This window comes from Pokkaliibacter sp. CJK22405 (genome assembly GCF_046614695.1).
GTDB lineage: Bacteria > Pseudomonadota > Gammaproteobacteria > Pseudomonadales > Balneatricaceae > Pokkaliibacter.
Map to the genome: position 1 here is coordinate 57,672 of NZ_JBKKHQ010000026.1, position 57,671 is coordinate 115,342.

A 57,671-nucleotide genomic window follows, 5' to 3' on the forward strand; every position below is an offset into this window, starting at 1 on the left:
TATCTCGCCTTCAGCACCGTACTGTCCTGGGGACAGGAGCGCCTTGAGCGCCATTACGGCAAACACGCGATGACGGTCGGAGGTCAGGCATGATCGGGCTTAAAGCAATCGACAAATATTTCGGTGAAAGCCACGTCCTCAAAGGCGTCGACCTCACCATCGCCGAAGGCAGCGTCACCGCCCTGATCGGTCCTTCCGGCAGCGGCAAGAGCACCCTGCTTCGCAGCATCAATTTGCTGGAGTGGCCTCAGGCCGGTGAACTGAAAATTGGTGAAGCCAGCCTGCGCTTTCCGGCGGACCCGAAAAAACAGCGCCAGCAGGTTCAGGCACTGCGCCGCCAGACCGGCATGGTCTTCCAGAACTTTCAGCTGTTTCCGCACTTCTCGGTGCAGGACAACGTCATGGAAGGGCTGGTCACGGTACTCAAATGGGACAAGGCTCGTGCCCGCGAGCGCGCCCTGGAACTGCTGGAAAAAGTCGGTATGGCGCACAAGGCGGATGCCTGGCCGGCCAACCTCTCCGGCGGTCAGCAGCAGCGTGTGGCTATCGCCCGTGCGCTGGCGCCCTCACCGCGCGTACTGCTCTGTGATGAGCCGACCTCAGCCCTTGACCCTGAACTGGCGATTGAAGTGGTTGCGGTGCTCAAACAACTGGCCGCCGAAGGCGTCACCATGGTGATGGCGACCCACGACCTGCGTCTGGCCTCCACCATCGCCGAGCAGGTGGTGTTTCTGGAGGATGGCCGCATTGTCGAATCCGGCAACGGCAAAAGCTTCTTCACCCAGCCAAAACACGCCCGCACCGCGGAGTTTATTTCCTCACTGAGCGGGCATTCAGTCGGCGAGTAAAACGTATCCACTCCGCCTCCTCGGGAGGCTCGAAAATTTACCCATAAACAAAAGGGATCCTGAGGATCCCTTTTGTTTTATTTCATGATTGGCACTGGCGTGTCTGAACCGCGCCACATCTCTTCTTAAAACGCCACCTTCAGCCGTGCCTGCACGTAGCGGGGTTCACCGGCATAGACGGCGGTTTCGCTGTCGGCGGAGGCGAAGTAGCCCTTGTCGAACAGGTTTTTCACGCTGACGGCGACGCTGGTTTTGGGGTCGATCTGGTAGTTGGCGGTGAGGTCGATGCGGCCATAGCCGGGCAATACCAGTTCATTGTCGGTGCTGCCGTAACGCTGGCTTTGTACCAGCCACAGGGCGCCGAGGTTGAGCTTGTCAGTCGCCTGATAGTTCGCCTGCAGGGTGAGCTGCTGGTGCGGCGCGTTGATAAACTCATTGCCCTTCTCGGTGGTCGCAGGGTCCGCATCACCTTCCAGCACCTTGGTGTGCAGCAGGGTATAGCCTGCCTGCAGCTGCCATTTGAGGTTCGGCTGCCAGCCCACGCTTAGCTCGGCACCGCGGCTTCGCACTTCGCCCAGGGCTTCGTTATCCCCGGCGGCATTGCTGACCACCACATTTTCCTTGGTGATCTGGAACAGGGTCAGACTGGTTTTCCAGTCTTCCGCTGGCGTCCAGTCGAGTCCGGTTTCGTATTGTTTACCGGTTTCCGGATCGAAGGGGTTCCCCGCTGCATCGACGGTGCTGACGGCGCTGGTTTCATAGGACTCAGAGTAGGAGGCATGGGCGCGCCAGGCAGTATTGAAGCGGTAACTCGCCCCCAGGGTTGGCGTGAAGTAGTTCTCATCGGCTTCGGCATAGCTGCCGCTGACCGAACGGCCGCTGGCGTTAACATAGGCTTTGCTCTCCAGCTCGCGGTGCTGCCAGTCATAGCGGCCGCCTAACTGAATATCCAGTTTGTCAGTCACGCCGATCACATCCTGCGCATAAAGGCTGTAGGTGTCGTAGCTGAACAGTCGATGGGAACCGGCGCCATTGCTGACGCTATTGGGGTCGATGTAGCTAAAGCCCGGGTTATACACATCGACGGTCAGATCACTGTCGACGCTGCCCCAGCCTTTGCGGTTGAAGTCATTCTCGGTAGAGGCGTAGGTGCCACCCAAAGTCAGACGATGCCTGAGCGAACCCGTATCCACCTCGCCGGTAAAGTAGGAGTCGAGGGAATGGTTGGTCTGCTGGTTAGCGAGATTGCGGTAGTAACGGCGCACCTGCGGAGAGGCGGTATCCGTCACGCTGCTGATCGCATAGTTTTCCCGCGCATCCTTGTGCCAGACGCTGCGCCACTTGGTGGTGTTGTGCCAGCCTGCGGCCAGTTCGCGCTCGTAGGTCAGGCTGAAAGCGGTACCTTCATCGGTCGCGTGGTTCTGCGGGCCAAGATAGTTGGTCGTGCTGGTGGCAACCCGCTTGATGTCCGACCCCGGCGCCACCAGCCCGGTCGGCGCGTTGTAGTGGTACTTGGTCAGCTCCAGCTGCGCCGTCAGTGACTGCTTGTCATCCGGCGCCCAGGTCACCATCGGTGCGAAGAAGTAGCCGCTGCGCTTTTCGTGATCACGAAACCCCTGACTGTCGGTGTAATCGCCAATCACGCGATACATAAGGCTGGACGAGGCATTCAGGCTGCCCGTGGAATCAAAGGAAGCCGCTTTCTCTCCCCAGCCTTTGGAGGTACTTGGGCTTAACCAGCCACCGCCCTGAAGATCAATTTCATGGTAGCTCTCGGCCTCAGGCTTTTTGGTGACCACGTTGATCACTCCACCGGCTTCCTGGCTGCCGTAGAACATGGAGCCGGTGCCTTTGAGCACATCGACATGATCGACCAGCACCAGCGGAATGGACTCATCCTTCAGTACCCAGGCGTTCATGCCATCCATCTTCATGTTGTCACGGGTCAGGTTAAAGCCGCGGGAGACATAATCCGAATTGGTGCCGCCCACCTTGCTAAGCCCCGTGACGGTTTCCAGCGCGTCACCCAGATCTCGTGCCTGACGCTGTTCGATGGCCTTTTTATCCACCTGCTCGACGGTCAGGCTCTGGCTGTCATCACCTGCCGCACTTTTGGTGGTGCCCGCCGTAGAAACCGCATCGGACTGAATCACCAGGGTATCCAGCACCAGCGGACCAAGATCAAGGCTGTCGGTGCTGCTGGCCTGCGCTGCCCACAGAGGCGATGAGGCGGTGAATAACAGCAAGGGAACGGGACGAAATAGCGGCTTTTTTAACATAACGAACAACCTGAAAGGCGTTAGGAACTGGAAGAAAGGGACAGTGCCGCGCCCGCAGGCGATGCACTGGAGGACTGGGAAGAACGAGAGTTAAAGGCCGAACCGCGCACAATGCACATGGGGGTTCCGGCGACCGGGTCAGGATGGATTTCCGCATCCAGCCCGAATACCTCCGCGAGCAACTGCTCGGTCATGACCTCGGCTGGCGCGCCTTCGGTGACGATGCGACCGGCTTTCATCACCACCAGATGATCGCAGTAGCGGCAGGCCTGATTGATATCATGCAGTACCGTGACGACGGTTTTTCCCTGCTGGTGCAACTGGCCAAGCAAGTCCATCAGTTCAACCTGATGGCTCATATCCAGATAGGTGGTGGGTTCATCCAGCAACAGATAGTCGGTCTGCTGGGCCAGCACCATCGCCAGCCAGACACGCTGACGCTGGCCACCGGACAGTTCACTGACCACACGCTGCGCCAGAGCCGTGACACCGCAGGCGTCCATCGCTGCATGAATGGCGCGGTGATCCTCGGCAGAGAGCCGCCCCCACAAGCGGGTATAAGGACTGCGACCGTAAGCCACCAGTTCCGCCACCTGAATGCTTTCCGGCACCACCGGCGACTGGGGCAGTAGCGCCAGTTGCTGGGCCAGCCGTTTGGGCGACCAGGCTTTCAGGCTCTTGTGCTGAAAGTGCACCTCTCCGGCCAGCGGCGCCAGCACACCCGCCAGCGCCTTGAGCAGCGTCGACTTGCCACAACCGTTCGGCCCCAATAAGGCGGTAATGCGGCCACGGGGCAGGTTCAGGCTGACGTCACGAACAATGGTTTCCTTGCCGTAACCCAGACTTAACCTGTCGCAGTAGAGCGCATCCTCGGATAAATAGGTCATCTCTCAGCGCACCTTCAGCAGCAACCAGAGGAAATACGGCGCCCCGATCAGGGCAGTGAAAATACCGGCAGGCAGCTCCAGTGGCGGCGCGATCACGCGGGACAGCGTATCGGCCAGCAGCAGTAGCAAGGCGCCGGTCAGCATCGCCACCGGCAGCAGCCATTGATGGCGACCACCCACCCATTGCCGCGCCAGATGGGGCGCCACCAGCGCAAGAAAACTAAGCGGCCCGCAGACGGCGACACTGGCAGCACTGAGCGCGACCGCAAGGCCAAGCGTCCACCAGCGAATACGTCGAACACTCACGCCAAGGGCCTGAGCGCCCTCCTCACCGAGCACCAGCACATTCAGAAACTTGGCCAGCAACAATGCGGGAATCAGCAGCAGCGCCCAGGGCAACAACACCCAGACCTGCGGCCAGCTGCGGCCCCACAAACTGCCGGTCAGCCAGAGCAGGGCATTATTCAGATCCAGCGGATGCACCAGCATCAGAAAGTCCGTGGCACTGGCATAAAACGCCGCCAGGGCAACGCCGGTCATCGCCAGTCGCAGTGGCCGCAATTCGCTGTAGGTCAGCAGCATGAGTAGCAGCGCCGCCGCGACGCCACCGGCTAACGCAGCCAGCGGTAACCAGCTCACCGCCAGACCGGGGAAAACCACCATGCAGGCCACCGCCGCCAGACTTGCGCCGTGACTCACACCGAGAATATCCGGCGACGCCAGCGGGTTACGAATCACCGCCTGCACCAGCGTACCTGCCGTGGCGAGCATGGCGCCGACCAGCACGGCTAACAGCACGCGCGGCAAGCGCAGTTCATAAAAGGTGAAGGCTTTGGCTGATCCCTGCTGACTGAGCTGCCAGAGATCCGACGGCAGCAGCGTCACCGCGCCAAACATCAGGGCGGTGGCGCCAATCAGCGCCAGCAGCATCAGCAAACCGAGTACACGTCCCCGCGGAAAACGGGGTTGCAGGTTGAACGTTGAGGAAGTCATGCCCGGCGCCGCACCAGATAGATAAAGCAGGGAGCGCCAATCAGCGCCAACAAGGCGCCGGCCGGGGTTTCGGTCGGATAAGCCACCGCGCGGGACAAGGCATCGGCCAGCAGTACCAGCAACATGCCGAGCAGCCAGCTCACCGGCAGCACGCGGCGGTAATCCACCCCCGCGATTTGCCGCGCCATGTGCGGCACCATGAGACCGACAAAGGCGATCGAGCCCGCCACCATCACTGCGATGCCGACCAGCACCAGCACCAGCAGACTGATCAGCAGGCGCAGCCGATGCAGACGAATACCGAGGGAAGCGGCCTGTTCATCACCGAGACTCAGAATATTCAGGCGTGGCGCCAGCAAAGCACTAAGCCCCAGCGCAGGCAGCACGATGATCCAGAGCGACTGCCATTTCTCCCAGCTGGCACTGGCAACAGAACCGGCCAGCCAGCTCAGGACAGCACTGGCCTGATCTTCCGAGAGCAAAATGCAGGCACGGGTCAGGGCCGCGCACAGCGCACTCACCGCGACGCCGGCAAGCACCAGTCGGGCCTTGTTATTGCCGGGCCGCCAGGGTGCCCCCAACAGCATCACAATCAGCCAGCAGACGCCGCCGCCCAGCACCGCGGCAACGCCGGTGCCCATAACGCCAAACCAGGGCAGATAGGTCGAGAGCAGCGCGACGCCCAAAGCCGCACCGGCATTCACACCAAAGACACCGGGAGAGGCGAGCGAGTTGCGGGTTAGCGCCTGCATTAACGCACCGGCACTCGCCAAGGCGGCGCCCACCAGCGCAGCAATCAACACGCGCGGCAAGCGGCTTTCCCAGATGACCAACTGCGTCACCTGGTCAGGCGCGTTACCGAGTAGCGCGTGCAGGCTCGACAACGCAGAAATCGGTAGCGGCGAATAGCTGTAAAGACCGACCCAGGCGGCCAGCAGCACTGCCACGGAGAGCAGAATCAGCGACAGGCCAAAGCCCGTTCCTGTTCGCACACCGGAAGCACTGCGCTGGACGCTGACCTGTTGGGAGACAACTTCACTCACTGGCCCAGCAACCTCACCAGATCACGGCCCATGTGTTCCGCCGCGAGGATTCCCAGACAGCGCACCCAGATATTGGCATCCACGCTGTACACCTGTTTTTCACGCACGGCATTCAACACCTGCCAGAGCGGCTTGTTCTGCCAGGCGTTCAGCACCTTGCCCTGATCGTAAGAGCCGATCAGCAAGGCCTGCGGATTAATCGCCAGCAACTGCTCCAGACTGATCTGGCGCGAGGCGAGCTCATCGCTGCGGGTAAGGGTCGGTACGCTAAGACCAAGACTGGTCAGCACACCGGCGACAAACGAGTCCGGTGCATGAATAAAGAGGGTGTCAGGCCGGGCCACCAGAAACTGCATCTGCTTTCCGGCGGGGAGTTGCCGGGCGAAGTCAGCCATCCGCTGGCGGTGCTCGGTGAGGCGCTCGGTCATCGCCGAGGATTGCCCCACGACCTCGCCGATCAGTGCGGCGGCATGAAGATTTTCGGCGTAAGTCGCGCGGCGGGAAGCCAGCATCAGCGTCGGCGCAATGGCTTTAAGCTGAGCTGCCACGCCACTGTGACGGCTGACATCGGCGATGATGAGGTCGGGCTTGAGAGCAGCAATACGTTCAAGGCTTGGCTGGGAGCGTAACCCCACAGACTCCCACTGACCTGCGATCCTGCGCACTTCCGGCAACACACGTTCCGGGGCGTTGTCATCGGCGACGCCCACAGGCTTGACGCCAATGGCCGCCAGATCATCCACAAAGGACAGCTCCAGCGCGACAATGCGCGTCGGGGTGTGATCCATCGTGAACGTCCCTTCTGCATCGGTCACGGTCACCGCTTTCGCAGAACCGATACAGCACCACAATAGAACTGAACAAAGAATCCAAAAACTGCGCACCCGATGCCCCTTGACGTTAACCCTGTCTCAGCCGCTCATTTCACTCCGATGAGCGCTGTCAGCCAGAAAAAGAAGGCAGTTACCTTACCCGAGCCAACAGCAAATGAGAACAATTATCAGAAAGATTAACAAATAGCTTAACAAGGTAGTTTGACACGACGCTGACAAAGGAGAGGGAAGGAAGAATTGCTGGCGCGGCAAAGAAAAAGCCCGTGAAGGTGGTGGTTTCACGGGCTTCATGCACTAGGAGTCCAGAGGCGGGAGAGGGAACAGGACCCCGCAGGCAATGTCATCAGAACTGGATGGGCGGTTTCTGCTGACCTTGCATCTGGGTTTGCTGAGTCGAGGTATCGTTACCTGCCAGCAGCTGCTCCAGCAGATCGTTGATATCTGTGGAATCACTGGAACCGCTTGAGCCACAGCCGGAAGAAGCCTGGCTGCTCATATCTTCGGGAGGTGGTGGAGGCGGGGGCATATCAGAAGAACCCTGCGCGTTCTGTTCACCATCGGGTGGTGGAGGTGGCATCTGCTTGCCATCGGTAGAGTTACCGATTCCACCCATCATACTGCTCATGCCGGACATACCGGACATGCCCATTCCTGAAATAGCACTCATGGAGTACCTCCAAACAATTGCATAGTGAAGTGCGAAATTGCATGGATTAAGTGCGCTTTCTCAAGGTTTGCATTGCTTGACATTGGTTGCAGTGATTTTCCGGTGAAAACCACCTGAAAAGACTCATTGGAGCCACTATATTAGACACTCATTACGTAAGCCAAATGCACCGAACACGCAGGCTTATCTGCCTAAAAAGCCACATTCCTCTGTCAAAATAATCTTACGCCAGCATTACTGACGAAAACTTATCCATCAGACAAAGTGCGTAACAAACCCTCCCTGTTTTCCCTGTAACAACCTGCCTTGACCGACTGCTGACAAAGTTGACAGAGAAACTGCTACCCGGAAGCGAGTAAGGCATCACAACACGACCAACATCCACAGCAACCGCTTCTGCCATTTCAGGCTCATTAAGCAGTCATCCCCTCCAATACCCCTCGAGTTAGAGCCCTCTCAGAGACAAGTCACAACCTGGTCGTTACTCGTAGCGATAGCGGGCAGAGGGAGCACTGAAGGAAGATAGCTCGGAAGGAAAAGACCGCCGCGGAGGTGAAGACAAGCACGTGAGATAAAGGTGAAAGCAGCGAGGAGAAGAACAGCAGCGCAGAGGCAGTTGCCGACAAAAAACGCAGACAAGAAAAAAGCCCGTGTAGGCGGACACGGGCTTCTTCTGCACTAGTTGGAGGACCCTGAGCTGGGAGAGGAACAGGTCTCCGGTTATTCGATGTTCAGAGGGTCATCAGAATTGGATAGGCGGTTTCTGCTGACCTTGCATCTGGGTTTGCTGAGTCGAGGTATCGTTACCTGCCAGCAGTTGTTCCAGCAGATCGTTGATATCTGTGGAGTCACTGGAACCGCTTGAGCCACAGCCGGAAGAGGCCTGGCTGCTCATATCTTCGGGAGGTGGTGGTGGCGGAGGCATATCGGAAGACCCCTGCGCGTTCTGCTCACCATCGGGTGGTGGAGGTGGCATCTGCTTGCCATCGGTAGAGTTACCGATTCCACCCATCATACTGCTCATGCCGGACATACCGGACATGCCCATTCCTGAAATTGCACTCATGGAGTACCTCCACAATGTAGCGAAGTCGTTTGCGAGATTGCATGGATTAAGTGCCCCTTAACCACCCTGACGTTGCTTGACATTGGTTGCAGTGATTAACAGCGGGAAGTCACACTTTTTGGCCAGCCAAGCCTCAAACTTCCCTGTAGAAATCCGCAATAAATCACGCTAAAAGCGCCTAAAAGCATTCAATTTCAGAAAATTGATCTTTCTAATCGGTTTCAGTTTTTTATGCCGAGGAAATATTTCACTTCCCCGTATCACATCCTTTGCCAAGCCACTGACCAAGTGCTGACAAAGTTGACAGAGAGAAGCCCACCTTAGGGAATGCGGCGGTACTGTTAAGAATCAGCAAACAGGAAAAGGCACAAGGAATTCACGCACCTGAAGCGGCGAGAACGAGCGGGTAACATCAGAAGGGGTAATCATGGGGAGCCAAAAGACAGGCAGAAAAAAACCCGGAACATCAAAAATGCCGGGCTTTCTGGTCAGCAGACGAGGGAATGTGCTGCTACTACGACCTTCAGTATAACGTTCTGAATCAGAACGAAATTGGGGGCTTCATTGCACCTGGGCCGTCACAGGCGCCAGTCAGCATCTTGGCGATATCACCGCCAGGAGCTTTGTCCATCAGACCACCCAGCATGTCCATACCAGGCGCTTTGTCCATCAGACCGCCCAGCAGATCCATACCTTTATCCGCAACCTTACCGCCGATTGCTTCGCCCAAACCTGCAGCGAGCTGGCCGCCAACCATACCTGCGATTGCACCCATGGGATTTTCCTCCTCGGAACATCGAAACGTAATTAACTAGTGCCTCCCTTCAGTGGACGTCGTGGCGTAAAAGTTCACTTTTCATTTTGCTGCCGGGAACAACCCTGCCGTTTCCTATCCTTTTTTGACTGAGTATTTGTACTAACTTGCTGATATGCCGCCGCTTTCAGCCCTGGCTGCGCTTTGTGTAATTTTTTGCAACTCCCCACACCAAAACACCTCAGACACGGCGAGCCGCTGCGAACACATGAGGAACTAAATACCAATCATTCTCACTAAGACTTGCAAATGAGAATGATTATAAAGATCATTGCCGCGCATTTTTTTGGGACTGACGCCCTTCCCCGACGTTCAGCCTCTGATAACCCCGGACATTACGGGCTCGCACAGCCAACACAGCAGGACGACTATCAGCATGAATACCACGGAGATCAACGAACTACTGCAATCGGTCGGGCGCCGCGATGGCCTGCCCGAGCTAACTCTGGACTCTAACGCCTGCGCAGGCATTCGCTTCGCTGATGGCGTATCCCTGCACTTTGAGTGGCATCAGGAGCAGCAGCGTTTGCATCTCTATTCTCCCCTGCCGGAGCTGACCTCGTCCGCAAGCCGCAGTGAAGCCCTTTATCAACAGGCCCTGCGTATCAATTGTCTGAGCCCCGATGCCACCTTGGCAATGCATCCCGAACGCGAAGAGCTGTATCTGCAGCAGGCGCTACCGGCTGACCTCCTGAGCATTGAACGCCTGGATGCCAGCATTGACCTGCTCACCCGTCGCCGCAAGGTGCTGGTTGAGCAACTGGCCTCAGCCAGCCCTGCCACAGAAGCCAGCAAGCCCGCTCCTGCGCAGACCCGACTTGGGCATTCACTGGGTGCACAACTGCGCTGATTGACGTTTCAGGAGGAAACCTTATGCACGGTATGGACAGATCACCGTTTCGGCTCAGTCTTAACCTTGGCGCTGCGGCGCCGGTCAATAACGATGTGGAAGCCGCGCGCGGCCCTCTGCAAGGCGCGCAGCTGGAACCCACCCAGCCCGTCAGCGGTCGCGACGCCCAAGCCGCTAACGCCACTCCCTCGCCCCGTCAGAATGCCAGCCTGCTCTCCGGCACGCTGGAGCGCTTATCCGGTCTTGGCAGCTATCTGCCTAACCCGATGAACCTGATTCGCGGGCGCGAACAGAACAACGGCATGCTCCCCAGCCATCGTCAGGACATTGAGCTACAGAACAATCCGCAGCATCGCCTGCCTGAGGACAATCATTCCCGACGCGCTCAGGATGAGGAAATGGGCCTGCTCAACAGTGAGCACATGGACCCCTATTCCCGTAAGGAAAACGAGCTCAGCAAAGAGGTGAAGGAAGTCCTGGCCGACACCTTCAACTGGCAAAAAGCCGGCAAGAAGGCTTCCGTCGCGCTGGCTCGCGGCGCGGCTGCCGGTGCAACGATTTACGGCTCCTACTCGCTGGTCGACTACATGATCCAGTCCAAGGTCCCCGCGGAGCAGCAGGCCCTGTCCCGTGGTTTTATCGCCATGGGGATGCTGGTACCGGTCTATCAGGAAAGTAAGGAACTGGTGAACGGCCTGCGAGAGGCCATGACCTCCGAGTCCAAACTGTCTTATGCCGAAGCACTGGAGAAAACCCACCTGCGCCGCAAGGCGGAGAGTGCTGAGATTCTTAAAACCATGCCTCGGGATATTCAGGATGCCTGCGACAAGATCGATCTGGCCCTGCAGCAGGCCTTTGCGGCCGCCCGTCGTGGTGACAAGGTCAAGTTCGCGCTGATTCGCGGCATGATGCACTGGCGCAAGGACTTCATGCTCGGCCGCCCGCTCAAAACCAAAGAAGTCGAGCCACTGAAAACCCCTCAGGGCCGTGAGAATCTGATGCGCGACATGGAACAAAGCATGCGCCTCTACAAGATGCCCCTGAAAGACAAACTCAGTGGCTTTGCCCTCGGCGTCGGTGTCCGCTCACTTGAACATGAAATTCCGGATCACCTGCGCGCGCCTGCCGACTTTGATGTCGCCAAGCTGGACCTTGAGGATAACTGGCACCAGTGGAACAAGGTGCCGAAGGTTCTCAAGCAGATGATGTTGATGGCGGGTCTGCCCGGTACGGGTAAGACTCATTTTGTTGAGACCGTGCTGCCCAGGCTATTGAAGCTGCCGGTGGCTGGTCTGATCATGCCGGACAAACAGGCCGGTGGCGTGAACTCCATGATGGCCAAGGAATGGTCAGCGCTGGAGCAAGAAGAGTATGTCACCGCTGATACCGATGCGATGGGCAAGATTGGCCTCAAGCTGATTCGCGCCGGTTGCACCAACCCCATTCTGTTCCTCGATGAAGCCGATCTGGACGATATGGACGGTATCAAGCGCCTGACCGATCCAAGCCGTGATCATCTGGAAGCCACGGCGCTGGAAACCCTGATCAACTTCGCCAATGTCACCATCATGCTGGGCGTTAACGCCCTCAAGAAAGCGCAGGGCGCACCTGAAGGCGACAGTCTGGGTGAGCTGGATGGCGGCGTGGAAGACCGTGTTGAGCTGGCCATTTTTGACGGTAGCGAAAGACAGTCGAAGTGGGAAAAAGCCATTGAGGCCTACCATGGCTGGGCGGGGCTTTACTGCCTGCCCATCAAAGGGGGCGAAGGTGCGATTCTTGATGAAGGCCAGCAAAACCGTATGCAGGATCTGTTCAAGCACTCCCTCCAGCATCTGGTCGATACTCACCATGACAAAGCCAAGGTGCCTGGCTCACGTATGCAGGTGCCGGTCGCATCCGTCACCAACTACATTGCTTACCGCCTGATGAAGGAGCAAACCCTGGGCGGCGAGCCGATCACCCAGCAGGATGTGGATAACTACATCGACGACTTCTATGCCCCACGCATCAAGAACCGCAACGTACAATCCGCACCACCGACCGATGCCGAGCTGGCCGCTCGACGCTCACAACGCCAGTCGGTGGCGAGCAATGCCAGTACGCTGGAAGCGGTACGCCAGTTCTATATCAACGAGGCGGATGAGGAAGACGAGGATGAAGATATTCCTTACGCCAGCAGCTCCAACTTCCGAAACGAGCGTCGACAAACACCCGAGGAGCAGCGTCACCAACAAATGCAGCAAAACGCGCTTGACCGTGCCAACCAGGCTTTTAATGATGCCATTGGCAGCGGTGACAGGGAGCAAATCGCGCAGGCTGAAGCACAGCTTAATAATGTGACCTACGGGATCCAGTACCGCTAATCCAGTACCGCTATAAGAGTAGCGTGGTGCGGTGTTATAACGCTGCACCACGCTTTACTAACTGGCGCCACACTCTCGACACACTGGGTTTATCCACCAACGCACAGCGATAAAGCCGAATTTCCAGCGGCGCCTGCCATTGCTCTCCCCCGCATACCACCAGCTTGCCTTCAGCCAGTTCACGCTCAATACACAGCTCCGGAATCCAGGCCACACCCTGCCCTTTCAGCGCCATGCCTTTCAAACCTTCTGCCATCGCCGTTTCATACACGGTGCGAAGCCGCAGACTGAGAGGATGATGCTTCATCATCATCCGTACCGTGCGGCCCAGAAAAGCACCGCGGGTATAGGACAGCAGCGGAATATCGTCCTGCGGCGGAGAATCCAGCGAGAAACGCGGTTGACCATCTGCCTGAGGCGCACATACGGGCAGCATGCGTGTATCGGCCAAATGCAGCGAAGGAAAGGTCGCGTTATCCAGCTGCAAGGTGGCGTAAGGGTCGTAATAGACCAGCATCACATCACACTCACCTTCGCGCAGGGCATGAATGGCGTCTTCCACATTCATCGCCACCAGACGCATGGACAGCTCCTGCATCACATCGCTGAAATCGCTGACCCAATCGGGAAAGAAGGTAAAGGCCAGCGAGTGAGCGGCGGCGACTTCCAGCACCTGCGCCTCTCCGGGCTGTAAACCACGCACCTTGCCGACGGTATCGCGCAGCTGGGTCAGCACATTGCGCGCCGTTGCCACAAAAAGCTGACCTTCTGCGGTCAGCTCTACCGGCGTGGTTGAGCGGTTAACCAGCTGTACCCCGACGGCCTGTTCCAGCGCCCGGATACGGCGGCTAAACGCAGGCTGAGTGACGAAACGACGCTCTGCCGCCTGGGAGAAACTGTGGGTTTCCGCCAGCATCAGGAGGTCTTCCAGCCACTTGGTTTCGAGATCCATATCGCCTCCGGGATCGGTTTACATCTTCATATATTAGATTATGCGCATATTGCATACAGCAGTGAGTAATAGCATTGGTCAAACTTTCGGCCGCCACTCACAATAGGCGCCATTCAGCAGCAGTTGCTGCGCAAAGTGCGATGAACGCCATCATGACTCCCAGCGCCATTCTCCAGTCCGATATTCTGGCCGCTCCCCACCGTCTCGAAAAAGACCTGCTTGGCCCTATGGCCGTCCCTGCTGATGCCTATTACGGCATTCAAACCCAGCGTGCGCTGGAAAACTTCCGCCTGACCGGCGTACCTCTCAGCCACTTTCCCAAGCTGGTGATTGGTCTTGCCATGGTCAAGAAGGCAGCCGCCGCAGCGAACCGGGATCAGGGCCAGATCAGCCTGGAGAAAAGCAGCGCCATCATGCTGGCCTGTGACCGCATCATTGATGGCGAATTCCATGATCAGTTCGTCGTCGACATGATTCAGGGTGGTGCTGGCACCTCCACCAACATGAACGCCAACGAAGTCATTGCCAACGTGGCGCTGGAAGCCATGGGTCATGCCAAAGGTGCATACCAGTATCTGCACCCTAACAATGACGTCAACATGTCCCAGTCTACCAATGATGCCTACCCCACTGCGATTCGCGTGGGCCTGCAGCTGACTCACTCTGAGCTGGTAGACAGTCTGGCACTGCTGAAAGATGCCTTTGCCCACAAAAGCGAAGAGTTCAGCGATGTCATCAAGATGGGCCGCACCCAGTTACAGGATGCTGTCCCCATGACACTGGGTCAGGAATTCAAAGCCTTCGCCAGCACCCTGGCTGAGGACATCGACCGTATCGGCGGCCTCTTTAGCTTGCTGCGCGAAGTTAACCTTGGTGGTACGGCCATTGGCACTGGCATCAACGCTGAACCCGGTTATGCCGAGCTGGCGGTGGATCACCTGTCCAAAGTCTGCGGTCATCCCATGACCCTGGCGACAGACCTGATCGAAGCGACCTCCGACATGGGTGCATTCGTTCTGTTCTCCGGTATGACCAAGCGTCTGGCGGTGAAACTGTCGAAGATCTGTAATGACCTGCGCCTGCTGTCCAGTGGTCCGCGTACCGGCCTGAACGAGATCAACCTGCCTGCCCAGCAGCCTGGTTCTTCCATTATGCCCGGCAAGGTGAACCCGGTGATTCCTGAGGCGGTGAACCAGGTGGCCTACCAGGTCATCGGTAACGATCTGGCCATCACCATGGCGGCCGAAGCCGGTCAGCTGCAGCTGAACGTGATGGAGCCGCTGATTACCTACAAGATTCTGGATTCCATGCGCTTGCTGCGTCGTGCCATGGATATGCTGCGCGAGCGCTGCGTGGAGGGCATCACTGCCAACCGCGAGCACTGTAAAGCCATGGTGGATAACTCCATCGGCCTGATCACCGCGCTGAACCCTTATATCGGTTACGAAAACTCGACCCGTATCGCCAAGGAAGCCCTGATATCTGGTCGCGGTGTTCTGGAGCTGGTACGTGAAGAGGGGCTACTGGATGAAGGCCTGCTGGCTGAGATTCTGCGCCCTGAGAACATGGTGAATCCTCGCCCGATTCGCCGCTGAATTCGATAGCTTCGGCTATCAATGGGGATGGCGATGACCCCTGATCTCGCTGGTTTCATAAGCGGATATGCCTTGTAATCGTTCGCGAGGCATATTTATTGAAAGCCCAGCTCCTACCTGTCGGAGCTGGGCATTTTTTTGCCTGTGTTTTACCTGTACCGGCCTGATCCGGCTTCAGTGTCAGCGTCCGCCCAGCACATCGATAAAACTGCCGGTGGTGTAACTGGACTTATCCGAGGCCAGCCAGAGAATGGCCTCTGCCACTTCATGGGCGGTGCCACCACGCTGCATCGGAATGGACGGTGCCAATCGCTGCACCCGGTCCGGTTCGCCACCTTCGGCATGAATGTCGGTCAGAATAAAGCCGGGACGCACGCCATTAACCCGAATGCCTTCATGAGCAACTTCCCGCGCCAGCCCCAGGGTCAGACTCTCCACCGCGCCTTTGGCCGCGGCGTAATCCACATACTCATTAGGCGCACCACTTTTCGCCGCCCCCGAGCTGACATTCACAATGGTGCCGCCCTGCCCACCATGACGGTAAGCCATTCGCTGCACTGCTTCACGACAACACAGGAAGGTCGAGGTCGCGTTGGTGTTGAGCACCATCTGCCAGCGCTCAAGGGTGATTTCATCCAGGCGACACTGCATGCCGAGGCGTCCGGCATTATTGACCAGTACTGTCAGGGTGCCGCGACGGTCGACTTCGGCAAAGAGGTTTTCCACCTCGTTTTCCAGACCCACATCCGCCTGACACACCCACGCCTCGCCACCGCCATGGCGAATCTCCTGACAGAGCGCTTCGGCAGCGGCATGGTTGACCCGATAATTGATGATGACGCCATAGCCCTGACGGGCAGCAAGACGCGCAGTCGCCGCACCGATACCACGGCCAGCGCCAGTCACAAGCATGATTTTCATGGAGAGAACCTCGTGAAAAGGGCATCACAAGGTTATACCGAGGAGACTTCCCCCTGGGAAGTGTGGATAACCCGATTACGCCCTTCGGCCTTGGCCTGATACAGCCCCCGATCCGCCTGACGAATCACTTCTTCGTTACCGACGCCGACACCGTTATGCACATGAACCCAGCCAATACTGGCGGTCATGGAGATCTGATTACCCTCGGCATCGCGCAAAGAGTTGATGGCAGCGATATCCTCACGGATGACTTCAATCAGCTCCCGCGCCTGCACCACCGACATCCCCGGCAGGATCAGAGCAAACTCTTCACCGCCAAAGCGCGCCGCCAGCCCGCCGGCACGACCCGCACGTTGCTTGAGCAGAGCGCCCACTGCTCGCAGACAGTCATCACCCACATCATGGCCATAACGGTCATTCAGGCGTTTGAAGTGATCCAGATCGATCATCGCCAAAGCGAGCCCCGGACCCTTACCGGCGGTGCGTGCCAGCGTGGCCTCAAGGGTGTGATCAAAGAAACGCCGGTTCGCCACACCCGTCAGGCCATCGCGCTGAGACAGGGTACGAAGCTCGCCATTGGCACGCTGCAGCGCCTGGGTCATATCAGCATACTGCTCCACCAGACGGCAGATCGCATCCAGCTCGCGGAACAACACACGGGGTAACTTCACCGCTTTCTCATGGGTGAAGTGCATTGAGGAGAGGCCGGTAATCGCCATTTGCAGCGGACGAAGAATCAATCCGCGTCCCATAAAGTAGAGGAAGATCAGTCCACACAGCATCACTGTCACCAGAATCAGGCTGGTGTTTTTCAGTTTGTCTGCATCCCGCTGCACTTCCTCAGCCACTTTTTGTGCGCGGTAGGCCGCATCGGTGGACAGCAGATTAGAGAGGCTGCGCTGCTTATCGAGAGCTTCGTCACGCAGCTGCTGGCTGACACGCTCCAGTGTTTGCTGATTTTTGATGGTACGGCCAATAGAGTTGAGCTTACGAAGGAAAGCCGTTTTCTGGTCGCTGGAGAACGTCATCCCGGCAATGCGATTGCTGAAGAGTTCGGTGCGAAGCTGCAGCTGGCTGAGTGATACGGCACCATCAAAAAGTGCATGCAGGCTGGCCTGATAATCACCGAGCATCATCAGGGCATCAGCCTGCTGTTCCACGGGAAGAAAACGGGTAATCAGAACACGCAAACCTGTCAGGCTATCCACCAGCGGCGCCAGTTCACGGGTCAGATTACGCTGTTCCTCACGAATAGAGATGAGCTGGCGAATATCATTCAGAATTTCCTGCGTGCCGCCCGACAGGGGCGGCCCGACATCCATGCCGAGCCCGGTGACCAGCACCTGGGCATCCAGACGGATCTCGCGTTCACGGTACGCATCCCTCGCCCAGTACACCTGACTGATAAAGGTGCCCAGTTGCTCAAGGCGCAGCGCCACCTGCTGATTTTTGACAATCCCCGGCAAATGCTCGGTGCGGGTTTCCAGCGACTTGCGCTCGATATCACTGAGCAGCCCCAGCGCATACCAGGACATCCCACCGAGCAGCAGCAGAATCACCAGCAGCAGCCAGCCGGATACCAGGGACAGGCGTGGATGCAGCTCAACCACTGAGAGCCACCAGCGCTGGTAAAAACGGGGCTTGCTCGGCGTCGTCATCAGAAGGCACTGAATGGAAAGTAGCGACGGGAAACACGATCGTATTCACCATTGAGGCGAATGGATTCGATCGCATTGTTCAGTTTATCCAGCAGTTCAGGGTGCAACTTGCTAACGGCAATATGCGCCGTGGCTTTGAGCGCCTGAGCGTCCGATGGCTCCGCCATAAAGTCATAACCCTGTCCCTGTGGTGATGTGAGAAAGCGTAGCAGACTCATGGCATCCCCCATCACCACATCGGCACGATTTTCACGCAGGGCGCTGTAGGCTTCCATCGGAGACGCCACCGCCAGCAGCGTGGCTTCAGGATAATGACGTTTGATGTATTGCTGCTGAATCGAGTTGCTGGCCGTCGCAATACGCAGGTTCTTCAGCTCATCAGTTTTGGTATTGGAGAAACGGGCAGGGTCGCCAATAAAGGCAGAATAGGAACGGTAGTAACTCTGGGAAAACAGGGCATGACGCTCGCGGTCACGGGTCTTGGCCATGCTGGCCATCACCAGATCCGCCTCACCTTTTTCCAATGCTGGCAACAGGTCATCCCAGGCTTTGGTGACAAACTCACAGGGCGTCTGCATTTCTTCGCAGAGGGCGCGCGCGATTTCCACGTCAAACCCGGTCAGCTCTCCGCGTTCATTAAAGAAGTTGAACGGCGGGTCCTGACCTTCGGTCGCAATAATCAGCGTATCGGCCGCCAGCGCCTCGTCACTCATAAAGAAGACAAGACAGCCAAGCAGCAGGCATTGCAATGCGCGTCTCAAGGACGTGATCTCCCTATACGTCTTTTCCTGTCGCCATCCTTTCGAAGAATGGCGGCACATAATATAGGCATGTTGCTCACTTTTCCATCAAACATCGACGTAAAACGTGCTAATCGCGCCAAGCAATTACACTAACACTGGGCGCTATAGCACTCACTCGCGGCGAAGAGCCACGTTTTCCGTGCTTTTACTGGTCGTTGGCTTTTTAGTGGCCAAAAACCCCGACTTTGTTCACTCAATCTCGTCGATCCCTTAAACTATTGGGCCTTTTCCGTTGCTGCGCCCTGCTGGCGCCCACAACCAGAGATACGACGATGACACCTTCAACGGCTGCTCAAGCGCTCATTGAGGCGGGGCGCTGGATCAATCAGCAAGGCTGGTGCCCTGCGACCGGCGGCAACTTCTCTATTCGCCTTGGCGATGACCGCGCGCTGGTCACTCAGTCAGGCCGCCATAAGGGTCACCTGACCGAGCAGGACTTTATGCAGGTGGATCTGTTCGGCACTCCGCTGACAGAGGGCAAGCCCAGTGCCGAAACCCTGGTGCATACTGCGCTTTACCGTCTGGATGACACCATTGGAGCCGTGCTGCATACCCACTCGGTGCCTTCGACAGTGCTGTCTCGTCTGACCGCCGATGACTGGCTGTCGCTGGAAGGCTTCGAGATGCAAAAGAGCCTTTCGGGCAACCAGACCCACGAAGAAAGCATTCGTCTGGCCATCGTCGATAACACCCAGGATATGACGGCTCTGGCCAACACTATCGAGCAGCGCTGGCACACCCAGCCGCTGTCCTGGGGCTTGCTGGTTCGCGGTCATGGCTTGTACGCCTGGGGTCGCGATAGTCAGGAAGCCACCCGCCATCTGGAAGGGCTGGAGTTTCTCTTCGCCTGCGAACTCGAAATGCGCCGTTTGGGAGCCCGTTAATGACTGATGCCACTACCCAGGTCGGCATTGCCGCCATCGTCACCGATATTGAAGGCACCACCAGCGATATCGCCTTCGTCAAGAATGTCCTTTTCCCTTATGCAGCAAAACACCTGCCAGACTTCGTTCGTGCCCATCAACACGAGCCGGAAGTAAAAGAGGCCCTGCTGCAGGTCGCCGGGGAAATTGGTTGGGTCGATGCAGAAACCGAGGCACTGATTGAGGTCTTGCTGCGCTGGATCGAGGATGACCGCAAGGCCACCCCGCTTAAGACGCTGCAGGGTATGATCTGGAAAGCCGGCTACGAAAACGGCGACTTTACCGGCCATGTTTATACCGACGCCCACCAGTATTTACAGGCCTGGCAGGCCGATGGCATTGAGCTTTATGTGTTTAGCTCAGGCTCCGTTCCTGCCCAGAAGCTGCTCTTTGGTTACAGCGATTTTGGCGATATGACACCGCTGTTCAGCGGTTACTTTGATACCCGTACCGGTGCCAAACGCGAAGCGGCCGCCTATAAAGCTATTTTGCAGGCCATTGACCTGCCCGCCGAACACGTACTGTTTTTATCGGATATCGCTGAAGAGCTGGATGCTGCCCTGCGAGCAGGCATGAAGACCTGTGAACTGCGCCGCGACGGTGCTGCACCCAGCAGCCGCCACCCGGTTGCCACCACTTTTGCCGAGATTGCCTGCGACTAACGAGCAGGTAGTGCCGGACACCGCTTTGATGAGGAGAAACTGATGAGCTCGCTGACGATTTACGCCGACACCCAGACCGACAAGCCGCTGCTGAGCACTGACAACGGTGAGGAAATCACCCGCCTGCTCAAAGAAGCCGGTGTTCGTTTCGAGCGCTGGGAAGCCAATACGCCCATCACTCCCGGTATGGAGCAGGACGCTATTCTGGCAGCCTATGCGGCGGATATTGATCGCCTCAAGCGCGAGAATGGCTACATCACAGTGGATGTTGTCAGCATGCACGCCGGGCATCCGGACAAGGTCGCTTTTCGTCAGAAGTTTCTGAGTGAGCATCGCCACACGGAAGATGAAGTGCGCTTCTTTGTTGATGGTCAGGGGCTCTTCTGCCTGCACATCGACGACAAAATTTATCAGGTACTGTGCTGCAGGAATGACCTGATCAGCGTCCCTGAAAACACGCCACACTGGTTTGATATGGGCAGTGAGCCCACCTTTACCGCCATTCGCCTGTTTAATAACACCGAAGGCTGGGTAGCGCATTTCACCGGCTCCGATATCGCCAGCCAGTATCCGCTGCTGGCCTGATCGCATCGATCAGCCGATGGAATATAAAAAGCCGCTTTCAAGAGCGGCTTTTTTCTTGTCTGGCGATCTGACTCAGGGCGCGTCGCTACGACGGCCAATATCACCGACACCCGGCAGTTTGAGGTAATGGTCGTACCAGTTATAGCCCAGCACCATGCCCAGAAGATTCAACTCCACCCCTTCATGTGCGGCCAAGGTGCCACCCAGGACGCCCCAGAGAGACACCTGATAACCGGTATCGCTGGGCGCCGGTGCAACAAAGCGGCTTTCACCAAGATAATCCTTGCCCAGGGCGTTACCCGGCAGCGCCACCGTAAGCTCCGGGACTTCCCGCACGACCCAGGCCACAAAGGTATTACTGTTCGGCCCCGGCCAGGCACGATACACATCATTATAGGGATAGCGGCGCTCCGCCTCGAAAATATGCGCAATGGCTTCTGCAGCCTTGGGGCCACGCAATTCACCGAGCAGCACAGGCTTTGACCCGAACCAGGCTCGGTCTGGCTGCGCCGTGCCAATACGCATGTGCGGCTGACGCCAGCCCAGTACCTGATGCACCACATAATCGCGGGCATCCACATCCTTGGTCGCAATCCAGGTGTGAACAGCAAAGGCACCTCGCCAGTTGTAGGCCCGGGCGCCATACACCTGCACGACAGCTTCAGGCGTGGTCGCCGGGTCAGGCGCCAGCTGGGCAGAACTGCGGTCGCTGTTCTGCCATGAGTGATGCAGGTCAATCTGACCGCTCAGCAATAAATACAGTGGCCCAAGCAGCAGGAGCACGACCACGGCAAGAGGATAGAGAATCAATCGACGCATGAGTTTCCAGACGATCAGCACACCCACCGGTAGGGTTGGATCTGCACTCGTTTTGCACCCTTTCCTTGCCTACCACAGCCTCATCATCGCCAGGCGATGAACCGGGAAAGAGCGCATTGGATGCTGTCTTCCGACACTGGGGAGAGACAGGCCATCGGCCTGTACTATCGGAAGAACAGCTGAGTCACTATAGGCAGGTGGCCGGTGTCGGAACCAGCGGCAGGGGATTTCAGGATGCTACGAGCTGGAACAAAATGCGGCGAAGCTCGGGTCGCATGACTGCTTTCCCAAGACTTCGCCGCAGAATAGAAACGCTATGGCGTGTGCTGAAATGCCCTAGCTTCGAGGTGCTGCCAGGGCATCGGCAGCGATATCGCTGGCTGAGTAGACGCCGGTATCCATAATCCAGCCAGAGACCAGCTCAGCCGGGGTCACATCAAAGGCGGGGTTAAAGACTTCAACATCATTAGGTGCCCAACGCGCTTCACCAAAGCTGCCGCTGACCCCAACAACTTCCTCCGCTGCGCGTTGCTCAATCGGAATGGCCGAGCCATCAGCACAATCAAGATCAACGGTGGTATAAGGCGCCACCACATAAAAAGGCACGTTGTGATGCCTGGCCAGCACCGCCAGTGAGTAGGTGCCAACCTTGTTGGCAAAGTCACCGTTACGGGCAATACGGTCAGCGCCAACGACGACGGCATCCACCTGTCCGTCGCGCAGCAGAATGCCCGCCATGTTGTCACATTGCAGGCGGTGGCTGATGCCGTACTTATCCAGTTCCCAGGTCGTCAGACGGCCGCCTTGCAGCAGCGGACGGGTTTCGTCCACCCAGACAAAAGGGGTTTTGCCTGCTTCCTGCAGGGCATAGACCACGCCCAGCGCAGTACCTTTACCCGCCGTCGCCAGACGGCCGGTATTGCAATGAGTCAGCAAGCGGACGTTGGCCGAAAACAGCTCAGCGCCGTTGGCCGCAATGCGGTCACAGAGGGCTATATCTTCTTCAAACAGGGCTTCGGCGGTGCGCACAAAGGCGACACGGTCGTTCTGTCGCAGGGAGGCCAGCATGCGGTCCATGCAGTGCATCAGGTTAACCGCGGTAGGACGGGCTTCACGCAGGGCAAGGGCGGAGTTTTCCAGCTGTTCACGGTCTGCACCCTGTTCGGCCAGATGAGCCAGCAGCAGGGCAGCACCGACGCCAATGAGTGGTGCGCCGCGAATTTTCAGCGCTTTGATCATGGCGATCATGTCGTCAACACTGTCACACGCAAGCCAGTTTTCTTCGTGTGGCAGGGCGTGCTGGTCAAGTATCCACAGGCGTCCCTGCTCGTATTTGATGGCGGTGGCCAGCAGGTTCTTCATCAGTGTTTCCTCCTCAGCGACCCTCGGCAAGCCGATCAGGTCGTGGGTCTTCCCCGTTTATTATCTGACCCGCAGACTCGCGTTTTCCGCACTTTTTTCGCTGCGGGTCGATCACCATAGCAGATTGATTTGCCGCCTCACAGCCTCTTTACACCGCCCCGCGACTTCACCCTGAAAGCCAACGGGGGTAAGCTATCTCCCCTTTTCTGATAACGACAATGCAAGGCTTACCAGAGGCTCCTCCATGACCCGCTATAAGACCTTCCAAACGGCCGATGCCCTGGCCTATGCCCTGGAACATACCGACCGCTTCGCCGGTCTCGATAGCACCGCACTGACCAGTGAAGAATTTGGCGATGGCAACCTCAATCTGGTGTTTCGCATCAGCCATCCCGACGGCGCCAGCCTGATTCTGAAGCAGGCGCTGCCCTACGCTCGCTGCGTCGGCGAATCCTGGCCCCTGAGCGTCGATCGCGCCCGCATTGAGGCCGAGGCCATGCTGATCGAGAGTCAGCTGTGCCCGGCGCTGGTGCCTGAGATTTATCATTACGATGCCGAACTGGCCGTCACCATCATGGAAGATCTGTCGGATCACCAGATCCTGCGCCAGGCGATGGTGGAAGGGAAACGCTTCCCGACGCTGATGCATGACATGGCGGTCTTCCTTGCCGACACCCTGTTTTTCACCTCGGACCTGTACCTTGACCCTGCCGAGAAAAAACAGCGCGTTGCCCAGTTTATCAACCCGGATCTTTGCAAGATCACCGAAGATCTCTTCTTCCTTGACCCCTATTGCGACCATGAGCGCAATAACTACTATCCCGGTTTTAATGAGCGCGCCTCCAAACTGTGGAGCCATACGGCCCTGAAAGCCGAGATCGCCGATCTCAAATACCGCTTCCTGACCAAAACCCAGTCGCTGCTGCATGGCGATGTTCACGCAGGCTCCATCTTCGTTCGTGAAGGCAGCACCAAGGTGATTGATGCCGAGTTTGCCTATTACGGCCCCGCAGGCTTCGATATTGGCTCCTACATCGGCAACCTGCTGCTGAACTTCTGTGCCCAGTGGGGCCTGATGGACGATGAGGATGCCCGCAACAACTACCGTCGCTGGATTCTGGAAGGTATCGACAGCTTCTGGAATACCTTTGCCGACCGCTTTACCGGCTATCTGGCGGAAAACACCAATGATCCGAGCCTGAATAACCTGCACTGGCAGTCACGCCTGATGCAGCGGATCTGGCACGACACTCTGGGGTACGCGGGAGCAGAAATGATTCGCCGCACCGTGGGCCTGGCCCATGTGAAGGATCTGGATGTGATCAGTGATCACACCCGCCAGCTGCAAGCTGCCGGACAGGCACTGGTACTGGGTGAAGCGCTGGTCATGCAGCGCCGCCAGCTCGACAACATGGGCGATGTCCTGACCATGCTGAGCGGTCTTGTCGAGTACTGAGTCCCTGTCCGGCACTTAGCCCTGTTGAAAAAAAACGCCCCGAGGGGCGTTTTTTAATCTCTGTCGGATGATACGGAGTTAGTCCGACACTAGGGTTAACAGGGTAATTTCTGAGGGTGCGCCTAAACGCTTGGGCGGCCCCCAGTAGCCGGTGCCGCGGCTGGTGTAAATCCAGAGTTTTGCCAGCCGGTCCAGTCCGGCCACAAACGGCTGCTGCATCGGCACGAAGTATTTCCACGGCCAGAACTGACCACCGTGGGTGTGCCCGGAAAGCTGCAGATGGAAGCCCGCTGCTTCGGCCGCCGTCGCTGAGCGAGGCTGGTGCGCCAGCAGGATTTTGACCGCTGAAGCAGGAATACCTTCAGCCGCAAGGTGCGGATCACTCGCCAGATGCGGGGTGAAGTGCCCTGCGCCGTAATCCGTGACGCCGGCAACGGCCAGAATATCGCCCTCTTTCTCCAGCAGCTCATGGCTGTTCATCAGCACCTTCATGCCCAGCCGGGCGAACTCCGCCGTCCAGGCTTCCGCGCCGGAGTAGTACTCATGGTTGCCGGTCACAAAGTAGGTGCCATAACGGGAACGTAAACTCGCCAGCGGTGCGGTGTGGTGGGAAAGCGCATCCACACTGCCATCCACCACATCCCCGGTGACCGCCACCATATCTGCATCCAGCGCATTGGCACGGTGGATGATGGCTTCCAGATAGCCCCGCTTGATGGTCGGCCCGACATGGATATCGGTCAGCTGCACAATTTTAAAACCCCGCCAGGCCGCCGGCAGATTGTGGATCGGCACCGAGACTTCCTTCACCCGCGCTGTTCGGCGCGCGTTGGCATAACCCATCAGAGTCATGAGTGCTGCGGCCGCCAACACCAGCCAGGCACTGGCTTCCCAGCTCACCGGTGGAATCGCCGTGAAAAGGCTGACGATGCCCATGCCGATATCACGCAGCAGCGTCACCACCAGCAGGGAGGAGAAAAAGCCCATCAAACCGTAACCGGCGATGACGAGTTTCTCGCGCAGTGGGTCTTTGAGCCCTTTGGGCATTTGCCGACGCGGCATAATCGCCAAGGGTTGCAACACCAGTGACAACACCGCCCAGAGGATCAGCACGGTCAGCCACAGGCCATTGCCCGGCAAGGCGACACTTAGGCGTAACACCAGATAGAGATGCAGCCCAACTAACAGCAGCACCATGATAAAAAGTCGGTTCACTCGAACCTCCTGCGCTCAAGGCTGGGAAAGAAAAGGTATATGGGCGCTGCGCTGGGCAACACAAGTGCCACCAGAGACGATTGCCCGGTTCACCACCGATAGACATAAAAAAAGGCCTCTTTCGAGGCCTTTCAATAACAACGATAACCAGCGTCTTCGTAACGAAGGAAGAGCCTGTTAACGCAGGAAGAGCTTGTACGCCTGATTGTCGCTTTCTTCCCAGTAGGGATAGCCCAGCTCATCCATCGCTTTGCGTGCTTCATCACGCTGCTCAGGATCAATCTGCAGACCGACCAGAATACGCGCCTCTGCCGCACCGTGATTCCGGTAATGGAACATCGAGACGTTGAAGCGATCGCCAAACTGATTGAGGAAACGCAGCAGCGCACCGGGTTTTTCCGGGAACTCGAAGCGGAACAGCTCCTCGTTGGTCACACCACTGGCCTGACCACCGATCATGTAGCGAATATGCAGCTTGGCCATCTCGTCATCGGAGAGATCAACCACTTCAAAATCCTTCTCGCGCAGGTTTTGCAGCAGCTCCTCCTTGCCTTCGCCGTGCTTGCCAAGGCTGATACCGGCAAATACATGGGCAGTGTTGGAGTCGGCATAGCGGTAGTTGAACTCGGTGACCGCACGCTTGCCCAGTGTCAGGCAGAACTCACGGAAACTGCCGGGACGCTCAGGCAGTTTCACCGCCAGTAATGCCTCGGTTTTCTCACCCAGATCCGTCCGCTCGGCCACGTAACGCAGGCGGGAGAAGTTCATGTTGGCGCCGGACACGATACCGATCAGGGTTTCGCCTTCGATATTTTCACGCTCAACGTACTTCTTCATCCCGGCGATGCTGGCCGCACCGGCAGGTTCAGGGATAGAACGGGTGTCGGTAAAGACATCCTTGATCGCCGCACAGATTTCATCGGTCGACACGGTGATCACTTCATCCACGTATTTGCGGCACAGATCAAAGGTATGCTCGCCGATCTGCGCAACCGCGATGCCATCGGCAAAGATGCCGACCTGCGGCAGCTTGACCCGCTCACCGGCATCCATCGCGGCTTTCAGGCAGGCCGACTCTTCTGACTCGACCGCGATCACGCGGACGTCGGGGTAAAGGTACTTAATGTAGACTGCAATCCCCGCCGCCAGGCCACCTCCGCCGACGGGGATAAAAATCGAATGAATCGGGCCGGATTCCTGGCGCAGAATTTCCATCCCGATCGTACCCTGACCCGCAATGGTGTAGGGGTCATCGTAAGGGTGAACGAAGACATAACCCTTCTCGTCCACCTGTTGCAGGGCATAAGCCAGTGCTTCGTCGAAGGTATCGCCGTGTAGCACCACCTGACCACCGCGCGCCTTGACCGCGTTGACCTTGATCTCCGGGGTTGGACGCGGCATGACGATCACGGCCTTCACGCCCATGACGCTGGCAGCCATCGCCAGGCCCTGGGCATGATTACCGGCGGAGGCACAAATCACCCCACGTGCACGCTCATCATCACTGAGCTGGGCCAGCTTGTTGTAGGCACCGCGAATTTTGAAGGAGAACACCGGTTGCAGGTCTTCACGCTTGAGGAGCACCCGGTTTTGCAGGCGGGCACTGAGGTTCGTCGCTTCATCGAGCGGCGTTTCCACAGCCGCCTCGTAGACACGGGAAGCCAGGATTTTCTTGATGTATTGATGAGGCATGATGCTCGGTCATTCCTTGAGGAATCTTCCGCTGGCCGCACAGCGCGGACAGGCGAGAACAGCGCCGAAGCGCCGCGACAGTCAGATCAGGAGATTCTAAGAGTGGCTTAACGGCAAGGAAGACCTGTGCCCTCCCCGCCTCGATTCCGGCCGCGCCAGGCCGGGACAATATTTAACCAGATGCAGACGCCCCGCGGTAGCCCGACTATAATGTCGCCTTGTCCTGCCCATGCACCCGAAAAGAACCCGACCATGACACAAGACGAGATGAAGAAGGCCGTCGCTCAGGCCGCCCTCGACCGCATTCTGCCGCACCTGGAAGACGATATGATTCTGGGCATTGGCACCGGCTCCACTGCCAACTTTTTCATTGATGCCCTGGCCGAACACAAGCTGCGTTTTGATGGCGCGGTGGCCAGCTCTGAAGCCTCCGCTCAGCGTTTGCAGGCGCATGGCATCCCCGTCTATGACGCCAATTCTGTCAGCAGGCTGCCCTTCTATGTCGATGGTGCCGATGAGTTTGACCCGCACTTCAACCTCATCAAAGGCGGTGGCGCAGCCCTGACGCGCGAGAAGATCGTCGCGGCCCTGTCCGGTGAATTCATCTGTATCGTTGACAGCAGCAAGAAAGTCGACGTGCTGGGCAACTTCCCGCTGCCGGTAGAAGTGATTCCCATGGCGCGCTCTTACGTGGCCCGTGAGCTGGTGAAACTGGGCGGAGACCCTGAATACCGTGAAGGCGTGACCACCGATAACGGCAACGTGATTCTGGATGTCTATAACCTGTCGATCACAGATCCCAAAGCCTTCGAGCAGCAACTGAACATGATCACAGGCGTTGTGACCAATGGCATCTTCGGCCATCGCGGTGCCGATGTGGTGCTGATGGGCACCCCTGAAGGCGTGCAGACCCTGAACAAAGCCTGAGTTCGCTGACGGCATCACCGCTGATCAGCCTCGCCATCAAGCGATGGCAGCACCCGGCAAGCAAAACGCCCCGAACCTGCGAAGGTCGGGGCGTTGTTGTTACTGGGTTAGCGACTGCAGCACAGGCAGCGTATTAGCCGTTTAGCACCTCGTTAAAGCCGTGAGGCGCCGAGCGTAAATACTGGGGCGGTGCCTTGACCTGTCCACCCAGCGCGACGGCGGCCTGCCAGGGCCAGTGCGGGTTAAACAGCATGGCACGAGCCAGTGCCACCGCATCCGCATCCCCCGTGCCGATAATCGCCTCGGCCTGCTGGGGTTCGGTGATCAGGCCCACAGCAATCACCGGCATTTTTACTTCTTCACGAATCGCCCGCGCATAGGGCACCTGATAGTTCGGCCCGACCGGAATCTGCTGCTGGGTCGAGAGGCCGCCGCCGGAGACGTGAATATAACTGCAGCCTTTGGCATCCAGCGCCTGGGCCAGCGCAATGCTCTGCTCCTCATCCCAGCCACCGTCGACAAAGTCGGTACCGGAAATACGCACACCCACCGGATGACTGGCAGGCACCACTTCACGCACGGCATCAAAGACCTGCAGCAACAGACGCATGCGGTTCTCCAGTGAGCCGCCGTAATTGTCGGTGCGCTGGTTAGACAAGGGTGACAGGAATTCATGCAGCAGGTAGCCGTGGGCGGCGTGCAGCTCGATCACTTCAATCCCCAGACGCACTGCACGTTCGGCGGCAGCACGGAAATCAGCGATCAGCGCACCGATATCTTCATCAGTCATGGCCTTGGGCAACCGATCATCCTCGGCAAAGGCCACCGCGGAGGGCGCGATCGTATCCCAGCCACCGTTCTCCTTGCTGAGTTGTTTGCCGCCTTCCCAGGGAATGGCGCAGGATGCCTTGCGCCCGGCGTGCGCCAGCTGAATGCCCAGCGGCATATCGCTGTATTTGCGAACACGCGCCAGGATTTCGCCGAGGCGTGTTTCATGCTCCTGCGACCAGAGTCCCAGGCAGTCCGGCGTAATGCGCCCGGCCGGATTCACCGCAGTCGCTTCAAGAATCAGCAGGCCTGCACCACTCAGGGCCAGTTGTCCGAGGTGCATGGCATGCCAGTCGGTGGCGAGACCATTGTCGGCACTGTACTGGCACATGGGCGCAATAACGATGCGATTGGTGAGGGTCAGCTGGTCCAGTGCCAGCGGGCGAAACAGAGCAGGGGAAGCCATGCAATCTCCTTGAGTCAGCACACCGTCAAACGGCCGCTGCGAACGATGAGTGTTGCCAGAAGATGTGCGGGCAAGTGGGCGAGGCTGCAAGGGAGCATGAGGCTACAGAGCGTTGTCCGGCGGTGGTACACTGTCGCCCCACGGAATATCCCCATGCCTTCGCACGATACGCAGCACGCTGCGTTCGTTGAAACGCGCGCCCTGCACTGCTCAGACTGGAAGTGACCCATGACCGATCGCCTGACCCTGACCCGCCCCGATGACTGGCACATTCACCTGCGTGATGGCGATGTCCTCGCCCACGTGGTGCCTGCTTCTGCCCGCCAGATGGGCCGTGCCATCATCATGCCGAATCTCAAGCCACCGGTCATGAACGCCGAGCAGGCGCTGGCCTATCGTGAGCGCATCCTGGCGCATCGCCCTGCGGGCAGCCAGTTTGAGCCACTGATGGTGCTGTATCTTACCGATAACACCACACCGGAAATGATCCGCGAAGCCAAGGCCACCGGCAAAGTCTCTGCGGTAAAACTCTACCCTGCCGGGGCAACCACCAACTCCGATAGCGGCGTGACTGATCTTGGCAAGCTGGATGATATCTGTGCGGCGCTGGCCGAAGCCGATATGCCCCTGCTGGTGCACGGCGAAGTGACCCACAACCACGTCGATATCTTCGACCGCGAAAAGCAGTTTCTCGACGACATTCTGGTGCCGCTGGTGGGCCGTCATCCGTCCATGAAACTGGTGGTTGAGCACATCACCACCCGTGAAGCGACCGAGTTCGTCCAGAGCCACGGCGATAATGTCGGCGCGACCATCACCGTGCAGCACCTGGCTTACAACCGTAACCACATGCTGGTCGGCGGAATTCGCCCGCACCTGTTCTGTCTGCCGATTCTGAAACGCAATGTGCATCAGGAAGCCCTGCAGGCAGCCGCGATCAGCGGTAGCCCCAAATTCTTCCTCGGCACGGACTCCGCTCCTCATGCCAAAGGCGCGAAAGAATCAGCCTGTGGTTGCGCCGGTTGCTACAGTGCTTATGCGGCCATCGAACTCTATGCCGAAATCTTCGAGGATCTGGGTGCACTCGACAAACTTGAGGGCTTCTCCAGTCACTTTGGCGCCGATTTCTATGGCGTTTCGCGCAATACTGACACCATCACTCTGGTCAAAAAGCCCTGGGAAGTGCCTAATGAATTTCCCTTCGGTCAGGACGCCATCGTGCCCCTGCGTGCAGGCGAAACCCTGCGCTGGCAGCTGGAGGGCTAAACCCCGAAAGCCGGCCGCTGTTTCGGCAGCGGCCAGATGTGTTCCCGGAGACCGGCGTGCCCGAAACCACTCGCCCCATTCCTCTTTTTCAGCGTTTAACGCTGCAACAACTGGTGTTGTTGCTGGCCGGTTTCACTCTGCTCGTCAGTCTGCTTATCGGCCTCTACGCCAGTTATCAGGTGAAGCGCCAACTACTGATTACCACCACGCTGGAAGCCAACCGCGCCTACTCCAGTAAAGTGGCCCAAACCACCGGCATGTTTCTTGAAGCTGCGATCAGTCAGCTGTCAGTGGCCGTCAGCCGTCTGCAGGATCATCAGGATGATTACAGCTTTATGGCCCATGAGCTGGCGCGCCTGCGTGAAGAGCAATACTTCAACTCGGTGGCCATCACCAATGCGGAAAACCGCATCATTGTTGCCTCTCCCGGCTCGTTGCAGCTGGAAGGCCGCTCCGTCAATCTCGACGCTATTCACTACACCGAGTTTGGCAATCTGCTGATTTCCGACCCTTATCACGCCTCCACCGGCCGCACGCTGGTGCTCTTTGGCATGCCCTTCATGAAAGACGGTGAGCCCAACGGCCACGTGTTTGGCAGTATTTACCTCAATAAGGACAGCGTGTTGCTGCGCTTGCTGAGCAGTCATGACTTTCAGGACGACAGCTATCTTTATGTGGTGGACCGCCACGGCCAGCTGATGCTGCATCAGGATCTGCGCCGTATCGGCGAAGATGTCTCACAAAACAAGGTGGTTCAGGATCTGATGGCCGGTAACACCGGTGCCATGTCGGTGATCAACAGCCGTGGTATCGAGATGCTGGCAGGTTATGCACCGGTAGAAAAAACCGGCTGGGGCATTGTCACCCAGCGGCCCATGCAGAGCATTACTGCCGAGCTGAATGAACTGATGCTGGTCACCCTCGGCCATGCTCTGCCCTGGCTGTTGCTGGTGCTGGCCGTGGTGTGGTGGCTGGCCTCGCTGATCGCCAGACCGCTGAATCAGCTGGCGGATATCGCAAGCAATATGGGCGATACCGATGTACTCGAACATGCCCGTACCCTGTCGACGCCCTACTCCGAGGCGCGCGCCCTGCGTCACGGTCTGCTCAAGGGCTTAAGTGCGCTGCATGTCACCCTGGACCGCCTTGATCATGAACGCCTGACCGACCCGCTCACCGGGCTGCTGAACCGTCGAGGCATGGAGCAGGCATTGGCGCGGGAGGCGGCGGAGAGCCAGTCCATGTCCGTTATCATTGCCGATATTGATCACTTCAAGAAGGTGAATGACACCTACGGCCATGACGTCGGCGACCATGTACTGGTGCATCTGGCCAGACAGCTGCAGGGCAAAGGCGTACCGGGTCAGATTATCTGCCGAAGCGGCGGGGAAGAGTTTATGATCCTGCTGCCGGATACCTCTCTGGAAGCGGCCGCCGAGCTGGCGAATGACTATCGCCGTCGTGTTGAGGCCAACCCGACTGAAGATCAGATCAGCATCACCATTTCGCTCGGCGTGGCCCATCAAAAGGGCAACCTCACCGAGCTGTCCAACACCCTCAAACAGGCCGACCAGGCGCTGTATCAGGCCAAGCATCAGGGCCGAAATCAGGTGATTGCGGCCTGATACCCGCTCATGCGGAACACTCTAGCAGCGCACAGGCTTTAGCCTTTGGCTTTCTGACGAGCCTCCAGTGCCGCCAGCTGCTCAGGCGTAGCTGGCGCCTGATGGTTGGCTTTCCACTCAGCGTAGGTCATGCCATACACCCACTCTCGCGCGGCATCGTCAGACAGCTCCAGCGAACGCTCGCCCGCCGCGGCCACCAGCCATTTGCTCAGGCAGTTACGGCAGAAGTCCGCCAGAATCATCAGATCAATGTTCTGTACGTCCTTGTTGGCATCCAGATGGCTCAGCAGACGACGAAATGCCGCCGCTTCCAGCTCGGTTTGTTCAGCAGGGCTCAGATGTTCTGGGGCTTTGGGGGCGGTCATCGGTATTCTCCTAAGCAACGTCATCAGTGAAAACTCGCGCCAGTGTAAACAAAGCCGGCGCAAAAATATAAAACCTGCACTTTTCGGGCTCATTGAGCTCAGCTGCGTCATCTGGCCACGCTGCAAACATCGCTGGCCCGGCCCTCGCGGATGGGTATACTCAGCAAAAGGCCACAAAATAAGGAAAAAGCCTGATGGATAAGAGCATGATGATCACTCTGGTGGTGACCGTACTGATACTCCTCTGGGGTGTGGTCACCTACAACGGCCTGATCACTCGCCGCCTGCGAGCTGATAACGCCTTCGCTCAGATTGAAGTGCAGCTCAAGCGTCGCTACGACCTGATTCCCTCGCTGGTGGAAACCGCCAAAGGCTACATGCAGCATGAGCGCGATACCCTGACCGACGTCATCGCCGCCCGCGATGGTGCTTCTCAGGCGCTGGGACGCCTGGCCGCCTCGCGCTCCGATGCCACGGCGGCTGCGCTAAGCCAGCAGGAGAATCTGCTGGGCGCCAGCCTTGAGCGCTTCAAGGTGACGCTGGAAGCCTATCCGGACCTCAAGGCCAACACGTCCATGCAGCAACTGGCCGAAGAACTTACCCACACTGAGAACAAGGTCGAACGTTCACGCCAGTTCTATAACGATGCGGTGACGATCTATAACACCTTCCGCCAGACGCTGCCCCAGGCGCCGCTGGCGCCCATGCTGGGTCACGGCAAGGATCTGCCCTTTCTGAATTTCGATGACACACCAAACCTGAACAAGGCACCGAAGGTCAGCTTCAGCTAGAGAGCAACGCTCTTATCTTTTCTACATCTACATCCACTATCGCGACCGCCCGTCCGGCTTGAATGGGTCATGACCCACAGGCCGGGCGGCCCGCTTCAAGGACCTTCACACGCCCATGGATTTCTGGGGACAACAAGATGCAGCACGGCGCGCCACCTGGCTGCTAACGCTCCTGCTGGTACTCGCCTCCATCGCGCTGGTGCTTTTCACCTCACTGCTCTGCGCGATCTTCCTTGGCGTGACAGAAAGCCGCGACCTTGCCCTTGATCAGCTAATGAGCCCTGCTCACTGGCTGCAACAAGTGCCGCTGCTGTGGATCAGTGCCATTGTGTTCATCACCATGGCGGGCTCCGCGATTTATCGCTCACTCAGCCTCAGCCGCGGCGGCTTTGATATTGCCCGTGAGCTGAATGCCCGCTTGATTTCGCCGGATACCGAAGAGCCCCGCGAACGTCGCCTGATCCGGCTGGTGGAGGAAGTGTCCCTTGGCGCCGGGGCCACGGTTCCGCCGGTTTACGTGCTGGATCATGAACACAGCCTGAATGCCTTTGCCGCGGGCCGTCAGCTCAGCGATGCAGTCATTGTCGTGACGCAGGGCGCCATGGATCACTTTGAGCCGCAAGAGCTCGAAGGTGTGTTCGGCCATGAGATCAGCCATATCATCAACGGTGACAGCCGGATTTATCTGCGGATGGTGAGTCTGCTTTATGGCCTGACGCTGCCCTTCCGGGTCGGGATTCGCATGATCGACGTGGTGCACCTGCACGATATGCCGAATGATCGCCGCGACCTGCCGGGAAAACGCTCACCCTGGCTGCTGGGCCTCGGTCTGTGCCTTGCCGGTTTCTTCAGCTATGTACTGGCAGGCGGTATTCGCGCGGCAATTTGCCGTCATCGCGAATATCTGGCCGATGCCTCCGCCGTACAATTTACCCGTAATCACGAAGGCCTCGCCAATGCCCTGCGCCGGATTGGCGGCCATGAACTGCAGGGCTATATGGTGCACCCCAAAGCGCTGGAATTTGCCCATCTTTTTATCGCCGAAGCGGATCTTCATTCCCTGCTGAAACTCTTTTCCACCCATCCGCCGTTACCGGAACGTATCCGCCGACTCTGGCCACGCTGGGATGGCAGCTACCTCAAGGAAGCCAGCGTACCAGTGGTACGGGAAAGTCTCCTGGAAACGCCGGATAAACCCCGCGAAGACCTGCCGGATATTCCCTATACCCCTCAGGCGGTGATCACAGCAGCGCTCATCGCAGGCACCGAGCTGATGGATCGGGAAGAAAGGGAAAACGCACCGGTGCAAAGCGATAACGCTGCCCCTAAATCTCCCTCTGTGGGTGACATTGACTACACCCCGGTCGCCACACCGGCAACGGGTGATATTGCCACCGGCGCCAGTGATCCGGTCGCGCGGCTGCTACCGAGGCTGCATCACGCTGATGAGGTCGGGTCGCTGTTACAGCAGATTATTCATCGCCAGGGCGCAGGCGAAGCACTGAGCCCGCAACAACGCTACGAAGCAACGTCGCTGGCACTGCCTACCTTGCTGCAACTGCCACGCAATGAGCGTCGCGAGCTGTATTTCAGCCTGCGCCAAAGCAGCGATGAAAGCCTCAGTAGCGACCGCCTGACCAGTATGCTGTTGAGTGTGTTACTGCGTGATCGCCTACGCAGGCTGGACGATGTGGCCTATCAGCGGCGTCAGCAATTCCCGCTGGGTCGGCAGAAATCCCGCGACGCCATTGCCACCGTCCTCGCCGGGCTTTGTCAGCTGTCCGGCATGTCGAATGCGCAGCAGCAGGATGCCTGGCAACAGGCCATGAGTGATAGCCAGCAGCTGTTAACGCGGGAAGATGCGATACCGCCGGTATCCCAACAGGGATGGGAAGCGGCACTGGTGATGACCTGCCGACTGGCGCCGAAGTGGAAAGCAATCCTCTTTAGCGCTGCCTGTCGCTGCGCCGGACACGATGATGAGATCACGCAGGAAGAGGCACAGTACCTCCGGGTACTGGCGCTGATGCTGGATTGTCCGCTACCGGACAGCGTTAAGGTCACCCGCCCGCAGCGCTGGCGTTAACTTAAGAGTTCACAGGCTCAGCGGGCGGTTTGATTACAAGGCTTAGCTACCCGGAGGCTGCCAGATCAGGGATTCTCGCGCCTGCTGGAACAGCAGGGTCGTCAGGTGGGCGACCAGCGGAGTATTCAGCCGCCAGTGGTGCCAGTAGAGGTCGACATCAAAATGGCGTTCGGGCGTAGGGTTAATCATCTCGCCGCTGGCCAGCGCATCCGCCACCATATCCTCGGCAATAAAGCCGATCCCCATATCCCTCTCAATGGCACTGATATAACCATCGACGGTGGGAATGGTGTGGTAATAGATATCGCCACTGCCCAACTGGTAATGCTCGCGCAGATAACGCCAGTGCAACTGGTCATCACGGTTGAAGATAATCGCCGGTGCGGCCCGCAGGCTGTCCTGCGTCACCCCCTTGGAGAAGAAACGATCACGAAAGCGCGGCGAGCAGACCCACACATAGCGCGTGGTGCCAAGGTACTGACGGTTACAGCCCGCCACCTGCGTATCCTGCGCACTGACGCAGCCGATCACTTCCCCGGCTTTGAGGCGCGCCAGTGTGCAATCCTGATCCTCAACGATCAGCTCCAGCACCACCTGATGAGAATGAAAAAACTCAGCCAGCACCGGCATCAGCCAGAGGGACATGGAATCACCATTCACCGCCAGGCGCATGTGGGTGTATTTCTCCCCTTCCGGGCGGACATCCTCAGACAGCGCCTGCTCCAGCAGCTGAACCTGCTGTACATGATGAAAAAGTTTCAGGCCAAGATCGGTGGGACGAATCGGGTTGGCACGGATCAGCACCGGCTGACCAAGGCGCTCCTCCAGTAACCGGATCCGCTGCGACACCGCCGATTGTGTCAGACACAAGAGGTCGGCAGCACGCTCAAAGCTTTGTTGTTGAATCACGGCAGCCAGGGCTTCCAGTAACTTGTAATCCAGCATGACAGCACTCGCGGTAAACAGTCGTAGAGAAACAGACGCCTTGGCGCCGCGCTCAGGGTAGCCTCTATTCTGGCAGAAGACAGCCTTGAACCTGTGCTTTTTTCATCTGCCCGGTCAGAATTCAGCCGCGTTCTACGAGCCGAATCGCTGTTCGCGGCCTCAAGGTGCACAGTATTTGCTCAATATCGCCTTTGCTTACGAGGCCCCGCCTTTAATAATAAGAATTATTGAGTAAAGATAGTCAGGTTATCAGCCCGTCTGATTTTTTGGAGGCAGAATGCGCATTACTCTTCGCCAGTTACAGGTTTTTGTGGCCATTGCCCGCAAGGGGAGTGTCAGCGCAGCCGCCGAGCAGATCGGCCTGACCCAATCCGCCGCCAGCATGGCGCTGGCCGAGTTGGAGAATCATCTGGGCGCGCCACTCTTCGACCGCCTTGGCCGTCGTCTGCGTCTTAGCCCTCTGGGGGAAACCCAGCTGCCCCTGGCGGAAGATATTCTCAATCAGGTGGAAACCTTCGAGCAAAGCGGCAGTCGCGCCATTGCTGGCCCATTTACTCTGGCCTCCAGCATGACGATCGGTAGCTATCTGTTACCACGTCTGGCGTTGGATTTTCTGGCCGATTATCCTGACGTCGATTTAAAGCTGCGATTGCGTAATTCTGCGGATGTTCTCCATGCCCTGCTCAACCTCGATGCGGATCTTGGCCTGATCGAAGGCCTGTGCCGTGAACCGCGACTGGCCTGTGTCCCCTGGCGACAGGATCGGCTCTTTCTGGTCGCGGCGCCGGACAGTCCCTGGGCCAGCTGCAAGGGGCGCCCGGAGAAACTGCTGGAAGCCCCGTGGATTCTTCGTGAATCCGGCTCCGGCACCCGTGCGGTTCTGGAACAGGTGCTTGGTAAAGACAGTCACCGACTGCATGTACGCTTGGAACTGGCCCATCATGAGGCCATAAAACAGGCGGTACTGGCTGGACTGGGCGTGGGTTGTTTATCCGAGCTGGCAGTACAGGAAGATCTGGCCGCAGGGCGATTGATTGATCTGTCCTGGCCGGGGCTGGACCTGACCCGCTCCCTGTCGCTGGTGTGGTGGCCTGAGCGTTACCTGAGTGGTGCCGCCCGAGCCATGATCCAGTGTCTGGGGCTTGAGGCGGAAGTGGCTGAAGCCACCGCTAACTGGTCCAAATAGCCACTGCTACAGGATCAGATAGGCCAGCCTTAAGCCATGAGCGGTAGGCTGCTGTAGCATACCGGGCAGGCGAACACGCCTTTGACTCATGGCTTTTGAATAACCGCAGAGACGATAGGCCGGATCATGGATTGACGCTTTTCACGGCTTATCCACCGTCTTTCACAGCCTTATCCACAATTTAATTCAACCTTTTCGTCTAGACCCGAACAAAATCCGACGGGTCCGATAAGGATATCCAAACCCTCTGGAGGATGATCATGTCCCTTTCCCTTAAATCCCGGACTCTTTGCGCGCTTGCCGTCGCCGGGACTCTGGCCATTGCTCCGCTGGCTCAGGCAGCGGATACCGGCAGCTCGAACCTCCAGCTGACTCCGGGAGCCGCGCCTTCCGGCAATGCAGCACCGGCCAAGCCCGCCAACATCACCACCATCAAGCGTATTGATGGCTGGATGCTGGCCAAGCGTGATATCCCCAACCGTGAGCACCAGTATTTCATCACCACGCCTCAGGCCAATGATCCAGGCAAGAACTCCACGTTCTTCACCCTGATCTGCATCCCGAGCCAGCCTGATCAGCTGATGCTGCTGCTGGAAAGTAAAACCGGCTTCAGCAACCCTGAAGTGAACTTCAAGGTTCAGCTGGGCGAGAAAGACTCCCGTGGCGGCAAGCTGAAGCTCTCCAAGTTCAGCGACAAGGATCCTAACCTGCACGCGATCCTGCCTGCTTCCAGCCCGATGCTGACGGATCTTAAGCGTTCTGATCCCTACTTTGCCTTCGGTTACGCCGGTAAGGATGGCAAGCCTGAAGAAGTGCACGCCTTTGCCTCCAAAGGCTCTACTGCGGCGATCACCTCGCTGCTGAGCACCTGCAAGAAAGGCTAAGTGCCGGTCGCATGACCCACGTTGCAGGCCTGATCTGCACATAATGAAAAACACCGCCCGAGGGCGGTGTTTTTTTATTCCTAGCTTATAGGCAGGCTGCCAACAGTTTTATCCACGCTTGCCCACAGGGTTATCCACAACCTGGATAACCCATGCCGCGGCTTTACTTGCCTGTCAGACCTTCACCACCCAACCCGCGACAGCTTCTCCGCGCATCCAGTGCGCCAGTTTCGAGGCGATCTGGCTGGTCGCTTCTTCCACCAGGGTTGCCGCAGCCACATGAGGAGTGATGATCATCTTCGGATGCTGCCAGAGAGGATTTTCGGCAGTGAGCGGTTCTTGCGGGAAGACGTCCAGCTGGGCACCGCGCAGATGATCCGAATCCAGCGCATCGACCAGCGCACGAAGATCAATCAGATCACCGCGCCCGGCGTTAATCACCACCGCCCCTTTGGGCAGCAAACCCAGGGTTTCAGCATTCAGCAGCCCCTTGGTTTCCGGTGTCGACGGCAGAATACCGATCAGTACATCCGATTCGGCCAGTAGCTGTGGCAACACTTCTGTGCCGTGCAGGCAGCGGATGCCTTCCAGCTCTTTGGGGGTACGCGCCCAACCCGTGACCTGATAACCCAGCTTCACCAGCTGCTGCGCCACATGGCCGCCAAGCTCACCCAGGCCAAGCACCGACACACGCAAAGAACCGGCGACCCGATAAGGATGGGACTGCCACAGGGCCTGTTCCTGCTGGCGCATGTAGGCATCAAAATCCCGCTGAAAATGCAGAATGCCGTGCAGCACATATTCGAACATCTGTTGCGCCATGCCGGCATCGGTCAGGCGAATCAGCGGTGTGCCCGAGGCAATATCATCACGCTTGTGAAAGCGGTCCAGCCCGGCACCGAGGGCAAAGATGCCTTTGAGATTCACGAACTCGGCGAAAAAACCTTCGGGCGGATTCCAGGCCGCCACATACTCCACCGCCTCTGGCGCCACATGATGTGGCCAGGCCACCACGGGCAGCGGCTGTAACTTGCGCTGCAGGCTTTCCAGCCAGGTGTCCCGGTCTGAATCCACGTAAAGATAAAGCATGGCGTCTCCTAGGCTTTAGGGCTTGCCAGCCTCAGGCGCCTACCTGAGCCAGCCAGTCGCGAAGATTATAGTAGTTTGTAATACGCGCGACCTTATTATCCTCAACATTGAAGAAGGCGCCAGCCGCCAGTTTGTAGGTTTGGCCATTGGCCTCAGGCAGGCCTTCATCCGTGGCCAGATAGGTGCCGTGCACCACAAACTCAGCAGCGGCCCAGCTGCCATCCTCACTGGCGACCACGCGAATCTCTTTGAGCTCCTCGCGGTAACTGCGATTCATCTTCTCCATAAAGGCCGAGAAGACGTCACGTCCGGTCTGACGCTCACCCTGATTAATATCGTGCTCGACGTTTTCGCTCAGCAGCGCCAGAAAGGCGGGCATATCCGCCCGGTTAAAGGCGTCGTAATAGGCATGGATCAGGGCTTCGGTACGGGCTTTGGCAGCACTCATTGGATGAAATTCCTTCACGTAAACAGGAGAAAGTTCGGGATGCAGGGTAAGTCACGCCTGCGTACGACCTGCAAGGCGCAAGGGCGCGACAGGTAGCATCGCATCTCCTGACGCTTCATGCTACGTTGCCAGCGACTATGGAATGACGCTCTCCGCCAGCTCTGCTGGCGTCTGATTCAGGTGCAATATGGAATCACACGCTATTACCCTGACGCCGCTGAACGGCCCTGCCATCACGCCTTTTATTGAGGATCTGGCGCGTCTGCGCATTCGTATCTTCCGCGACTACCCTTATCTCTACAAAGGCGATCTGGCCTACGAGGCAGACTACCTCTCCACCTACGCCCGCTCGGCGCGCAGTTTTTTCGTGCTGGCCCGCGATGGCGAGCGAGTCATCGGGATGTCCACCGGTGTCCCCATGAGTGACGAGATGGACATCTGCAAAACGCCCTTCCAGCGAGCAGGCTATAATCTCAAAGAGATTTTCTACTTTGGCGAATCGGTACTGCTGCCGGAATACCGCGGCCATGGTCTCGGGATCGGTTTCTTTAACGAGCGAGAAGCCTATGCCCGCCACCACGGTTTTAAAATCTGTACCTTCTGCGCCGTTGACCGGCCAGAGGATCATCCCCTGCGTCCGGCGAACTATGTGCCACTGGACGGATTCTGGGCTCACCGTGGCTATCGCAAGCACCCCGAGCTCAGTACGCTTTTCCCCTGGCAGGACGTGGACCAAAGTGAAAGCAGCGATAAGCCCATGACCTTCTGGCTTAAAACTCTGGAGCGATAATGCGCATTGCGGCCTGCCAATATCTGATCGAGCGTTTCGCGGACTGGGATAGCTACAGCGAGCATCTGACGACGCTCTGTCGGCAGGTGGCAGAAGAAGGCGCCACACTGTTGGTGCTGCCGGAATATGCCTCGATGGCGATAACAGGCCTGCAGGATGATCACCTCTGTGGTGATCTGCACGCCTCTATCGCTGCCATGCAGCCCATGCTCGGGCGCTGGTTTGCCTTCTGGGAGAAACTCGCCAACGAGCTTGGGGTCTACATCACGCCGGGCTCGATCCCCGTGAAAGACTGGGACGGCCACTATCGCAACCGCACCTGGCTGTTTGGCCCGGAAGGCAGCCTCGGCAGTCAGGACAAACTCATCATGACCCGCTTTGAGCGGGAAGAGTGGAATATCGCCGGGGGCGCGGGCTTGCGCGTATTCCGCCTGCCGGAATGCACCCTCGGAATTCTGATCTGCTATGACAACGAGTTCCCGCAACTGGCACGCCAGCTGACCGAAATGGGCGCCGATATTATCCTCGCCCCCAGCTGCACCGATACCGAGGCCGGTTACTACCGGGTGCGTGTCGGCTGTCAGGCCCGGGCACTGGAGAATCAAATCGCCGTCGTGCAATCGCCCATTGTCGGAACGGCCAACTGGTCACCGGCTGTCGATATCAATGTTGGCCGCGCCGGGGTTTTCGTCCCTCCGGATTACGGTATGCCCGCCAATGGCGTGCTGGGCGAAAGCCTCTCTCTTATGCCCGATACCAGCACCTGGCTGATGGTGGATCTTGATTTGGAGGCTCTGCGTGAGGTGCGCAAAACCGGTCAGGTGATGACCCGCCGCGACTGGCCTGAACAGTTTGACCCTGCCCGCTGCTTTCCTCTGGATATCTGAACTCATCGCCCACGCTCAATCGGGGAAGTGGCGTACCAGTCCCTTTTCGCGGAAGAATCAGGTATAACCCTGCCGCAGAAACCTTTGGTGATACTTGTTGAGGAACTTAACCCCGCTGTTGCCCGTCCAAACGGGCATCGTGCAGGCGGCCGGGTTCCAAGGATTCAGGCTCGCCACAACTCCCGCTTCCTTTGCAGAGAACGACACCATTCATGAGTGCTGCTGATTCAACCCTGCTGGATACCCGTTCCCACCGGCATTTCCTGCGCAAGGCCTGGGCCTTGACCTCGCCTTACTGGAGCCGCTCCGAGGAGCGTAAAAGCGCCTGGCTGCTGCTGATCGTGATTATTTCGATGGCACTGGCGAACGTTTATCTCTCGGTCTGGTTTAACAGCTGGTACCGGGATTTCTACAACGCCCTGCAAGACAAGAACGTCGAGACCTTCTGGGTGCAGGTGGGCTGGTTCTGTCCGGTGGCGCTGATAAGCATTGCCCTGAGCGTGTACCAGTACTATCTCACCGGCATTCTGCAGATTCGCTGGCGCCGCTGGCTGACGGATGTCTACTTCAAGCGCTGGCTGGGCGAGCATGCCTACTACCTGCTGGAAGTCAGCGGCGACAAGACCGATAACCCTGACCAGCGTATCTCCGAGGATATCAACCAGTTCACCGATACCACCCTCAGCCTGACCCTTGGCCTGCTGCGCTCGGTCGTCACGCTGTTCAGCTTTATCGCCATTCTCTGGGGTCTATCCGGCCCACTGAGCTTCACCCTGAGCGGTCATGAGATCACCATTCCCGGCTACATGGTCTGGGTCGCGGTTATTTACGCCGTGGTCGGCAGCTACCTGACCCACAAGGTGGGCAGCCGCCTGATCGGGCTTAACTTCGAGCAGCAGCGCGTCGAAGCCAACCTGCGTTTCTCCATGATTCGTATCCGTGAGAACGCCGAGCGCGTGGCGCTGTACGGCGGTGAGCAGGAAGAAATGCGCACCCTGAAAGACCGTTTTCAGGGCGTGTGGAGTAATTTCTGGCAGATCATGCGGGTCCAGAAACGCCTGATCGCCTTTACCAGCGGCTATGCGCAGGTGGCGGTGATTTTCCCCATCGTCGTTGCCGCGCCGCGCTATTTCAGTGGCGCTATCCAGCTTGGCGGCCTGATGCAGATCAACAGCGCCTTTGGCCGGGTACAGGATGCCCTGAGCTGGTTTATTGATGCCTATAGCAGTCTGGCGGTATGGCGTTCGGTGGTTGACCGTCTGACCAGCTTTAACGAGCGACTCGATGCCGCCGAACGCGCCGAGCAGGCCCACAGCAAACAGCACATCACCGAAAACCGTCTGGAGCTGAGCCAGCTGACCCTCAAGCGCCCGGACCATCATCCCCTGAAAACCATCCATAACCTGAGTATTGAAGCAGGCCAGCACACCCTGATCAGCGCGCCCTCCGGCAGCGGCAAGAGCGTGTTGTTCCGCACCCTTGCCGGTATCTGGCCCTGGTGGCAGGGGGAGATTGGCCGTCCGGCCAGTACCCTGTTCCTGCCGCAAACGCCCTATCTGCCGATTGATCGCCTGAAAGCGGTGATCAGCTATCCTGAGGCGCCGGACACCTATAGCGATGAAGCCGTGCGTCAGGCCCTGATCGACTGCCGACTGGAAGCCTATGTTGACCGTCTGGAGGAAGAGCAGCACTGGGCACATGCCTTGTCACCGGGTGAGCAGCAGCGTATTGCTATTGCCCGCGCACTGCTAAAAGCACCGGCGTGGCTGTTCCTCGATGAGGCCACCTCGGCACTGGATAAAGCGCTGGAAAGCCACCTTTACCAGCTGCTGAAAAGCCGTCTGCCGAACACCACGCTGATCAGCATCGCCCACCGCGAGCAGCTGGAGCAGTTCCACGAGCAGCGCTGGCTGCTGAGTGAAGATCGGATGGAGCCCATCGCTCACTAACCGCCATTCATCCCAGTGCCAGTGACGTCTCAACCACGTCCTGGCCACTTGAGATCAAGCCGCCTTCGGGCGGCTTTTTTATGCCTGAACCCAGAAAGCCTGCCGCCTCATTGCGGGATTGTTGCGATCGCCACCCGCCCCTGTTCCCAGCCTCCAGCCCGCCACAGGCTGGCCTCATCAGCCGCTGGCGTGGTACAACATAGCGTTATAACCCTAAGGTAATAACGAATATCCATGTCAGATCTACATCCCCTGTTGCAACTGCCACCCCAGCGGCTGACCCTGCTCAAGGCCCTGGCCGAAGAAGGCTCCATTTCTGCAGCAGCGCGCAGTGCAGGCGTGAGCTATAAAACCGCCTGGGACTGGATCGATAACCTCAATAACCTCGCCAGCGAACCACTGCTCACCCGCAGTACCGGCGGCAAAGGCGGTGGTGGCAGCCAGCTGACCGACTATGGCCGCGCGCTCATCGACGGGCTGGAGCAGTTGCAGCTGGCACAGCAGCAATTGGCTGCCGTCAGTGAAAACTTCCTCAGTCAGCCGCAACACCTGAGCGATACCCTGCGCCGTATGACCCTGAAAACCAGCGCGCGCAATCAGCTGGCCGGCACTGTGACAGCGATTACCCCCGGCGCGGTGAATACCCTGATCGGCATCAGTCTGGGTGGCGATGACAGCCTGCGGGTGCAAATCACCAACGACAGTGTTGCTCTGCTGGAGCTCTCACCCGGCGCGCCGGTGATCGCTCTGATCAAAGCCAACGCACCGATGCTGGTCGACTGCACGGGGGCGAAGGTACAGACCAGCGCCGTGAACCGGCTGGCGGCGACGGTGGAAAACATTCAGCCCGGTGCGGTCAATGCCGAGGTGAATTTACGCCTCAGCAGTGGTCGCTCCCTGACGGCCATTATCGAACTCTCCACCCTTGAGACGCTGGCGCTCACGCCGGGCAAGCACATTGAGGCGTGGATTTCCCCTGCTCATATTCTTCTCGCGACCGGTTTCTGACCTTCGCTTTCTCTGCTGCCAAGGAGCTGCCCCATGGTTTTTTCTGCCTCACGTCTGACCACTTTGCTTGGTCTTGGCCTGTTCGCCGGTATGGCCAGTGTTGCCCATGCCGATACCGCCACCGTGGCCGTCGCTGCCAATTTCACCGGCACCATGGAAAAGCTGGAGAAAAGCTTTGAAACCAGCTCAGGCCATGAACTGAAAGTCAGCTACGGCTCCACCGGCAAGCTCTATGCACAAATCAGCAATGGCGCACCCTTTGATATTTTCCTTGCGGCCGATCAGGCCCGTCCGCACAAAGCCGTCGAAGCAGGGCTGGCGGTAGCCGATTCCGAATTCACCTATGCCCAGGGCGTGCTGGCGCTGTGGAGTACAGAGCCTTTGAGCAGCGATGATCTGGCCACCGTCCTCAGCGGTGACTATCAGCACCTGGCCATCGGCAACCCGGTGACGGCGCCTTATGGTCTGGCTGCCACCCAGACGCTACAGTCCCTGAAACTCTGGGATAGTCTTAAGGACAAACTGGTGCAAGGTGATAACATCAGCCAGACCTATCAGTTCGTCGCCACCGGCAATGCCGAGCTGGGCTTTGTGGCCCTGTCGCAGGTCAAGGATGGCGAGCAGGCGGGAGCCTCCCTTACCGTGCCAGGCCAGTATTACCAGCCCATTCGTCAGGATGCAGTCATGCTCAAACAGGGTGCCGATAATGCCGCGGCCCAGGCCTTTTATGCCTACCTGAAATCGCCCGAGGCACGTCAGGTGATTGAAGCCTCCGGCTACCGTTAATGGACCCTGACTGATGGATTTTAGCCGCCTCAACTGGCAGCCAATCTGGCTGAGTCTGGAACTGGCATTGCTGACGACTGTTGTACTGCTGCTGGTCGGTACGCCGCTGGCCTGGTGGTTGTCGCGCCAACAGGGGCGGTGCAAGTCGATCATTGAGGCGGTGGTGGCCCTGCCACTGGTGCTGCCACCCACGGTGCTGGGCTTTTATCTGCTGATTATTCTTGGGCCTCAGGGCTGGGTCGGCCAGTTCAGCGACTGGCTCGGCATTGGCCGCTTGCCCTTTACCTTTACCGGACTGGTCGTGGCCTCCAGCCTCTACTCCCTGCCCTTCGTGGTGCAGCCGATTCAAAATGCCTTCACCGCCATGGGTCGCCGACCGATGGAAGTGGCGGCCAGCCTGCGAGCCTCCCCCCTGAATGCCTTTTTCACCGTCGCGCTGCCGCTGGCACGGCCCGGTTTGCTGACCGCGGCGGTGTTGGGTTTCGCCCATACCCTGGGGGAGTTCGGCGTGGTGCTGATGATCGGCGGCAATATCCCCGGCGAAACCAAGGTCGTCTCCGTCGCCATTTATGATTATGTCGAAAGTCTGGATTACGCCTCCGCCCATGCGCTGTCCCTGCTGATGGTGGCGTTCTCCTTTGTGGTGCTCTGGCTGCTCTATCGCCTGAATGCCCGGAGTCTGCACCATGCTTGATGTGCGCCTGGAGGATCAGCTCGGCCAGTTACAACTCTCGCTGGATCTGCACCTGCCCGACCGGGGCATCACCGCCATATTTGGCCCGTCGGGCAGCGGTAAAACCACCCTGCTGCGCTGTATCGCCGGGCTGCACGAACCTGCGTCCGGGCGCATCCGTTTTCGCCAGCAGGTCTGGCTGGAACGTCAAAGCGGTGACAGGCGCGGACGCAGCGAGCAGCAACTGCCGACCTGGCAACGCCCTATCGGTTACGTCTTTCAGGAAGCCGGGCTGTTCAGCCATTTGAGCGTCGAGAACAACCTGCGTTACGGCTATTCCCGCATCCCGGACAAGGCTCGCCGTATCGGCTGGCAGGATGCCATTGAGGCCACCGGCATCGACGGGTTGCTGACCCGCCAGCCGCAGACCCTGTCGGGCGGAGAACGCCAGCGCGTTGCTCTGGCGCGGGCGCTCCTCACCAGCCCGCAACTGCTGCTCTGTGATGAGCCTCTGGCCGCGCTGGATGCCAGTGCCCGCCTACAGCTGATGAATTACCTTGAGGCCATCTGCCGGGACTTCCAGCTCCCCTGCCTGTACGTGACCCACTCTGTCGCTGAAGTCGCGCGACTGGCGGATCATCTGCTGCTGATGGAGCAGGGTCGCTGTCTTGATAGCGGCGCCGCCGAACAGCTGATGACCCGGCTGGATCTGCCCCTCGGCCAGCGTGCCGATGCCGAAGCCTTGTTACTGGGGCAGGTCATTAATACCGAATTTGGCTACGGCCTTTGTCAGATTGAGTGCGATAGCCAGGCGCTGCTGGTGCCGCAACAGGCCCACCGCGCTATCGGCACGCCCGTGCGGGTGCAGGTTCTGGCGCGGGATGTCAGCCTGAGCCTTGAGCCACCGAACCAGAGCAGCATTCTCAACAGCCTGCGCTGCACGATTGATGCGCTGCAGCCGGAAGGGGATGCTTACATGCGCGTGCGTCTTCGTCTGCGCGAGCAAACCCTGCTGGCCCGCCTGACGCGCTATTCCGCTGACCGGCTGCAACTGCGTGACGGCATGGCGGTGTATGCCCAGATCAAGGCCGTCGCTCTGGTGAATGATCAGCCGCCCGCCAGCTAAGCGTTACTCTCCTTCACTCCCCCTGCGGTCTTGAACAAGGCTCATGAAATGCCGCCAAAGTGTGCGGCTTCTGCAGCATCCGGTCGGAACTTCCGCAGGAACCACGGCAACTAAAACTCTATCGCCACCCTTTCGAGTTGATTGCCGTGATTTCGAACCTGAGCTCCCTCGCCCGCCTTCAGGGCTCAAGTATTGCTACTGGTGCTGCTACCGCAGGGGCAACACAGGAGCCGCAGGGCGCAAAGCAAAAGCCCGGGATTCCGGCAGGCACCCTTGAAGCGCTGGAGCAGCGCCTCGATCAGCTGCGTCAGGCCGGCACTACCGGCAACCTGCATTTTGGTTTATTGCAGCACTTCGATTCACAAATGCGTCACGACAGAATGACCTCCGCCGACTGGCTCAAGAACAGCCCCTATGCCGAGCAGCGCCGGCAGGAACTGAAAGAAACTCCCGGCGGCGGCCACCTGTCAAAGCAATACGGCCTGTCGATCGCCGAGTCCCATCAGGAGGCGCAGGACAGCCATAACCGCACCCTGCGCCTCGGTAACGCTGGCCAGAGTGGCTACACCCGTTTTGATGAAGTCGGCGGCATGCACCAGCAGGCACGCGCCCGCTGGGAAGAAATGGGCGGTTCGCCCCGTGATTCCCTGCTGTTTATCAACACGCCCCATGGCGCCGCCTGGCTGACCGATCAGATTCACCAGCAGCGCCCCGAGCTGCGGGATAAACCCATCACCGCCCACCAGCTCTTTCCCGGTCTGGTGGCCATGCGCTGTCGTGACATCAAGGATGTCATCATTGGTGAGCCTATTCTTGGCAAGAGTGGCACCCGTCCTTCACCCTATGCGGTCATGGCCGCCGGGGCCGGGCCGTATAAGCCTCGTGGTATGGCCGATGTCGATACCCAGCACCAGCTCAGTCAGCTGATGGGAATGCGCGGCAGCTCCTGTGTGGAGAAGCTTCGCAGCCTGCCGCCGGATCACGGTCATGCGGCCCTGTCCAACACCGCCGCCAGCTTGCTGGAAGACCTCGCCCATGTGCTGAATGCCACCGGTTTTCCTGAACCCATGCGCCGAGACCCGATTCTGGCCAATGGCCTCGCGGCCATGCATGCCATCGCTGACACCCTGCCGACCCTGCACGGCGACAGCCAGAAATTTGCCAATGGCGTTCAGGTGCTGGCCGAAGAGCTGCACGTTTGCCTCGGCGCCTGTCGCCCCTACAGCCTGCAGCATCTGCATCAGGCGGCCTCGGCGATCCTTTGCCCCGAGCGCCTGCCGGTGAATGCCCTGCCACCGACCATGCGCCTTGCCAGCTCCGGCATGGGCGCGATTTCCCAGGCGCTGGATGTGGCCCGCACCATGACGTCCGTTCCCGGTATCAGTCATGCCCGTAATGCGGAGGGAGACGCCACGCCGGTGTACTTCGAAATGAGCCATATCCCGGATAACCCCAAAACCAACACCCTGCTGGCAACCCTGAACCAAAGCCTGCCCGGCGGTGAAGGTCGTCATAAGGCGGGCTGGGGCGTGCAGGATGTCATCAGCGCGGCAGAGCGTGGCCTGAAGGAGCGGCCCAACGCCCAGGAACCGCTGGTGATGGTGCTGGATGCCACCATGGAAACGCGGCACGACATGGCCACGCTGGTGGATCATTTCAAAGACCGGATCGCCAGTGGCGAGCTGAAGATGCTGGTGTGCAAGAGCTACCAGAAGTTTTCCAACCTCGGCACCGCAAAAGTGATGGCAGGCGGCGTGGGCCTGATCGGCCGTGATGACGACCTCTCCCGCGAGGCAGATCACAAGCTTGGCCTTAACGAGCATATGCAGGGGCTGATGAACAACCCGGAAAGCCAGCTGCTGACCCACATGCTGCGCAACCGCCACAGCGAATTTGACCTGCTCGACCGCGCCACGGCCAATGCCAGCTTCGTTAAAGAGCACTGCTTCAACGGCCAGAACGGCCATCAGGCCGCCCACGGTCACGATGCCCATCTGCCCTTTATCATCGTTAAGTCGGAGAAGTTTGGCGCTAAACAGCAGATGGATGTGCAGCTGAACTCCACACCGCCGGAAACCTACTGGAGCCTGCCGGACAAGATCACCGAGAAGTTCCCGGCCATGCAGCATCTGGCCAGCAAGATGGTCGAGAGCCGCTCCAGCTTCGGCTTTCACGGCACCACCTTCAGCGGTGTCGATGGCGTGAATGATGAACACATGCACCTGCGCATCAGTCTGGGTCAGCATACCCAGCAAGAGCTGATGGAGATGTTCTATCTGCCGAGCAAACTGATGAATCCTGAAGGCAGCCAGTGGGGCGTGCAGCAGGCCGGCCAGCACGTCAATGAGCTGGTGAATGACGCCCTGCGTGAGCATCCGATGCCACCGGGGCCGCCAGCGAACCTGGCACAACGCCTGATTCATATTGCCCGGGCTGAGCAGCATCGCCCGAGCGATAGCGAACGCCTGCATGCCGGTGTTGACCAGCTCAAGCATCAGCGCGGACGTGACGGTGGCGGCATGACCCTGAACAAGATCGCCTCCGTGGCGCTGCATCTGTCTGAGTTCATCAGCAACAACAGCTTTCCGCTGACCGAGCAGAATTTCGGCCCGGACCGCGCTGCGCTGGATTCCCTGCTGCATGGCCTGATTCATTCCGGCATGCCCGGCGTCTCCGAGCCGGTGCGCCAAAGCGTACTGAACCTGCAAAGCATGCTGCGCCTAAGCGACATGAAACATGGCGACCCGATGGACAGCGATGCGGCCTTCACCACCTGGCTGAATGAGATGGACCGCCTGCCCACCACCAAGGTCGGCGAGCTGAGTAACATCGCATCGCACATTCCGGAACAGGTCTATGAAATGGCGGGCCCCGCGATGCAGGAACGCCTGCTGAACCGGCTGACCCTCAACCAGCCGCTTCATGACCAGCTTGATGCCATCCAGACCCTGCTGAACCATCACGATCAACCGCTGATGGCCGAGCAGTTACTCAGCCGGATTGAGCAAAAACTGGATCAGGCCAGCCGTCAGCCCGGCATCGGCAGTGATCCCAGGCAGCTACAGAACAACCGCCAGTATGCCGACCTGCTGCGCCAGCAAATCCTGATGGCGCAATATCAGGCGGCGCATCGGGATGAGCGAATCATCATTGAGTAAGTCATGACCGAATTCGCCCCGAGTCAGCACCTTCCCTGCTGATTCGTCGAGGGATAAGACCCCGGCAAGGAGTGCTGCGCGATCAGATCACAACAATAACCGGGCGGAATACCGCCGGCCTGTGAGAGGGCACCACCATGAAGCTTTCCCTGCACTCATCCCTGGACCGCCTGTCCCGGATGAAACAGGCCATGCACTCTGAGCGCAAGAAAGGCGAGCCGGCAACGGCCGCTGCGCCAGAGAAAACCGTGCTGGAACAACGGCTGGAGCGCCTGCGCAACCAGTCCATGGGACAGGGCAACATGGCTCAGGCCCTGACCCAGGCGCAGCGTCGCCAATGGGATTTCAACGCCCTGACCCAGTCCGACAGTCTGGAAGAGACGGAATTTGCCGATATCCGCCGACAGGAGCTCGGTATTGCCGTCGGCGCCGGTGCCGATGAAGCGGCTCGCCAGTACGGCATTCGTTATGCCCGCACCACCAAACATCCCGACGATAGCGGCCATAGCCTGCGCTTTGATAACAGCGCTGATGGGCATTACCTGCGCGATCATCCTCTGTCCGACTATCACTTGCGCTGTATGGAGCTGCACCGGGAGCAGGGCGGCAAGGCCAATGACCAGATGCTGTTTTTTAACTGTCGGCAAAATGCCGAACGCGCCCTTGAAGCCATCACCTTTGAATCCATGCTGAACGGCTCAGGCTCCATGAGCTTTATGGACAAGCACGAACTCAAAGAGCTTCGTCCCGGCGTGCTGGCCTACAACGCCAACGAGCTTGATCATCGTACTTATGTCATCGCCCAGCATATTCTTGGCACCCACGGCGCGCGCCCGTCAGCCTATGCCCTGCAGGCCTCCACCACCGAGACGCCACGCGAGGCCAACCCCAGGCTGGATAACCTCGCCACGCTTGAGGACTTTACTTCCCCCGTCGACAAGGCTGTGGTTTCACAGCTGCAGGCGATGCCGGAGCAGCATTCACTGGCAGAACTCGCGCACACCACCGCGGATCTGATTCTGAGCCTGAAATCGAGTCTGGAGAAACATCCGGACCAGCAGCGCATCCGCCATGATCCGCTGCTGAATGAGGGGCTCAAGGGGCTGCACCGCATGGCGGCCATGCTGCCAAGCCTGAGTCACGACAGTAAAGCCTTCATGAATGCCTATCACGCCACGATGGAAGAGCTGCAAATCTGCCTGACCGCCAGCAAACCCTATGGTCTGGCAGATTTTCGCAAGGCGGCATCACAGATGTTGTCTGCCCGGCATTTGCCTGCGTCGATCCCGACCCCGCAGATGCATCTGGTGACCTCCGGCATGAATGCCCTGACCCTCGGCCATGAGCTGGCCAACCTGATGCACCACACCTCGCGGGTGGATGACCTTCAGCACCCGCAAACCGGCCAGTCGACCCCGCGCTATTTTGAGATCCCCAATATCCGCAGCATGATGTCGCCCGGCCGGGTGGATAACAAACCCGCGCCCACGGTGTTTGCCTCACTCAATGGCAGCCTGCCCGGCGGCGGTAAGGATGCCAAGGCCCAATGGGGCGTGGATGACCTCATCAGCAGTCTGGATGCCCGGCTCAAACAACAGGGGCTGCGCAGCAAAACCCTGACGATGGTGCTGGATGCAACCGTCGAGAAACGCGGCGACATGGACAAGCTGATGTCCCATTTCAGCAAGGATATCGCCAAGGGCAAGGTGCGCTTTATCGTCTGTAAGAGCTACCAGAAATACGCCAACCTCGGCAGTGCCAAGGTGATGGCGGGCGGCGTCGCTATTATTGGCAAGGATGACTCCCTGACCCAGGCGGCCCGCGAACATCTGGGCAAGTATGAGCAGGACCTGAACTGGATGGCTGGAAACGATGCGCAGCTGCTGACGCATTTACTCGGCCAGCGCGAGCATGAATTCAACCAGCTGGACCGTGGCACCCGCGCGGCGCAGTACCTGCGCAATCACCTCTTCACCGGTCAGGGGGAGCACAGCGCTCCCGTCCGTCAGGACATGCACCTGCCCTTCGTCGTGCTGGATCACAATTACGATGCCAGGCACCGCTTTACCTCGGAGATGAATCAAAAGCTGATTGACCTCACCATGGTCGGCAATAACCACCTGCCGGAAAAACTGATTCGTCAGCGCGATGGCTTTGGCTACCCGGAAACCAGCGTCACCTACCTGCCGCTGGGCGATCATAAAGGCGGCATGCGCCTGAGTGTCGGGCAGGAGTCCCCGGCCGAACTGACCGAGATGTTTTACCTGCCCAGCAAACTGATGCAGGCCTCCGGCAGTAACTGGACCGTTACCGGCGCGCTGAATGAAGTGCGCTCGCTGGTTGCAGGAGCGCTGCCGAAGGATGCGAAAACCTATCCGCTACCGCCACTGGCCGAGCGCATCAGCACCATTGCCCGGGCAGAAGCGCCGCAAACCCGCCTGAAAGACACCCTGAATGCCGACCCACTGGTGCAGCGCCAGTTGCAGGAGTCCGACCCCCATCGCGGCCTGACCCTGAACAAGATCGCCTCGGTGCTGGTGCATCTTGAGCACATGTACAGCTACAGCGAAGCGCGCCAGAAACTGGCCCTGGATATCGGTCGGCCGCCCTGTATTAATGACTCCGAGGGCGATTTCGATACCCCCTACGTCTCCGAACTGGTGGATGCCATGGTGCAGTCAGGCATGCCGGGGGTTTCCAGCGCCGCCCGGCTTTCGATTCTGAAACTGGGGGTGCGTCTGTGTCACAACCTGATGAACAGCGATGATCCACAGCATCAGCAACAGGCCATGGAAGCCCTTACCCAGATGGCGCTGCGCATGCCGGAAACCTCCTTACTGAATCATGCCTATGCGGGTGTGCCGGAAAAGGTCTTCGCCGACGCCAGCGATCAGGCCAGACAGTCACTGGTGGATGCGCTGGTGGTGCCACTGCCCGAAAGCACCCAGATGATCCTGGCGCAGAGCCTGCTGCTAAGCGATCAGGATCACAAGGCTGATGCGGTGCTCAATACGCTGGATGCCAAACCTCATTACGGCAGCCGCAACCCTGCCGCCGTGTTACTGGACACACCGGTCAGGCCTCCGGTGATGGCCGCCTCCGGTTCACAACCGTTGAGCCTGACAGCCTCCCAGATTCGGCAAAAGCTTGAGAGCAGTGAAAGCCCGTAAGGTTAGGCATTTGTCCCCCAGGCGTTGATTTATAAGGAAATACACCAGCCGGTTTCTCTGGCGCCGAGAAGGTTCCCAGAATAACTGGCTGGTTTTGACAAAAAAGACGGGAACTCTGGCCTGCCAGAGACAACTCATGCATCAACTTTTTATGGGAGAACCTCCGTGACCCTGCAACTGCATGGACTGAATCTGGCCCGGCCACTGAGACTGGAAGCAACCCCTGAGCAACAACAGGCTCAGGCGGCGCGCCAGCGGCTGGACCCAGGTACGCTGGAGTCACTGGAAAAACGCATCGACACCCTGCGCCATCAGCTGCCGCTGGCAGGCACCCTGCGCTTTGCCCTGATGCAACATCTGGCCCTGAGCCAGCGCCACCATCAAACGCTCAACCATGACTGGTTTTACCAGAGCCCTTTTTCCCAACGCCGTCGTCAGGAGCTGGCTGGCTTATCCGGCGGCAAGGCATTGGCCCTGCAGTACGGCACCACCATTGCCGAGCCGACGCTGACCGAAAGCCATCAGCGCTTGCGCATGCTGCGCATCAAGAATGAAACCGACACCCCTTACAGTCGCTTTGATGAGTACGGCGGCCTGCAACAGCAGTGTATGGCGCGTTACGTCGAACTCGGTGGTGGTGCGCATGACCCGGTGGTCTTTGTGAATTCCGAATACGTGGCCGCACAGCTGGCGATGGGGATGGAAGAGCAGATCCCGGAGGCCGCCGAAGCGCTGGTGCCGATGCGCCTTGCCACTAACCTTTACGCCATTGTCATGCCCCACGAGGAAGATACGGATCAGGCAAATACCCTGATTGGTCGCATTGGCGGGCGCCCCTCGCCCAACGTGGTGATGGCTGCACGTCTGACCGATCCGGGGGTTGAAACGCCCAATCTGGATATCGACAATCAGGCGACGTTGCGCCAGCTGCAATCACCCAAGGGTCAGGCGCTGATTCAGCGTCTGCGTGAGGTTCCTGCTGACCATGGTCATGCGGCGGTGAGTCATACCGCAGCGCGCCTGATCGATAACCTGATGGCAACGCTGCAGCAGCAGGGCTTTCCTCCCGCAGTCAAACACAGCGCCCTGCTGGCCTCCGGTTTAGGTGGCGTGATTCAGGCGGCCGAAAGTCTCTCGACCGTGCATGGCGACAGTCAGCAACTGGCCAACGTCTATCAGGTGATGATTGAGGAGCTGCACCTGTGTCTGGCCGCCAGCAAGCCTTATCAGCTGCAGGATCTGCATCAGGCCGCTGCGCCGATTCTCCATCAGGGCCAGTTGCCGGCGAATGCGCTGCCCGCCACCATGCGCCTGACCTCCTGCGGCATGGCCGCCCTGACCAATGCCTTTGATCTGGCCAACGAGCTGACCCCAACGCCCGGCGCCGCACTGGCGACCACCGCCAGCGGTGAGGCCACGCCGGTGTATTACGAGCTGAAGTTCGACCCGGACGATGCCCGCGACTGCAATATCCTCTTTGCCACCCTGAACCAGAGCCTGCCCGGTGGCGATGACCGCCATAAACCCGGCTGGAATGTGGACGATGTGATCAGCGCGCTGGACAAGCGCCTGAACCAGCCTGAACTCAACCGCGAGTCGGTCGTACTGGTGCTGGATGCCACGGTGGAGAACCGTCAGGACATGCCCACCCTGCTGAATCATTGCCACGATGCCATCGCAAGCGGCCAGCTGAAAATTCTGCTGTGCAAGAGCTACCAGAAGTTCGCCAACCTTGGCGCAGGTAAAGTGATGGCGGGCGGTGTTGGCCTGATTTCCCGTGACGACAAACTGGGACGCGCACTGGATGAGGCGCTGGCGGACTACGAAGCCCAGATGAACGTGATGGCCAACCCCGAAAGCCAGCTGCTGACCCACATGCTTCAGTGCCGCGACGAGGAGTTCAACCTCATGGAGCGCGCCACCGCCAATACGCAGTTTCTGGCCCGACACTGTTTTAGCGGTCAGGCGGGCCACAGCGCTTTTCGCGCCGTGGATGAGCACCTGCCCTTCGCCGTCTTTAAAACCGAAATGGAAAACCCGCGCCATCAGATCGAGCTGCACCTCTCCAGTGACAAGCAACCGGTGATTCCCTTTGATGCTCTCAAGGAGCGCCGCCGTAACGTCGATCAGCTCAGCACCCGTCTGATTGATATGCGCTCAAGTTTTGGCTTTATCAGCTCGACCTACACCAACATTGATGACGATGACATCGAAAATACCGCCCTGCGGCTGTCCCTCGGTCAGGAAACCCAGGCCGAACTGATCGAACGCTTTTACCAGCCCAGCCGCCTCATGCACGAAAGCGGCAGCCACTGGTCTGTGCCGCAGGCGCGCAACGAGGTGCTGGCGCTGGTCAATGCCGCGCTGGAGCAACATCCGCAGCCGGTCAATGCGCCCACCTCCCTGACCCAGAAGTTGGCGCATATTGCCCGCGCCGAGCAACCGGCCATCAGCAATGAGCAGCGCAGCCACAGCTCCCTGGCTGAATTGAGCCTGCAGTCCGGGCGCGATCAGGCCGGTGGTTTCACCCTGAACAAGATTGCCTCCGTCCTGCTGCATCTGGCCGAATTCATGACGCAGGAAAGCCGCCTGTGGGAGCGCGAATGTCTCGGGCCTGACCGGCCGCTGCTGGATGAGTTACTCGGCGCCATGATTCATTGCGGTATGCCGGGGGTGTCACAACCGGTTCGTCAGCATCTGACGGCGCTGCAAACCCAGCTGCGGCTGAGTGACCTGCGCTATGACCCGGAGCATACCCAACAGCATCTCGCTGACTGGCTGAACGATCTTGAGCGCCTGCCTGGTCATGGCGTCACCCTGGGTATTGCCGCGCATATTCCTGCACGGGTTTTCGAGGATGCCTCACGCGCAGAGCAGGAACGGCTGGTGCATCACCTGCTGGCACCGCTGGATCTGGACGGCCAGCTGCTGACAGTCAGCAGCATGCTGGCCCAGCAACCCAACTCGGATCTTGCCGAGCACATGCTGGCCAGCATTGAGCAGCGTCTGGATAGCGCCGCACGGCAGGCCCGCTCGCGACTGGAGCGTAAGCAGCAGGACTCTCGCCAGCATCAGGCCAGCCTGCTGCGCCAGCAGATTGAGGTGCGCGAACAACAGGGACGCACCGAGGAAAGCCAGCGCGGACGCCGCTGACAGCACCACAACAGGGATGCGCTGAAGCAGGCGCCACTGCCGCTTTCAGACCGCCAACAACAACCATAATTCCGGTGCCAGGGATGGCCAGGCACCTTCGCCTTGCAGGAGAACACCACCCATGAAACTGACCTCAGGTCACTCGCCACTCAGCCTCTCGCGTCTGCGCGATGCCTTACACAGTAATAACGATGCCGAGTCCAGTCGCCGCGCACCTCAACGCCCGGAGGTGGATCATCACGGGCTGAGTCAGCGGCTGGAGCAGCTTAAGCATCTGGAGCTGGGCAAAGGCCGCCTGAGTGAAGAAATCCGCAAGGAAATTGCCCCCCACTGGAGTTTTTACAGCGCCACCCATCAAGATGGCCTGATGGATCAGCCTTACTGCGAAATGCGCCGCAAGGAACTGCGCGGCTTGCCAGGCGGTCAGGCCCTGGCCGATCAGTACGGCATCCATTTTGCCCTGCGCAAGCTGCACCCCATGGACATGCCGCATCAGCTTCGCATCGAAAATGCAGCGGATTCCAAGTACCTGCGTGATGAGCCTTCTCACGGTTTTCATGCCCACTGCATGAAGCTGTTCCGGGAACAGGGTGGCTCTGCGGGCGCTCAGGTGTTGTTTGTGAACAGTCGGCTGGGGGCCGAGCAAATCATGCATGGGCTTAAACTGCCGCCACCGGTGATCGCCATGCACCTGAACTCGCCACGCCTGTTCAAGGAGCTGCAACCTGGCGTCCATGCGCTGGATCTCACCGGCCTTGGGCCAATGCAGGGCAACTGGGCCGCACGTTTCCTGCCGGTCTTTGGTGCCCGCCCCTCCGGCTACAGCGTGCGCAACAGCA

48 protein-coding genes (2 of these 48 cut by a window edge) are annotated in these 57,671 nt (G+C 58.8%); 27 read left to right on the top strand and 21 right to left on the bottom strand.

Going from position 1 to position 57,671, the window contains the following annotated elements; all coding sequences use genetic code 11:
* Both ACKC9G_RS16845 and ACKC9G_RS16850 read left to right on the top strand, forming a co-directional pair.
* On the top strand, nucleotides 1-93 hold the 3' portion of the coding sequence (locus ACKC9G_RS16845) for an amino acid ABC transporter permease (RefSeq protein WP_411407544.1). The gene continues 588 nt to the left of window position 1, outside the view; the window shows 93 of its 681 coding nt (coding positions 589-681); its start codon lies off the left edge, out of view; it ends in the stop codon at nucleotides 91-93.
* Nucleotides 90-848: an amino acid ABC transporter ATP-binding protein gene (locus ACKC9G_RS16850; protein WP_411407546.1), complete on the top strand. Its 759-nt coding sequence runs from the start codon at nucleotides 90-92 to the stop codon at nucleotides 846-848. Before ACKC9G_RS16845 ends, ACKC9G_RS16850 begins: the two co-directional genes overlap by 4 nt.
* A 125-nt stretch (nucleotides 849-973) precedes the next feature.
* Here the strand turns inward: ACKC9G_RS16850 and ACKC9G_RS16855 are convergent, their stop codons facing one another.
* From ACKC9G_RS16855 to ACKC9G_RS16890, 8 genes are all read right to left on the bottom strand, one after another.
* Entirely contained in the window at nucleotides 974-3,127 is a 2,154-nt protein-coding gene (locus ACKC9G_RS16855; RefSeq protein WP_411407548.1) for a TonB-dependent siderophore receptor, read from the bottom strand.
* A 20-nt stretch (nucleotides 3,128-3,147) separates the two neighbouring features.
* Nucleotides 3,148-4,014, bottom strand: coding sequence for a Fe(3+) dicitrate ABC transporter ATP-binding protein FecE (gene fecE, locus ACKC9G_RS16860; RefSeq protein ID WP_411407550.1), 867 nt, complete (start codon nucleotides 4,012-4,014; stop codon nucleotides 3,148-3,150).
* A 3-nt stretch (nucleotides 4,015-4,017) separates the two neighbouring features.
* Entirely contained in the window at nucleotides 4,018-5,007 is a 990-nt protein-coding gene (locus ACKC9G_RS16865; RefSeq protein WP_411407552.1) for an iron chelate uptake ABC transporter family permease subunit, read from the bottom strand.
* The gene (locus tag ACKC9G_RS16870; protein ID WP_411407554.1) at nucleotides 5,004-6,050 is read right to left on the bottom strand and encodes an iron chelate uptake ABC transporter family permease subunit; all 1,047 of its coding nucleotides are present in this window, start codon (nucleotides 6,048-6,050) and stop codon (nucleotides 5,004-5,006) included. Before ACKC9G_RS16870 ends, ACKC9G_RS16865 begins: the two co-directional genes overlap by 4 nt.
* Entirely contained in the window at nucleotides 6,047-6,934 is an 888-nt protein-coding gene (locus ACKC9G_RS16875) for a Fe(3+) dicitrate ABC transporter substrate-binding protein (protein WP_411407556.1), read from the bottom strand. The genes ACKC9G_RS16870 and ACKC9G_RS16875 overlap by 4 nt, the downstream gene beginning before the upstream one ends.
* 292 nt (nucleotides 6,935-7,226) lie before the next feature.
* A complete protein-coding gene (locus tag ACKC9G_RS16880) occupies nucleotides 7,227-7,550 on the bottom strand; it encodes a hypothetical protein (RefSeq protein ID WP_411407558.1) in 324 nt (107 codons plus the stop codon).
* Between the two features lie 742 nt (nucleotides 7,551-8,292).
* The gene (locus ACKC9G_RS16885) at nucleotides 8,293-8,616 is read right to left on the bottom strand and encodes a hypothetical protein (RefSeq protein ID WP_411407558.1); all 324 of its coding nucleotides are present in this window, start codon (nucleotides 8,614-8,616) and stop codon (nucleotides 8,293-8,295) included.
* Nucleotides 8,617-9,157: 541 nt separating this feature from the next.
* Nucleotides 9,158-9,391: a hypothetical protein gene (locus tag ACKC9G_RS16890; protein ID WP_411407560.1), complete on the bottom strand. Its 234-nt coding sequence runs from the start codon at nucleotides 9,389-9,391 to the stop codon at nucleotides 9,158-9,160.
* Nucleotides 9,392-9,806: 415 nt separating this feature from the next.
* Here ACKC9G_RS16890 and ACKC9G_RS16895 point away from each other — a divergent pair, with 415 nt between their 5' ends.
* Together ACKC9G_RS16895 and ACKC9G_RS16900 are read left to right on the top strand one after the other, a co-directional pair.
* Nucleotides 9,807-10,280, top strand: coding sequence for a type III secretion system chaperone (locus tag ACKC9G_RS16895; protein WP_411407562.1), 474 nt, complete (start codon nucleotides 9,807-9,809; stop codon nucleotides 10,278-10,280).
* 23 nt (nucleotides 10,281-10,303) lie between these two features.
* A complete protein-coding gene (locus tag ACKC9G_RS16900) occupies nucleotides 10,304-12,643 on the top strand; it encodes a hypothetical protein (RefSeq protein WP_411407564.1) in 2,340 nt (779 codons plus the stop codon).
* Nucleotides 12,644-12,677: 34 nt separating this feature from the next.
* Here ACKC9G_RS16900 and ACKC9G_RS16905 read toward each other — a convergent pair whose 3' ends face one another.
* Entirely contained in the window at nucleotides 12,678-13,595 is a 918-nt protein-coding gene (locus ACKC9G_RS16905) for a LysR substrate-binding domain-containing protein (protein WP_411407566.1), read from the bottom strand.
* A gap of 152 nt (nucleotides 13,596-13,747) precedes the next feature.
* On the opposite strand from ACKC9G_RS16905, the gene aspA reads away from it, so the two are divergent.
* Nucleotides 13,748-15,190: an aspartate ammonia-lyase gene (gene aspA, locus ACKC9G_RS16910; protein ID WP_411407568.1), complete on the top strand. Its 1,443-nt coding sequence runs from the start codon at nucleotides 13,748-13,750 to the stop codon at nucleotides 15,188-15,190.
* Nucleotides 15,191-15,370: 180 nt separating this feature from the next.
* Here aspA and ACKC9G_RS16915 read toward each other — a convergent pair whose 3' ends face one another.
* The 3 genes from ACKC9G_RS16915 to ACKC9G_RS16925 are packed head-to-tail and all read right to left on the bottom strand — an operon-like array spanning nucleotide 15,371 to nucleotide 18,530.
* On the bottom strand, nucleotides 15,371-16,111 hold the full coding sequence (locus ACKC9G_RS16915; protein ID WP_411407570.1) for an SDR family oxidoreductase: 741 nt from the start codon (nucleotides 16,109-16,111) through the stop codon (nucleotides 15,371-15,373).
* 32 nt (nucleotides 16,112-16,143) lie between these two features.
* The gene (locus ACKC9G_RS16920) at nucleotides 16,144-17,769 is read right to left on the bottom strand and encodes a GGDEF domain-containing protein (RefSeq protein WP_411407572.1); all 1,626 of its coding nucleotides are present in this window, start codon (nucleotides 17,767-17,769) and stop codon (nucleotides 16,144-16,146) included.
* Nucleotides 17,769-18,530 carry a transporter substrate-binding domain-containing protein gene (locus ACKC9G_RS16925; RefSeq protein ID WP_411407574.1) on the bottom strand — a complete coding sequence of 254 codons (762 nt, stop codon included), beginning with the start codon at nucleotides 18,528-18,530 and terminating at the stop codon, nucleotides 17,769-17,771. Before ACKC9G_RS16925 ends, ACKC9G_RS16920 begins: the two co-directional genes overlap by 1 nt.
* A gap of 314 nt (nucleotides 18,531-18,844) precedes the next feature.
* Between ACKC9G_RS16925 and ACKC9G_RS16930 the strand changes: the two genes are divergently transcribed.
* From ACKC9G_RS16930 to ACKC9G_RS16940, 3 genes are read left to right on the top strand one after another with little or no spacing between them, the layout of a single operon-like run.
* Nucleotides 18,845-19,456, top strand: coding sequence for a methylthioribulose 1-phosphate dehydratase (locus ACKC9G_RS16930; protein ID WP_411407576.1), 612 nt, complete (start codon nucleotides 18,845-18,847; stop codon nucleotides 19,454-19,456).
* On the top strand, nucleotides 19,456-20,157 hold the full coding sequence (gene mtnC, locus ACKC9G_RS16935; protein ID WP_411407578.1) for an acireductone synthase: 702 nt from the start codon (nucleotides 19,456-19,458) through the stop codon (nucleotides 20,155-20,157). Before ACKC9G_RS16930 ends, mtnC begins: the two co-directional genes overlap by 1 nt.
* A gap of 42 nt (nucleotides 20,158-20,199) precedes the next feature.
* Nucleotides 20,200-20,742 carry a 1,2-dihydroxy-3-keto-5-methylthiopentene dioxygenase gene (locus tag ACKC9G_RS16940; protein WP_411407580.1) on the top strand — a complete coding sequence of 181 codons (543 nt, stop codon included), beginning with the start codon at nucleotides 20,200-20,202 and terminating at the stop codon, nucleotides 20,740-20,742.
* Between the two features lie 72 nt (nucleotides 20,743-20,814).
* On the opposite strand, the gene ACKC9G_RS16945 is transcribed toward ACKC9G_RS16940, so the two are convergent.
* Together ACKC9G_RS16945 and mtnA are read right to left on the bottom strand one after the other, a co-directional pair.
* Complete coding sequence (locus ACKC9G_RS16945; protein WP_411407582.1) at nucleotides 20,815-21,561, bottom strand: DUF3750 domain-containing protein; 747 nt, start codon at nucleotides 21,559-21,561, stop codon at nucleotides 20,815-20,817.
* Nucleotides 21,562-21,897: 336 nt separating this feature from the next.
* Nucleotides 21,898-22,923, bottom strand: coding sequence for an S-methyl-5-thioribose-1-phosphate isomerase (gene mtnA, locus ACKC9G_RS16950; protein WP_411407584.1), 1,026 nt, complete (start codon nucleotides 22,921-22,923; stop codon nucleotides 21,898-21,900).
* A 244-nt stretch (nucleotides 22,924-23,167) separates the two neighbouring features.
* Between mtnA and mtnK the strand changes: the two genes are divergently transcribed.
* Entirely contained in the window at nucleotides 23,168-24,379 is a 1,212-nt protein-coding gene (gene mtnK, locus ACKC9G_RS16955) for an S-methyl-5-thioribose kinase (RefSeq protein WP_411407586.1), read from the top strand.
* A gap of 78 nt (nucleotides 24,380-24,457) precedes the next feature.
* On the opposite strand, the gene ACKC9G_RS16960 is transcribed toward mtnK, so the two are convergent.
* Both ACKC9G_RS16960 and ilvA read right to left on the bottom strand, forming a co-directional pair.
* A complete protein-coding gene (locus ACKC9G_RS16960) occupies nucleotides 24,458-25,594 on the bottom strand; it encodes a metallophosphoesterase (RefSeq protein ID WP_411407588.1) in 1,137 nt (378 codons plus the stop codon).
* A 177-nt stretch (nucleotides 25,595-25,771) separates the two neighbouring features.
* On the bottom strand, nucleotides 25,772-27,286 hold the full coding sequence (gene ilvA / locus ACKC9G_RS16965; protein ID WP_411407590.1) for a threonine ammonia-lyase, biosynthetic: 1,515 nt from the start codon (nucleotides 27,284-27,286) through the stop codon (nucleotides 25,772-25,774).
* Between the two features lie 252 nt (nucleotides 27,287-27,538).
* Between ilvA and rpiA the strand changes: the two genes are divergently transcribed.
* Complete coding sequence (rpiA, locus tag ACKC9G_RS16970) at nucleotides 27,539-28,213, top strand: ribose-5-phosphate isomerase RpiA (RefSeq protein WP_411407592.1); 675 nt, start codon at nucleotides 27,539-27,541, stop codon at nucleotides 28,211-28,213.
* Between the two features lie 133 nt (nucleotides 28,214-28,346).
* Here rpiA and ACKC9G_RS16975 read toward each other — a convergent pair whose 3' ends face one another.
* Nucleotides 28,347-29,447, bottom strand: a complete 1,101-nt coding sequence (locus ACKC9G_RS16975) for an NADH:flavin oxidoreductase/NADH oxidase (RefSeq protein WP_411407594.1) — start codon at nucleotides 29,445-29,447, stop codon at nucleotides 28,347-28,349.
* Nucleotides 29,448-29,675: 228 nt separating this feature from the next.
* Between ACKC9G_RS16975 and pyrC the strand changes: the two genes are divergently transcribed.
* Complete coding sequence (pyrC, locus tag ACKC9G_RS16980; RefSeq protein ID WP_411407596.1) at nucleotides 29,676-30,713, top strand: dihydroorotase; 1,038 nt, start codon at nucleotides 29,676-29,678, stop codon at nucleotides 30,711-30,713.
* A gap of 56 nt (nucleotides 30,714-30,769) precedes the next feature.
* A complete protein-coding gene (locus ACKC9G_RS16985) occupies nucleotides 30,770-32,338 on the top strand; it encodes a diguanylate cyclase (protein WP_411407598.1) in 1,569 nt (522 codons plus the stop codon).
* A gap of 38 nt (nucleotides 32,339-32,376) precedes the next feature.
* Here the strand turns inward: ACKC9G_RS16985 and ACKC9G_RS16990 are convergent, their stop codons facing one another.
* Nucleotides 32,377-32,703: a DUF1244 domain-containing protein gene (locus ACKC9G_RS16990; RefSeq protein ID WP_411407600.1), complete on the bottom strand. Its 327-nt coding sequence runs from the start codon at nucleotides 32,701-32,703 to the stop codon at nucleotides 32,377-32,379.
* A gap of 194 nt (nucleotides 32,704-32,897) precedes the next feature.
* Here ACKC9G_RS16990 and ACKC9G_RS16995 point away from each other — a divergent pair, with 194 nt between their 5' ends.
* Together ACKC9G_RS16995 and ACKC9G_RS17000 are read left to right on the top strand one after the other, a co-directional pair.
* On the top strand, nucleotides 32,898-33,494 hold the full coding sequence (locus tag ACKC9G_RS16995; RefSeq protein ID WP_411407602.1) for a LemA family protein: 597 nt from the start codon (nucleotides 32,898-32,900) through the stop codon (nucleotides 33,492-33,494).
* 115 nt (nucleotides 33,495-33,609) lie between these two features.
* A complete protein-coding gene (locus ACKC9G_RS17000; protein WP_411407604.1) occupies nucleotides 33,610-35,580 on the top strand; it encodes a M48 family metalloprotease in 1,971 nt (656 codons plus the stop codon).
* 42 nt (nucleotides 35,581-35,622) lie between these two features.
* Here ACKC9G_RS17000 and ACKC9G_RS17005 read toward each other — a convergent pair whose 3' ends face one another.
* Nucleotides 35,623-36,525, bottom strand: a complete 903-nt coding sequence (locus ACKC9G_RS17005) for a LysR family transcriptional regulator ArgP (protein ID WP_411407606.1) — start codon at nucleotides 36,523-36,525, stop codon at nucleotides 35,623-35,625.
* A gap of 277 nt (nucleotides 36,526-36,802) precedes the next feature.
* On the opposite strand from ACKC9G_RS17005, the gene ACKC9G_RS17010 reads away from it, so the two are divergent.
* Together ACKC9G_RS17010 and ACKC9G_RS17015 are read left to right on the top strand one after the other, a co-directional pair.
* Entirely contained in the window at nucleotides 36,803-37,711 is a 909-nt protein-coding gene (locus tag ACKC9G_RS17010) for a LysR substrate-binding domain-containing protein (protein WP_411407608.1), read from the top strand.
* A 260-nt stretch (nucleotides 37,712-37,971) separates the two neighbouring features.
* Nucleotides 37,972-38,595 (top strand): hypothetical protein, encoded by a 624-nt coding sequence (locus tag ACKC9G_RS17015; RefSeq protein WP_411407610.1) that lies wholly within the window; start codon nucleotides 37,972-37,974, stop codon nucleotides 38,593-38,595.
* 174 nt (nucleotides 38,596-38,769) lie between these two features.
* Here ACKC9G_RS17015 and ACKC9G_RS17020 read toward each other — a convergent pair whose 3' ends face one another.
* Nucleotides 38,770-39,684: a 2-hydroxyacid dehydrogenase gene (locus ACKC9G_RS17020; RefSeq protein WP_411407612.1), complete on the bottom strand. Its 915-nt coding sequence runs from the start codon at nucleotides 39,682-39,684 to the stop codon at nucleotides 38,770-38,772.
* 31 nt (nucleotides 39,685-39,715) lie between these two features.
* A complete protein-coding gene (locus ACKC9G_RS17025; RefSeq protein WP_411407614.1) occupies nucleotides 39,716-40,132 on the bottom strand; it encodes a ketosteroid isomerase-related protein in 417 nt (138 codons plus the stop codon).
* 187 nt (nucleotides 40,133-40,319) lie between these two features.
* Here ACKC9G_RS17025 and ACKC9G_RS17030 point away from each other — a divergent pair, with 187 nt between their 5' ends.
* From ACKC9G_RS17030 to ACKC9G_RS17080, 11 genes are all read left to right on the top strand, one after another.
* Nucleotides 40,320-40,922: a GNAT family N-acetyltransferase gene (locus tag ACKC9G_RS17030; RefSeq protein ID WP_411407616.1), complete on the top strand. Its 603-nt coding sequence runs from the start codon at nucleotides 40,320-40,322 to the stop codon at nucleotides 40,920-40,922.
* Nucleotides 40,922-41,809 (top strand): carbon-nitrogen hydrolase family protein, encoded by an 888-nt coding sequence (locus ACKC9G_RS17035; RefSeq protein ID WP_411407618.1) that lies wholly within the window; start codon nucleotides 40,922-40,924, stop codon nucleotides 41,807-41,809. Before ACKC9G_RS17030 ends, ACKC9G_RS17035 begins: the two co-directional genes overlap by 1 nt.
* Nucleotides 41,810-42,021: 212 nt before the next feature.
* On the top strand, nucleotides 42,022-43,758 hold the full coding sequence (locus tag ACKC9G_RS17040) for an ABC transporter ATP-binding protein/permease (RefSeq protein WP_411407620.1): 1,737 nt from the start codon (nucleotides 42,022-42,024) through the stop codon (nucleotides 43,756-43,758).
* 234 nt (nucleotides 43,759-43,992) lie between these two features.
* On the top strand, nucleotides 43,993-44,766 hold the full coding sequence (locus ACKC9G_RS17045; protein ID WP_411407622.1) for a TOBE domain-containing protein: 774 nt from the start codon (nucleotides 43,993-43,995) through the stop codon (nucleotides 44,764-44,766).
* A gap of 33 nt (nucleotides 44,767-44,799) precedes the next feature.
* Nucleotides 44,800-45,552 (top strand): molybdate ABC transporter substrate-binding protein, encoded by a 753-nt coding sequence (modA, locus tag ACKC9G_RS17050; RefSeq protein ID WP_411407624.1) that lies wholly within the window; start codon nucleotides 44,800-44,802, stop codon nucleotides 45,550-45,552.
* Nucleotides 45,553-45,565: 13 nt separating this feature from the next.
* Complete coding sequence (gene modB, locus ACKC9G_RS17055; RefSeq protein ID WP_411407626.1) at nucleotides 45,566-46,246, top strand: molybdate ABC transporter permease subunit; 681 nt, start codon at nucleotides 45,566-45,568, stop codon at nucleotides 46,244-46,246.
* Entirely contained in the window at nucleotides 46,239-47,351 is a 1,113-nt protein-coding gene (modC, locus tag ACKC9G_RS17060) for a molybdenum ABC transporter ATP-binding protein (protein WP_411407628.1), read from the top strand. Before modB ends, modC begins: the two co-directional genes overlap by 8 nt.
* 146 nt (nucleotides 47,352-47,497) lie before the next feature.
* Nucleotides 47,498-50,509, top strand: a complete 3,012-nt coding sequence (locus ACKC9G_RS17065) for a hypothetical protein (protein WP_411407630.1) — start codon at nucleotides 47,498-47,500, stop codon at nucleotides 50,507-50,509.
* A 137-nt stretch (nucleotides 50,510-50,646) separates the two neighbouring features.
* Complete coding sequence (locus ACKC9G_RS17070) at nucleotides 50,647-53,679, top strand: hypothetical protein (protein ID WP_411407632.1); 3,033 nt, start codon at nucleotides 50,647-50,649, stop codon at nucleotides 53,677-53,679.
* A 165-nt stretch (nucleotides 53,680-53,844) separates the two neighbouring features.
* Nucleotides 53,845-56,832 (top strand): hypothetical protein, encoded by a 2,988-nt coding sequence (locus tag ACKC9G_RS17075; protein ID WP_411407634.1) that lies wholly within the window; start codon nucleotides 53,845-53,847, stop codon nucleotides 56,830-56,832.
* 121 nt (nucleotides 56,833-56,953) lie between these two features.
* Nucleotides 56,954-57,671, top strand: partial view of a hypothetical protein gene (locus ACKC9G_RS17080; RefSeq protein ID WP_411407636.1) — the 5' portion only. It continues 2,267 nt past the right edge of the window; the window shows 718 of its 2,985 coding nt (coding positions 1-718); it begins with the start codon at nucleotides 56,954-56,956; its stop codon lies beyond the right edge, outside the window.

What these genes read in the sequence shown, in the direction of transcription:
- ACKC9G_RS16920 (WP_411407572.1), bottom strand. Translation starts at nt 17,769, where the DNA reads ATGACGACGCCGAGCAAGCCCCGTTTTTACCAGCGCTGGTGGCTCTCA.
- ACKC9G_RS17035 (WP_411407618.1), top strand. Translation starts at nt 40,922, where the DNA reads ATGCGCATTGCGGCCTGCCAATATCTGATCGAGCGTTTCGCGGACTGG.
- ACKC9G_RS16990 (WP_411407600.1), bottom strand. Translation starts at nt 32,703, where the DNA reads ATGACCGCCCCCAAAGCCCCAGAACATCTGAGCCCTGCTGAACAAACC.
- ACKC9G_RS16930 (WP_411407576.1), top strand. Translation starts at nt 18,845, where the DNA reads ATGACACCTTCAACGGCTGCTCAAGCGCTCATTGAGGCGGGGCGCTGG.
- aspA (WP_411407568.1), top strand. Translation starts at nt 13,748, where the DNA reads ATGACTCCCAGCGCCATTCTCCAGTCCGATATTCTGGCCGCTCCCCAC.
- ACKC9G_RS16850 (WP_411407546.1), top strand. Translation starts at nt 90, where the DNA reads ATGATCGGGCTTAAAGCAATCGACAAATATTTCGGTGAAAGCCACGTC.
- ACKC9G_RS17010 (WP_411407608.1), top strand. Translation starts at nt 36,803, where the DNA reads ATGCGCATTACTCTTCGCCAGTTACAGGTTTTTGTGGCCATTGCCCGC.
- ACKC9G_RS16945 (WP_411407582.1), bottom strand. Translation starts at nt 21,561, where the DNA reads ATGCGTCGATTGATTCTCTATCCTCTTGCCGTGGTCGTGCTCCTGCTG.
- ACKC9G_RS16900 (WP_411407564.1), top strand. Translation starts at nt 10,304, where the DNA reads ATGCACGGTATGGACAGATCACCGTTTCGGCTCAGTCTTAACCTTGGC.
- ACKC9G_RS17070 (WP_411407632.1), top strand. Translation starts at nt 50,647, where the DNA reads ATGAAGCTTTCCCTGCACTCATCCCTGGACCGCCTGTCCCGGATGAAA.
- modC (WP_411407628.1), top strand. Translation starts at nt 46,239, where the DNA reads ATGCTTGATGTGCGCCTGGAGGATCAGCTCGGCCAGTTACAACTCTCG.
- ACKC9G_RS17005 (WP_411407606.1), bottom strand. Translation starts at nt 36,525, where the DNA reads ATGCTGGATTACAAGTTACTGGAAGCCCTGGCTGCCGTGATTCAACAA.
- ACKC9G_RS16905 (WP_411407566.1), bottom strand. Translation starts at nt 13,595, where the DNA reads ATGGATCTCGAAACCAAGTGGCTGGAAGACCTCCTGATGCTGGCGGAA.
- ACKC9G_RS16880 (WP_411407558.1), bottom strand. Translation starts at nt 7,550, where the DNA reads ATGAGTGCTATTTCAGGAATGGGCATGTCCGGTATGTCCGGCATGAGC.
- ACKC9G_RS16865 (WP_411407552.1), bottom strand. Translation starts at nt 5,007, where the DNA reads ATGACTTCCTCAACGTTCAACCTGCAACCCCGTTTTCCGCGGGGACGT.
- ACKC9G_RS16915 (WP_411407570.1), bottom strand. Translation starts at nt 16,111, where the DNA reads ATGAAAATCATGCTTGTGACTGGCGCTGGCCGTGGTATCGGTGCGGCG.
- ACKC9G_RS16855 (WP_411407548.1), bottom strand. Translation starts at nt 3,127, where the DNA reads ATGTTAAAAAAGCCGCTATTTCGTCCCGTTCCCTTGCTGTTATTCACC.
- pyrC (WP_411407596.1), top strand. Translation starts at nt 29,676, where the DNA reads ATGACCGATCGCCTGACCCTGACCCGCCCCGATGACTGGCACATTCAC.
- ACKC9G_RS17000 (WP_411407604.1), top strand. Translation starts at nt 33,610, where the DNA reads ATGGATTTCTGGGGACAACAAGATGCAGCACGGCGCGCCACCTGGCTG.
- ilvA (WP_411407590.1), bottom strand. Translation starts at nt 27,286, where the DNA reads ATGCCTCATCAATACATCAAGAAAATCCTGGCTTCCCGTGTCTACGAG.
- ACKC9G_RS16975 (WP_411407594.1), bottom strand. Translation starts at nt 29,447, where the DNA reads ATGGCTTCCCCTGCTCTGTTTCGCCCGCTGGCACTGGACCAGCTGACC.
- mtnA (WP_411407584.1), bottom strand. Translation starts at nt 22,923, where the DNA reads ATGAAGAACCTGCTGGCCACCGCCATCAAATACGAGCAGGGACGCCTG.
- mtnK (WP_411407586.1), top strand. Translation starts at nt 23,168, where the DNA reads ATGACCCGCTATAAGACCTTCCAAACGGCCGATGCCCTGGCCTATGCC.
- modA (WP_411407624.1), top strand. Translation starts at nt 44,800, where the DNA reads ATGGTTTTTTCTGCCTCACGTCTGACCACTTTGCTTGGTCTTGGCCTG.
- rpiA (WP_411407592.1), top strand. Translation starts at nt 27,539, where the DNA reads ATGACACAAGACGAGATGAAGAAGGCCGTCGCTCAGGCCGCCCTCGAC.
- ACKC9G_RS17040 (WP_411407620.1), top strand. Translation starts at nt 42,022, where the DNA reads ATGAGTGCTGCTGATTCAACCCTGCTGGATACCCGTTCCCACCGGCAT.
- ACKC9G_RS16995 (WP_411407602.1), top strand. Translation starts at nt 32,898, where the DNA reads ATGGATAAGAGCATGATGATCACTCTGGTGGTGACCGTACTGATACTC.
- ACKC9G_RS17020 (WP_411407612.1), bottom strand. Translation starts at nt 39,684, where the DNA reads ATGCTTTATCTTTACGTGGATTCAGACCGGGACACCTGGCTGGAAAGC.
- ACKC9G_RS16895 (WP_411407562.1), top strand. Translation starts at nt 9,807, where the DNA reads ATGAATACCACGGAGATCAACGAACTACTGCAATCGGTCGGGCGCCGC.
- mtnC (WP_411407578.1), top strand. Translation starts at nt 19,456, where the DNA reads ATGACTGATGCCACTACCCAGGTCGGCATTGCCGCCATCGTCACCGAT.
- ACKC9G_RS17030 (WP_411407616.1), top strand. Translation starts at nt 40,320, where the DNA reads ATGGAATCACACGCTATTACCCTGACGCCGCTGAACGGCCCTGCCATC.
- ACKC9G_RS16940 (WP_411407580.1), top strand. Translation starts at nt 20,200, where the DNA reads ATGAGCTCGCTGACGATTTACGCCGACACCCAGACCGACAAGCCGCTG.
- ACKC9G_RS17025 (WP_411407614.1), bottom strand. Translation starts at nt 40,132, where the DNA reads ATGAGTGCTGCCAAAGCCCGTACCGAAGCCCTGATCCATGCCTATTAC.
- fecE (WP_411407550.1), bottom strand. Translation starts at nt 4,014, where the DNA reads ATGACCTATTTATCCGAGGATGCGCTCTACTGCGACAGGTTAAGTCTG.
- ACKC9G_RS16885 (WP_411407558.1), bottom strand. Translation starts at nt 8,616, where the DNA reads ATGAGTGCAATTTCAGGAATGGGCATGTCCGGTATGTCCGGCATGAGC.
- ACKC9G_RS17045 (WP_411407622.1), top strand. Translation starts at nt 43,993, where the DNA reads ATGTCAGATCTACATCCCCTGTTGCAACTGCCACCCCAGCGGCTGACC.
- ACKC9G_RS17015 (WP_411407610.1), top strand. Translation starts at nt 37,972, where the DNA reads ATGTCCCTTTCCCTTAAATCCCGGACTCTTTGCGCGCTTGCCGTCGCC.
- modB (WP_411407626.1), top strand. Translation starts at nt 45,566, where the DNA reads ATGGATTTTAGCCGCCTCAACTGGCAGCCAATCTGGCTGAGTCTGGAA.
- ACKC9G_RS16890 (WP_411407560.1), bottom strand. Translation starts at nt 9,391, where the DNA reads ATGGGTGCAATCGCAGGTATGGTTGGCGGCCAGCTCGCTGCAGGTTTG.